48 protein-coding genes and 3 pseudogenes (1 of these 51 running past the window's edge) are annotated in these 46,508 nt (G+C 71.4%); 20 read left to right on the top strand and 31 right to left on the bottom strand.

Going from position 1 to position 46,508, the window contains the following annotated elements:
• Together ABZ848_RS38845 and ABZ848_RS38840 are read right to left on the bottom strand one after the other, a co-directional pair.
• A partial coding sequence (locus ABZ848_RS38845) for an FAD-binding oxidoreductase (RefSeq protein WP_360839657.1) occupies positions 1 to 1,105 on the bottom strand: 1,105 nt, incomplete at its 3' end.
• Positions 1,102 to 2,370 carry an aminotransferase class III-fold pyridoxal phosphate-dependent enzyme gene (locus tag ABZ848_RS38840; RefSeq protein WP_360839655.1) on the bottom strand — a complete coding sequence of 423 codons (1,269 nt, stop codon included), beginning with the start codon at positions 2,368 to 2,370 and terminating at the stop codon, positions 1,102 to 1,104. The genes ABZ848_RS38840 and ABZ848_RS38845, both read right to left, overlap by 4 nt.
• A gap of 263 nt (positions 2,371 to 2,633) precedes the next feature.
• Here ABZ848_RS38840 and ABZ848_RS38835 point away from each other — a divergent pair, with 263 nt between their 5' ends.
• Entirely contained in the window at positions 2,634 to 4,361 is a 1,728-nt protein-coding gene (locus tag ABZ848_RS38835; protein WP_360839654.1) for a PucR family transcriptional regulator ligand-binding domain-containing protein, read from the top strand.
• A 378-nt stretch (positions 4,362 to 4,739) separates the two neighbouring features.
• Here the strand turns inward: ABZ848_RS38835 and ABZ848_RS38830 are convergent, their stop codons facing one another.
• A complete protein-coding gene (locus ABZ848_RS38830; RefSeq protein WP_360839652.1) occupies positions 4,740 to 6,926 on the bottom strand; it encodes a 2Fe-2S iron-sulfur cluster-binding protein in 2,187 nt (728 codons plus the stop codon).
• 122 nt (positions 6,927 to 7,048) lie between these two features.
• Positions 7,049 to 7,225, bottom strand: coding sequence for a hypothetical protein (locus tag ABZ848_RS38825; protein ID WP_360839651.1), 177 nt, complete (start codon positions 7,223 to 7,225; stop codon positions 7,049 to 7,051).
• Positions 7,226 to 7,372: 147 nt separating this feature from the next.
• Between ABZ848_RS38825 and ABZ848_RS38820 the strand changes: the two genes are divergently transcribed.
• Positions 7,373 to 7,993, top strand: coding sequence for a TetR/AcrR family transcriptional regulator (locus ABZ848_RS38820; RefSeq protein ID WP_360839649.1), 621 nt, complete (start codon positions 7,373 to 7,375; stop codon positions 7,991 to 7,993).
• Between the two features lie 297 nt (positions 7,994 to 8,290).
• Positions 8,291 to 8,692: pseudogene (locus ABZ848_RS38815) on the top strand (IS21 family transposase); the annotation flags it as partial.
• Between the two features lie 155 nt (positions 8,693 to 8,847).
• Here the strand turns inward: ABZ848_RS38815 and ABZ848_RS38810 are convergent.
• The 6 genes from ABZ848_RS38810 to ABZ848_RS38785 form a co-directional block, all read right to left on the bottom strand.
• On the bottom strand, positions 8,848 to 9,597 hold the full coding sequence (locus tag ABZ848_RS38810) for an SDR family NAD(P)-dependent oxidoreductase (protein ID WP_360839648.1): 750 nt from the start codon (positions 9,595 to 9,597) through the stop codon (positions 8,848 to 8,850).
• Positions 9,598 to 10,029: 432 nt separating this feature from the next.
• Entirely contained in the window at positions 10,030 to 11,352 is a 1,323-nt protein-coding gene (locus tag ABZ848_RS38805) for a cation:dicarboxylase symporter family transporter (RefSeq protein ID WP_360839646.1), read from the bottom strand.
• Positions 11,353 to 11,411: 59 nt separating this feature from the next.
• Complete coding sequence (locus tag ABZ848_RS38800; RefSeq protein WP_360839644.1) at positions 11,412 to 12,308, bottom strand: hypothetical protein; 897 nt, start codon at positions 12,306 to 12,308, stop codon at positions 11,412 to 11,414.
• Positions 12,301 to 13,167, bottom strand: coding sequence for an amidohydrolase family protein (locus tag ABZ848_RS38795; protein WP_360839642.1), 867 nt, complete (start codon positions 13,165 to 13,167; stop codon positions 12,301 to 12,303). Before ABZ848_RS38795 ends, ABZ848_RS38800 begins: the two co-directional genes overlap by 8 nt.
• Before the next feature lie 17 nt (positions 13,168 to 13,184).
• Positions 13,185 to 13,868 carry a 4-carboxy-4-hydroxy-2-oxoadipate aldolase/oxaloacetate decarboxylase gene (locus ABZ848_RS38790; RefSeq protein WP_360839640.1) on the bottom strand — a complete coding sequence of 228 codons (684 nt, stop codon included), beginning with the start codon at positions 13,866 to 13,868 and terminating at the stop codon, positions 13,185 to 13,187.
• 35 nt (positions 13,869 to 13,903) lie between these two features.
• Positions 13,904 to 14,929 carry an amidohydrolase family protein gene (locus tag ABZ848_RS38785; protein ID WP_360839639.1) on the bottom strand — a complete coding sequence of 342 codons (1,026 nt, stop codon included), beginning with the start codon at positions 14,927 to 14,929 and terminating at the stop codon, positions 13,904 to 13,906.
• A 372-nt stretch (positions 14,930 to 15,301) separates the two neighbouring features.
• On the opposite strand from ABZ848_RS38785, the gene ABZ848_RS38780 reads away from it, so the two are divergent.
• On the top strand, positions 15,302 to 15,967 hold the full coding sequence (locus tag ABZ848_RS38780; RefSeq protein WP_360839637.1) for a GntR family transcriptional regulator: 666 nt from the start codon (positions 15,302 to 15,304) through the stop codon (positions 15,965 to 15,967).
• Between the two features lie 558 nt (positions 15,968 to 16,525).
• Here ABZ848_RS38780 and ABZ848_RS38775 read toward each other — a convergent pair.
• Positions 16,526 to 16,975 carry a hypothetical protein gene (locus tag ABZ848_RS38775; protein WP_360839635.1) on the bottom strand — a complete coding sequence of 150 codons (450 nt, stop codon included), beginning with the start codon at positions 16,973 to 16,975 and terminating at the stop codon, positions 16,526 to 16,528.
• A gap of 59 nt (positions 16,976 to 17,034) precedes the next feature.
• Positions 17,035 to 17,820 carry a DUF427 domain-containing protein gene (locus ABZ848_RS38770; RefSeq protein WP_360839633.1) on the bottom strand — a complete coding sequence of 262 codons (786 nt, stop codon included), beginning with the start codon at positions 17,818 to 17,820 and terminating at the stop codon, positions 17,035 to 17,037.
• Positions 17,821 to 18,045: 225 nt separating this feature from the next.
• On the opposite strand from ABZ848_RS38770, the pseudogene ABZ848_RS38765 reads away from it, so the two are divergent.
• Positions 18,046 to 18,437 (top strand): annotated as a pseudogene (locus ABZ848_RS38765) (DUF2267 domain-containing protein).
• 291 nt (positions 18,438 to 18,728) lie between these two features.
• Here ABZ848_RS38765 and ABZ848_RS38760 read toward each other — a convergent pair.
• The gene (locus ABZ848_RS38760; RefSeq protein ID WP_360839631.1) at positions 18,729 to 19,232 is read right to left on the bottom strand and encodes a hypothetical protein; all 504 of its coding nucleotides are present in this window, start codon (positions 19,230 to 19,232) and stop codon (positions 18,729 to 18,731) included.
• A gap of 320 nt (positions 19,233 to 19,552) precedes the next feature.
• On the opposite strand from ABZ848_RS38760, the gene ABZ848_RS38755 reads away from it, so the two are divergent.
• On the top strand, positions 19,553 to 19,846 hold the full coding sequence (locus tag ABZ848_RS38755; protein ID WP_360839629.1) for a hypothetical protein: 294 nt from the start codon (positions 19,553 to 19,555) through the stop codon (positions 19,844 to 19,846).
• A 291-nt stretch (positions 19,847 to 20,137) separates the two neighbouring features.
• Here ABZ848_RS38755 and ABZ848_RS38750 read toward each other — a convergent pair.
• Positions 20,138 to 20,320 (bottom strand): annotated as a pseudogene (locus ABZ848_RS38750) (peptidoglycan bridge formation protein FemAB); the annotation flags it as partial.
• Positions 20,321 to 20,477: 157 nt separating this feature from the next.
• Between ABZ848_RS38750 and ABZ848_RS38745 the strand changes: the two are divergent.
• The 6 genes from ABZ848_RS38745 to ABZ848_RS38720 all read left to right on the top strand — a co-directional run bounded on the left by ABZ848_RS38745 (position 20,478) and on the right by ABZ848_RS38720 (position 22,579).
• A complete protein-coding gene (locus ABZ848_RS38745) occupies positions 20,478 to 20,651 on the top strand; it encodes a hypothetical protein (protein ID WP_360839627.1) in 174 nt (57 codons plus the stop codon).
• A 5-nt stretch (positions 20,652 to 20,656) separates the two neighbouring features.
• On the top strand, positions 20,657 to 20,995 hold the full coding sequence (locus tag ABZ848_RS38740; protein ID WP_360839625.1) for a metalloregulator ArsR/SmtB family transcription factor: 339 nt from the start codon (positions 20,657 to 20,659) through the stop codon (positions 20,993 to 20,995).
• Entirely contained in the window at positions 20,992 to 21,477 is a 486-nt protein-coding gene (locus tag ABZ848_RS38735; RefSeq protein ID WP_360839623.1) for an ATP-binding protein, read from the top strand. The genes ABZ848_RS38740 and ABZ848_RS38735 overlap by 4 nt, the downstream gene beginning before the upstream one ends.
• Positions 21,478 to 21,579: 102 nt before the next feature.
• On the top strand, positions 21,580 to 21,717 hold the full coding sequence (locus tag ABZ848_RS38730; RefSeq protein WP_360839672.1) for a DUF6126 family protein: 138 nt from the start codon (positions 21,580 to 21,582) through the stop codon (positions 21,715 to 21,717).
• An 84-nt stretch (positions 21,718 to 21,801) separates the two neighbouring features.
• Complete coding sequence (locus ABZ848_RS38725; protein WP_360839622.1) at positions 21,802 to 22,299, top strand: hypothetical protein; 498 nt, start codon at positions 21,802 to 21,804, stop codon at positions 22,297 to 22,299.
• Positions 22,300 to 22,384: 85 nt separating this feature from the next.
• Positions 22,385 to 22,579, top strand: coding sequence for a hypothetical protein (locus ABZ848_RS38720; RefSeq protein WP_360839621.1), 195 nt, complete (start codon positions 22,385 to 22,387; stop codon positions 22,577 to 22,579).
• 328 nt (positions 22,580 to 22,907) lie between these two features.
• On the opposite strand, the gene ABZ848_RS38715 is transcribed toward ABZ848_RS38720, so the two are convergent.
• The 8 genes from ABZ848_RS38715 to ABZ848_RS38680 form a co-directional block, all read right to left on the bottom strand.
• Positions 22,908 to 23,597 carry a DUF4142 domain-containing protein gene (locus tag ABZ848_RS38715; protein WP_360839670.1) on the bottom strand — a complete coding sequence of 230 codons (690 nt, stop codon included), beginning with the start codon at positions 23,595 to 23,597 and terminating at the stop codon, positions 22,908 to 22,910.
• Between the two features lie 221 nt (positions 23,598 to 23,818).
• Positions 23,819 to 25,300 (bottom strand): NADH-quinone oxidoreductase subunit C, encoded by a 1,482-nt coding sequence (locus ABZ848_RS38710; protein WP_360839619.1) that lies wholly within the window; start codon positions 25,298 to 25,300, stop codon positions 23,819 to 23,821.
• 4 nt (positions 25,301 to 25,304) lie between these two features.
• The gene (locus tag ABZ848_RS38705; protein ID WP_360839617.1) at positions 25,305 to 26,870 is read right to left on the bottom strand and encodes a proton-conducting transporter membrane subunit; all 1,566 of its coding nucleotides are present in this window, start codon (positions 26,868 to 26,870) and stop codon (positions 25,305 to 25,307) included.
• Entirely contained in the window at positions 26,870 to 27,550 is a 681-nt protein-coding gene (locus tag ABZ848_RS38700; protein ID WP_360839614.1) for a hypothetical protein, read from the bottom strand. Before ABZ848_RS38700 ends, ABZ848_RS38705 begins: the two co-directional genes overlap by 1 nt.
• Positions 27,547 to 28,503 carry an NADH-quinone oxidoreductase subunit H gene (locus ABZ848_RS38695; RefSeq protein ID WP_360839612.1) on the bottom strand — a complete coding sequence of 319 codons (957 nt, stop codon included), beginning with the start codon at positions 28,501 to 28,503 and terminating at the stop codon, positions 27,547 to 27,549. The genes ABZ848_RS38700 and ABZ848_RS38695 overlap by 4 nt, the downstream gene beginning before the upstream one ends.
• The gene (locus ABZ848_RS38690) at positions 28,503 to 30,536 is read right to left on the bottom strand and encodes a proton-conducting transporter membrane subunit (RefSeq protein WP_360839610.1); all 2,034 of its coding nucleotides are present in this window, start codon (positions 30,534 to 30,536) and stop codon (positions 28,503 to 28,505) included. Before ABZ848_RS38690 ends, ABZ848_RS38695 begins: the two co-directional genes overlap by 1 nt.
• The gene (locus ABZ848_RS38685; RefSeq protein WP_360839608.1) at positions 30,533 to 31,015 is read right to left on the bottom strand and encodes an oxidoreductase; all 483 of its coding nucleotides are present in this window, start codon (positions 31,013 to 31,015) and stop codon (positions 30,533 to 30,535) included. Before ABZ848_RS38685 ends, ABZ848_RS38690 begins: the two co-directional genes overlap by 4 nt.
• 122 nt (positions 31,016 to 31,137) lie before the next feature.
• Positions 31,138 to 31,488: a metalloregulator ArsR/SmtB family transcription factor gene (locus ABZ848_RS38680; RefSeq protein ID WP_360839606.1), complete on the bottom strand. Its 351-nt coding sequence runs from the start codon at positions 31,486 to 31,488 to the stop codon at positions 31,138 to 31,140.
• 213 nt (positions 31,489 to 31,701) lie between these two features.
• On the opposite strand from ABZ848_RS38680, the gene ABZ848_RS38675 reads away from it, so the two are divergent.
• Positions 31,702 to 31,896, top strand: coding sequence for a hypothetical protein (locus ABZ848_RS38675; RefSeq protein ID WP_360839604.1), 195 nt, complete (start codon positions 31,702 to 31,704; stop codon positions 31,894 to 31,896).
• Between the two features lie 28 nt (positions 31,897 to 31,924).
• Complete coding sequence (locus ABZ848_RS38670; protein ID WP_360839603.1) at positions 31,925 to 32,719, top strand: 2-phosphosulfolactate phosphatase; 795 nt, start codon at positions 31,925 to 31,927, stop codon at positions 32,717 to 32,719.
• A gap of 81 nt (positions 32,720 to 32,800) precedes the next feature.
• Here ABZ848_RS38670 and ABZ848_RS38665 read toward each other — a convergent pair whose 3' ends face one another.
• The 6 genes from ABZ848_RS38665 to ABZ848_RS38640 all read right to left on the bottom strand — a co-directional run bounded on the left by ABZ848_RS38665 (position 32,801) and on the right by ABZ848_RS38640 (position 36,686).
• Positions 32,801 to 33,214 (bottom strand): STAS domain-containing protein, encoded by a 414-nt coding sequence (locus tag ABZ848_RS38665; protein WP_360839601.1) that lies wholly within the window; start codon positions 33,212 to 33,214, stop codon positions 32,801 to 32,803.
• A gap of 47 nt (positions 33,215 to 33,261) precedes the next feature.
• Positions 33,262 to 33,693 carry an ATP-binding protein gene (locus ABZ848_RS38660; protein ID WP_360839599.1) on the bottom strand — a complete coding sequence of 144 codons (432 nt, stop codon included), beginning with the start codon at positions 33,691 to 33,693 and terminating at the stop codon, positions 33,262 to 33,264.
• Positions 33,693 to 34,103, bottom strand: a complete 411-nt coding sequence (locus ABZ848_RS38655; RefSeq protein WP_360839597.1) for a pyridoxamine 5'-phosphate oxidase family protein — start codon at positions 34,101 to 34,103, stop codon at positions 33,693 to 33,695. The genes ABZ848_RS38660 and ABZ848_RS38655 overlap by 1 nt, the downstream gene beginning before the upstream one ends.
• Positions 34,100 to 35,824: a SulP family inorganic anion transporter gene (locus ABZ848_RS38650; RefSeq protein WP_360839596.1), complete on the bottom strand. Its 1,725-nt coding sequence runs from the start codon at positions 35,822 to 35,824 to the stop codon at positions 34,100 to 34,102. The genes ABZ848_RS38655 and ABZ848_RS38650 overlap by 4 nt, the downstream gene beginning before the upstream one ends.
• A complete protein-coding gene (locus ABZ848_RS38645; protein ID WP_360839595.1) occupies positions 35,821 to 36,162 on the bottom strand; it encodes a metalloregulator ArsR/SmtB family transcription factor in 342 nt (113 codons plus the stop codon). The genes ABZ848_RS38650 and ABZ848_RS38645 overlap by 4 nt, the downstream gene beginning before the upstream one ends.
• A 164-nt stretch (positions 36,163 to 36,326) precedes the next feature.
• Entirely contained in the window at positions 36,327 to 36,686 is a 360-nt protein-coding gene (locus ABZ848_RS38640; protein ID WP_360839593.1) for a zinc ribbon domain-containing protein YjdM, read from the bottom strand.
• Between the two features lie 326 nt (positions 36,687 to 37,012).
• On the opposite strand from ABZ848_RS38640, the gene ABZ848_RS38635 reads away from it, so the two are divergent.
• The 4 genes from ABZ848_RS38635 (at position 37,013) to ABZ848_RS38620 (ending at position 42,229) form a co-directional block, all read left to right on the top strand.
• Complete coding sequence (locus ABZ848_RS38635; protein ID WP_360839591.1) at positions 37,013 to 37,849, top strand: DUF2182 domain-containing protein; 837 nt, start codon at positions 37,013 to 37,015, stop codon at positions 37,847 to 37,849.
• A 143-nt stretch (positions 37,850 to 37,992) separates the two neighbouring features.
• The gene (locus ABZ848_RS38630) at positions 37,993 to 38,649 is read left to right on the top strand and encodes a DUF1326 domain-containing protein (RefSeq protein WP_360839589.1); all 657 of its coding nucleotides are present in this window, start codon (positions 37,993 to 37,995) and stop codon (positions 38,647 to 38,649) included.
• A gap of 154 nt (positions 38,650 to 38,803) precedes the next feature.
• Positions 38,804 to 40,723: a hypothetical protein gene (locus ABZ848_RS38625; protein WP_360839588.1), complete on the top strand. Its 1,920-nt coding sequence runs from the start codon at positions 38,804 to 38,806 to the stop codon at positions 40,721 to 40,723.
• Positions 40,724 to 40,969: 246 nt separating this feature from the next.
• A complete protein-coding gene (locus ABZ848_RS38620; RefSeq protein WP_360839587.1) occupies positions 40,970 to 42,229 on the top strand; it encodes an MFS transporter in 1,260 nt (419 codons plus the stop codon).
• A gap of 11 nt (positions 42,230 to 42,240) precedes the next feature.
• On the opposite strand, the gene ABZ848_RS38615 is transcribed toward ABZ848_RS38620, so the two are convergent.
• From ABZ848_RS38615 to ABZ848_RS38605, 3 genes are all read right to left on the bottom strand, one after another.
• Positions 42,241 to 43,110 carry a LysR family transcriptional regulator gene (locus ABZ848_RS38615; RefSeq protein ID WP_360839585.1) on the bottom strand — a complete coding sequence of 290 codons (870 nt, stop codon included), beginning with the start codon at positions 43,108 to 43,110 and terminating at the stop codon, positions 42,241 to 42,243.
• Between the two features lie 115 nt (positions 43,111 to 43,225).
• Positions 43,226 to 44,077 (bottom strand): amino acid deaminase/aldolase, encoded by an 852-nt coding sequence (locus ABZ848_RS38610; protein WP_360839583.1) that lies wholly within the window; start codon positions 44,075 to 44,077, stop codon positions 43,226 to 43,228.
• Positions 44,078 to 44,233: 156 nt separating this feature from the next.
• Entirely contained in the window at positions 44,234 to 45,088 is an 855-nt protein-coding gene (locus tag ABZ848_RS38605) for a LysR family transcriptional regulator (protein ID WP_360839581.1), read from the bottom strand.
• A gap of 330 nt (positions 45,089 to 45,418) precedes the next feature.
• On the opposite strand from ABZ848_RS38605, the gene ABZ848_RS38600 reads away from it, so the two are divergent.
• On the top strand, positions 45,419 to 46,117 hold the full coding sequence (locus tag ABZ848_RS38600) for a lysophospholipase (protein WP_360839579.1): 699 nt from the start codon (positions 45,419 to 45,421) through the stop codon (positions 46,115 to 46,117).
• Positions 46,114 to 46,508 carry the 5' end (the start) of a sulfurtransferase gene (locus tag ABZ848_RS38595; protein ID WP_360839577.1) on the top strand. 448 nt of this gene lie beyond the right edge of the window, so only the first 395 of its 843 coding nucleotides appear in the window; it begins with the start codon at positions 46,114 to 46,116; its stop codon lies beyond the right edge, outside the window. The genes ABZ848_RS38600 and ABZ848_RS38595 overlap by 4 nt, the downstream gene beginning before the upstream one ends.

The following is a 46,508-nucleotide window of genomic DNA, read 5'->3' as shown; positions in this document are numbered from 1 at the left end:
GCGCGCCCATGTCCATGTAGGGCCCGATGATGCTGGCGTACAGGAGCAGCAGGGCCTCCAGCAGTTCGGCGGCGCGGGCGTCGACCTCGGCCTGGTCGTCGCCGTCGAGTTCGACATAGAGCCAGGCGCGCCCCTCGGGCAGGCCGGTGACCGCGTCCGCGCCGCGGCGGGCCCGCATGGTCGCGACGATCGCCTCGTCCATGCCCTCCACGGCGGTGGGACGCCACCGCAGGATCTCCGGGACGTCCTCGGCGGCGTCGACCACGTCGTCGTAGCCGAGCGCCACCAGGGTCGCGGCCGACGCGGTCTCCACCAGACGGACCGTGGCGGCGGTGACGACCGCGCAGGTGCCCTCGGTCCCCACCAGGGCGCGCGCCATGTCGAAACCGTGCTCGGGCAGCAGGTGGTGCAGTTGGTAGCCGGAGACCTGGCGGGGGATGCGGCCCAGTTCGGTGCGGATCGGTGCCAGTTCGGCGTCGATCAGACGGCGTACGTCCGCTTCGAGGCGGGCCAACCGCCGCACGGCGTCCGGGTCGTCGGGGTCGGCCGCGTGCAGGCCGGTCCGGTCGGCGACGGCCCGCACCCCGTCGGCCGTCACGAGCTCCAGAGCCTCGACATGGCCGCTGGTACGCCCGTGCCGTACCGAGCGGTTGCCGCAGGCGTCGTTGCCGATCATCCCGCCCAGGGTGCAACGGCTGTGCGAGGAGGGGTCGGGTCCGAAGGTGAGCCCGTGCGGGGCGGCGGCGTCACGCAACGCGTCCAGGACCACTCCCGCCTCGACCCGTGCGGTGCGGGCCACCGGGTCGAGGTCCAGGATCCGGTTCAGGTGGCGGGAGAAATCCAGGACGACGCCCGGCCCGACCGCGTTGCCCGCCATGCTGGTGCCGCCGCCGCGCGCGGTGACCGGGACACCTGTGTCCTGGCAGGCGCACAGCACCGCGACGACGTCGTCGGCGCCGCGTGGGAAGACCACCGCGCGGGGCGGGACCCGGTAGTTGGAGGCGTCGTAGGCGTAGGGTCCGGTGGCGCCCGGGCCGGTCTCCACGCGCAGACCGGGAGCGGTCTCGGCGAGGCGTGCGACCAGCGCCGCGGTGGGATCCGTCATCGCCGGGACGCGTCCGACGTACCGGCCTCGACCGCGGCTGCCCAGGCGGCGAGGCCCGCGTCCACGCCCGCCTCGTCGATCACCAGCGCCGGGATCATCCGCACGACCTGGTTCCAGGCCCCGCACAGCAGCAGAAGCAGCCCCTCGTCGACGGCGGCGCGCTGCACACGGGCCGCCGTCGCCGGGTCCGGATCGCCGTCCTCGGTGACGAACTCGCTGGCCAGCATGAGCCCGAGGCCGCGGACGTCCCCGATGGCGGGTGTCCGCTCCGCCACCGCTTCCAGGCCTTCCCGCAGCCGGGCGCCCATCGCCTCGGCGTTCTCGACGAGCTTCTCGTCCCGTACGACGTCCAGGGTGGCGCAGGCCGCCGCGCAGGCCACGGCGTTGGCGCCGTACGTACCGCCCTGCGAGCCCGGCCACGCCTTGCTCATCAACTCCTCGGATGCCGCGATGCCGGACAGCGGGAAGCCGCTGGCCAGGCCCTTGGCGGTGACGAGGATGTCCGGGGTGACGCCGAAGTGGTCGTGGCCCCAGAAGCGGCCGGTGCGGCCGACGCCGGTCTGCACCTCGTCGAGGACGAGCAGGAAGCCGTGCCGGTCGGCCCGTTCGCGCAGGCCTTCCAGGAAGGCGCGGGTGGCGGGGACGTAACCGCCCTCGCCGAGGACCGGTTCGACGACGATCGCGGCGGTGTCGGCGGGCGCAGAGATGGTCTGGAGGGTGTAGTCGAGTTCCTGGAGGGCGAAGCGGGTGGCGGCGTCCTCGTCCCAGCCGTAGCGGAAGGCCGTCGGGAAGGGGGTGACGACGACGCCGCTCATCAGCGGCGAGAAGCCGGACCGGAAGCGGATCCCGGAGGTCGTCATGGAGGCGGCGGCGACGGTACGGCCGTGGAAACCGCCGTGGCAGACAACGACGTTGGGCCGGCCGGTGGCCTGGCGGGCCAGCCGCAGGGCAGCCTCGACGGCCTCACTGCCGGAGTTGGTGAAGAACAGACTGTCCAGGCCGGGCGGCAGCACCTCGCCGAGCTTGTCGACAAGCCGCTTCAGCGGCTGGTGCATGACCGTCGTGTACTGACCGTGGACGAGCGTGCCGACCTGCTCCCGGGCGGCCTCCACCACCCTGGGATGGCAGTGCCCGGTGCTGGTGACGCCGATGCCGGCGGTGAAGTCGAGGTAGCGGCGGCCGTCCTCGCCGTAGAGGTGGACGCCCTCGCCCCGGACCGCCACCACGGGGGTGGCCTGGCGGAGGTGCGGCGACAGTGCGGTCATGGTCGTCTCCCGGCGGTTGCTCGGTCTGCTCCGGTCTCCGTGAGCATCTCCGCGGGCACGCGGGGCACCAACGCGCGATCTGTCCGGGCGGACCGGGGAATCCGGACGTTGTGTCAACCGCACCCGGGCCCGATCCCCGCCGGTCCGCCCCGGGGCCGCCGTCCGCGGGCTCTTGCACAGGTCAGCGGCGCTTGTCAGAGTGTCCGGGCACTCCCCCGTGTCCCGGCGGCGCCGCGGTCCGGGGCACCCCCTTGGAGGGCACCATGAGCGAGCCGACGACACCGAGCGGCGCCAAGACACGTCCCGGCACGGCTCCCGTCGGCCGTCCGCTCACCGTGGCCGACGTCCTGGCGCTTCCCGTGCTGGCCGCCGGACAGCCCGAGGTCGTCACCGGTGCGGCCGGGCTGGAGCGCCCCGTCCGGTGGGTCCACATCACCGAACTGACCGACCCCGCCTCCTTCCTCAAGGGCGGCGAACTCGTCCTGACCACCGGCATGCCGCTGCCCGAGGAGCCGGCCGCCGTGCGCCGTTACGTCGACGAGCTCGCCGAGGTCGGCGCGGCAGCCCTCGTCATCGAGCTGGTGCGCCGCTACCACCGCCCGCCGGACACTCTCGTCCACGCCTGCGACAACCGTGGCCTGCCCCTTGTGACCCTGGCCAGGGACGTCAATTTCCTGGAAGTCACCCAGGTCGTCCACGCGCTCCTCCTCGGCAACCAGGCCGAGGCGATGCGGCGGACCCAGCGCGTCCACGAGGCGTTCACGGCGCTCACCCTGCGCGGCGCCGGACCGGAGGACGTCCTGCGCGCCGCCGCCGAGATGAGCGGCCGCACCGTCGTACTGGAGAACCTGGTCCACCAGGCCCTCGTCTGCGAGCCGTCCGGCAGCACGGTCGGGGTGGCGCTGGCCGACTGGGAACAGCGCTCTCGGGCAACCGGTGCCGTCGACCGCACTGCGGTGTCCGGACCGGAGGGTTGGCTGGTGGCACCCGTGGCATACCAGGGCGAACGCTGGGGCAGGGTGGCCATGCTCCCGACAGCCCCCGGTCCGGCCACTCCCCGCGCACCGGGCCCGCCCGGTCGTACGGCCTCCGCCCCGTTCGCACCCGAGGATGTCACCGTCCTGGAGAGAGCCGCGATGGCCCTCACCATCGCCCGCCTCACCCATTCGACGCCCTGGGAACGCACGGCGCACCGGGACGTCCTGTGTGATCTCCTCGAACAGCGGCACCGCTCCCCCGCCGAAGCCGACGCCCGGGTCTCCGCGCTCGGCCTCCCCACCAGGGACGTCCACTACGTCGCCCTGCTGGCGGACGTCCCCGACGAGGGCGAGACGGCCGAGACGGAGACCCTTCTCTCCGCGGGCCTCCGCACGAAGGGAACACAAGCCCTCGTCGGCCGGCTCGGCCCCACCCGCCTCGGCATCCTGCTGTCCCTGCGGACCGCCCAGCCGTGGCGCGGCGCGGTCGAGCGGCTCAGCCGCACCGTGCTCGGCCTGGCACCGGGAACGACGGTGAGCGTCGGAGGCGAAGTCCCGGATCTCGCGGGTGTGGCCCGCTCTTTCCGCGAGGCGGCCCGGGTGGCCGAGGCCACCGAGCCGGGCCGGGCCCTGCCACCCGGACGCTCCTATCACCAGCGCTCGGACATCGGTCTGCGCAGCCTGCTCTACGCGCTCCGCGAGGACACCCGGATCCAGGACTACGCCGAACGGAAGCTGGGCCGGCTCGTCGACCACGACGCCCGCCACGGCACCGACCTGCTGACCACCTTGCGCCACTACCTGGACGCGGCGGGAAACAAGACGGTCGCCGCCCGCTCCGGCGGACTGTCCCGCGAGACCGTCTACCAGCGCCTTCGCACCATCGAGCGCATCCTCGACCGCGACCTCGAATCCGGCGAGCAACGCACCGAACTGCACGTGGCGCTCACCGCGCTCGACGTCCTGCGCCTCGGCCCGACCGGGCCCGCCAGCCACCGCTCGCGCACCGACTGAGGTGATCCACGGAGGAATCGGATGACGACCGATCCACTGACGCCCGTTCGGATCGACGGTGGCATCGGCAAGACGCGGCCCGCGCTGGAAGCGGTGGCCGCGGCCCGCAAGAAGTTCCCGACGGGATGTGCTGGTGGATCCGGCCGCGGTCAGGGATCCCGTCGGCGTTGCGGACGCCGTCGCGACGGCCGTGGGAATCGTGGGCCTGGCGCCCGCCCCGTCCTCTGGCGCTGCTGCGGGAGCGCGCCGCCGCAATCCGCCCGGATTTCGAGGTCACCGACGCCGACCGGGGCGCGGTCACCGCCCTGTGTGGCCAGCCGGACGGCCTCCCCTGGCGATGGAACTGGCCACCGCCCAGTCCCCTGCACAGCGCCCACGTCACGGGTCCGCGATGTCGAGGGTGACCTTCGACAGGGGGCAGCCCACGCATGTCAGGACATAGCCGTCGGCCTTCTGTTGTGGCGTGAGGCAGTTCGGCTCGTTCTGCGTGACTTCTCCGCTGCGCAGCCGCACCATGCAGTCGCCGCAATTCCCGACCGTGCAGGAGTACGGCATCGGCAGTCCTGCGGCAAGTCCGGCGTCGAGCAGTGTCCGGCCGGGCTCGACCACCACCATGCCGACGGGCTGCCCGTTGTCCTCGACGGTCATCTCCTGCGGCACGGTCGCCGTGGTCCCGGTGTCCGCTGCGCTGGTGAAGCGCTCGTGGTGCACCAGCTCGTCCGGGACTCCGAGCCCGGCCAGGACGCCCTGGACGGTGTTCATCAGCGGTTCGGGACCGCAGGTGTAGTAGTGGGCGTCCGGGGCCGGGGACAGGCCGGTGACCCAACGACGTACGCCGTCCGCGTCGAGCCTCCCGTCCCGGCGGGTCAGGACGTGGGTGACCGAGAGCCGGCCCGGATGGTCCTTCGCCAGCCTGGTCAGCTCGTCGGCGAAGATGACCTCCTCGGCGCTGCGGCTGCTGTAGAGCAGGGCGATCCGGCCGCGGTCCGGCCGGACGGCGAGCCGTGTGCGGATCATGCTCATCATCGGGGTCACGCCGCTGCCCGCCGCGACGAGCACGATCTCGTCCGCGGGCTGCGGCCCGGTGTGGAAGGACCCCGACGGGCCGCGCACCGCGAGACGGTCCCCGGCTCGCAGGCTCCGGTGCACATGGGTGGAGAATCGGCCGCCCTCGACGTGCTTGACGGTCACCTCCAGCCTGGACGACCCGGGCGTCGACGACGCGGAGTAGGCCCGCCGCACCTGGCGTCCGTCGATGTCGGCGACGACCGTGAAGAACTGGCCGGGCCGGAAGTCGAAGGATCCCGGTTTCTCGTCGGCGTCCTCCAGTACGAGGGTGACCGTGCTCGGTGTCTCTCTGCGCACCTCGGCGACACGCACCGCCCGAAGAAGCTCCTTGGTCTCTGCGCCGTCGGCAGGACGTCGTCGGCGCAGGAAGGCACGGCGCCGCCCGCCTGCGCCGGGCTCGACGTCCTCGTAGCCCTCTTTCCTCAGCCCGGAGCGGTAGGCGCGGTCCCCCACGAGCCGCAACAAGCGGTTCACCCCGGGGATTGCCCCGGCGGCCTTCAGCAGGAACGCGGGGGGACCGCCGTCGGTGTTGGCCGAACCGGCGGCGAGGTGTTGTCCCGCCAGCGCTATCAGGTCCGGGACCGTGCCGCGGTCGAGGTGCGCGCCGGGGGTCCACCGCCGTGCGCGGGCCACGGCGTCGTTACCGGTCACCTCGGCGTGCTCGACGTCGATGAGCAGCGCCAGGTGCGGGGGCATCCCGCGTAGCGCCATCGTCTCCAGCAGCGCGGGATCGTCGGTGATCGTGCCGCGGCCGCGGACATGCAGCACATCGCTGCGCCCCGGAACGAGCGCGGCGAAGGAGAGCCGGTCGTCCTGCAGCAGGTTGTGGAGCGTGTCGGCGCGTTTGTTGCCTTTGCGATCCGGGATGACGAGCGTGCGGCTGTCCAGGATCCGCGCCACCGACTGCCGGTCCCCGCGCGGACTTGTGTCGCTCCCACCGGACGAGTCCCACGTGGACAGGGCGAGGAACGGCGCCGCGGCCAGAAACTCGGCGACGCCAGTTCCGCGCAAGGGCCCGTCACCCGCGATCTCGGCGGCCGGCCCGGCCGGGGCGGGTGGCTGCCACAGGCGGGACCGGAGGACGGCCTGTGCGCAGTGCACGTACGCCTCCTCGATGTCGATGGCTGTCTGCGCGCCCTTGCGCGCGGCCACCGAACCGTTGACGCGCAGGATCTCCCCGACGCCCGGCAGCAGGAAGAAGAACGAGACCGGACCGTGCGGGTCGGCGGACCCGGGCATGGAGAACGAGATCCGTGTGGGCGAGTGGACGCGTGCGAACCCCCGCGTGCCGCCGATGAAGGTCGTCCTGCTGGTGTGGTCGGCGTCCCGGTAGCCGAAGGCCGCGATCGGACACTGGGCGAGGACGGTCCGGCAGCCCTCGTCGAGGGCGCTGATCTGCTTGAGCATGACCATCGGCGCCGGGCGGCCGACGGTCGTCTCGACCTCGTCCACCGTTGTCAGCCGGCGTGGGGTGCTCGGCTGGTTTGCATGCTGCACAAGGATTCCTCTCAGGCGGGGCCGACCGGCCCAGGAGCCAGTAGCCGAAGACCAAGATGTCCCGCTTGGGTACGCCACGGTCGTTGACCAGATGCCGCCGCACCGTCGTGGCCGGCCATGACTCACCCGTGACCCACGCGGAGAAGCCACCTGTCGGCAGTGCCGCGGCACACGGCGTCCAGCGCCACGGCGCCGGGCCGCACGTCTTCGTCGTCGCGGCTGAACCAGTCGACGCGGACGCCGGCGGACGCCTCGCCGGACCGGGCGCCGGTCGCGGCCGTCACCTCCAGCGTGATCATCGTGCGCGCCTCAGGCTGGTCCACCTTTGGGTACGCCAAGCTCCACCACATCGGGAGTGGCCTTGTTTTCGCAGGTCATGGCACTATTGTGAGTAATAGCTCAGCTCTTTGGCTACTCGCTTTTCACGCCCTGAGGAGGCTCCCCGGATGCCGTCGGCCGATCGCCGTCTTCAGCCACGTCGCAAGCCTCGCCAGGTGCGCGCCGAGCTCACCCGTGAGCGCATCCTCACCGCCGCTGCTCAGGTTTTCACCGAGCACGGCTACGCGGCCGGCACCACCAACCGCATCGCCGAACGCGCCCGCATCTCCATCGGCTCGCTGTATCAGTACTTCCCGAACAAGGACGCCATCCTCGCCGAGCTGATGGTGCGGCACATCGACCGTGGAACGTGGACGGGGGCCGAACAGCTCGATCTGTCCGCCGGGAGCCTGGAGGCGACAGCGCGGGTCTTGGTCCGCGATGCGATCGCCAACCACCGCGACGATCCGCAGCTGCTGCGGATCATGATCGAGGAGGCGCCGCTCTCGCAGGAACTGCTCGACACGATCGACCGGCACGGACGCAAACGCGTCGCTCAGGTCCGAGACCTCCTCGCCCGGCACCCGGATGTACGCGTGCGAGATCTCGACACCGCGGCCGAGCTGATCGTGTTCACAGTGGAGACGAACACGCACAAGCTCATGGCTGACCCGAGGACGATCCCGGTCGAGACATTCGAGGGCGAACTCGTGGCCATGGTCACCCGCTACCTGCGCGGCGATCCGTAGCCGCTCACGCGTTGTCGAGACCCCGCGCCGACTTCAGAACACCCGCCGAACACACCCGCAGCTCTTGCGCCCTTGAGAGCGAATGCACATACGAGTCCGACCGGACCACGCCAGGGGGGCTGAGGCTACCGGGCTGCAAGGCTTTCCACCTCTCCTGCAGCGCCATGCGCAGCCAGGGCTCCTTGCTGACGACGGAGCTCCAATACTGACCCGGTAGCGGCAAATGGATCGCAGGAGGGGATGCCGATCCGGGCGATCGACCGCACGGTGCGGCCGGCGCTGGCCTTGGCTGGGCCGCCGAAGTACGTCCGCACTCCGAAGGGGTCGATCGTGGATGCGGTGGAGCACCAGATCCGCGAACTACCGCGGCGGTGGCCGCAGATGCCGGCGTCGGTGATCGCCGAGCGGATCGGCTGGAGACGGTCGATCCGGGTGCTGCGGGACCGGGTGGCTGTGCTGCGGCCGCTGTTCGTGCTGCCGGATCCGGTCTCCCGACCGAGTACCGGCCGGGTGAGTTGGTGCTGTGCGACCTGTGGTTCCCGCCGGCTGTGCGCATGGATGCTGCCGACCCGTCAGGCCGCGGACCTGCTGGCCGGACAGTGGCAGCTGCTGTAGCGGCTGGTGGCGGTGCCCCGTACGCTGGTCTGGGACAACGAGGCCGTCATCGGCCAATGGCGAGGTGGCAGGCCGCAGTTGACCGCCTGGTCGGCGCCTCCTCCCGTCGGCCCGAGGTCATGCGGGCGGGCCGTCTCGGGGGCCGACGGTGGCTCGAAGGCGAACTGGGGAACTGGGCGAGCAGGGCCGCCTGGCGGGTGTCGCGCGGGAGGAGTTGGTGGTGGTCGCCCACCCACTCCTCACGTCCCGATCGCCTGTGCCATCGCGGTGAGTGCCTCACGGCGCGGCATCGAGAGCAGGGTGTCGAAGAGTTCCCGGTAGTGCGCGCTGGGGACGTGCGTTGGGCCGCTCCGCAGCGCTTCCAGTGCGGAGCGGACGACATCGTCGGGTGACATCAGATCCTGCAGAGTCGTGGGGTCGATGCCCTGCAGACGCGGCGCCTCGGTGTCGGTCGCTCCCGGGCAGAGAGTCAGCACGTCGACACCGTGCGGCCCGAGTTCCGTCCACAAGGCCTCCCCTAGCGCGTTCATGTAGGCCTTGGTGGCCGAGTAGCCCGCCGAATAGGGGCATCCCAGGAAACCTTCGACCGAGCTGGTGAAGATCACACCACCACGTCCCCGCTGCTTGAGCCGCGGGACGAGGCCGTGTGCAAGTTGCGTCGGCGCATGGCAGTTGACCGCGAGCATCGACGCCAGCGTCCCGGCGTTCACCTCGTCGAAGGGCCCCTTCACTCCGAACCCCGCGTTGCTGACGAGCAGGCCCACATCCAGCGGAGCCACCGCTTCGAGGATGTCCGCGGGCGCCGCCGGATGCGCCAGGTCGGTCGACAGTACGGTGATGGTGACGCCGTGAGCGTCCCGCAGCGTGGCGGCGAGTTCGCGCAGTCGATCGCCGCGCCGGGCGACGATCACCACGTCGAGGCCACGCTCGGCCAGTTGGACGGCGAACGAACGGCCTATCCCCGAGGAGGCCCCGGTGACCACGGCCACCGGACCGTACCGTCGTACGAAGTCGTCCATGTCATGTCCTGCCTTTCCTCGAAAGCGGCGGCGTCCGAGGCGAGGTACACCGGCGCGCCGCGACCTCGCCGGGACGGGCGGTCCGGCGGTCCGGAGGGTGCGGCGGCTGACCGAGTGCGCCTCCTCTGCACGCGTTGCCATGAGCCGAGGCGGACAAGCCGTTGGGATGCCAACGGCTACCCGCGCCGACGTCACACTCGGGGTCCTCGGGCGTGGTGCCGTACGGAGCGACGGTATTGACCGTGATGCGGTGTTGGCCAAGGCACCCTCTCTTGACCTCCAGCGTAAGTCAAGCGACTGACTTAGAAAGTGGCTCAACTGGCTTGATCAGTAGGCTTGTTGCCGTGATGGCGACGGTGGGCGCGGGGTGCCGGGTGGGCTGCGAGCGTTCTGCCGGGACCGCTACGCGGCCTGGTAGCCGGCGTCGAGTTGCGTGCGCAGTCGGTCGCGGTCGATCGCCTTCTCCCATTTGCCGACGACGAGCGTGGCGACGCAGTTTCCGGCGATGTTGGTGAACACGAAGGCGGCCGAGAGGATGCTGTGCACCCCGAGGACCAGGGCAATGCTGCTGACGGGGATCGTGTGGGTCGCGCTGAGCGTCAGGGCCAGTACGGCGATGGCGGAACCGGACACTCCGGCGCCTCCCTTGGAGGTCAGCAGCAGCACGAGCAGCAGGCCGAGCTGAGCCGACCAGCTCAGGTCCGTTCCGGTGGCCTGACCAAGGAAGACGCTCACCGCGGCGAAGTACAGGCAGGTACCGTCGTGGTTGAAGCTGTAGGCCGTGGGCAGCACCAGGCCCACCACCGGTTCGTCCACGCCCAGGTTCTTCAACTTGGCTGTCAGCTGGGGGAACACACTCTCCGAGGAACTGGTGCCGAGCACCAGCACCAGCTCCGCGCGGAAGTAGCGCAGCAGCTTCAGCAGGCTCACCCCCGCGTAGCGCGAGACCGGCCACAGGACCAGCGCGAAGAACAGCACGACGATCAGATAGAACACCGCCACGAGCCGGCCCAGTGAGAGCAGGGCGCTCAGGCCGTACTCGGACACGGTGTAGCCGATGGCGCCGAACGCCGCCAGCGGAGCGACACGCATCACCTTGCGGATGATCCAGAAGAGCGCCTGTTGCACCGTCGCGACCACGTCGAGGACCGGCTGCGCCTTCTCGCCCACGGAAGCCAGCCCGCAGGCGAACAGCACGGAGAAGACCAGAATCTGGAGGATGCTGCTCTCGGCGAAGGCCTGCACCGCGGAGGTCGGCACCAGACCGACCAGGAAGTCGTCGAAGCCCTCCGACTTCGCCGGCGCGGTGGCGGACGGATCGGCGTGCAGGTGCGACGGGTCGATGTGCATACCGGAGCCCGGCTTGAGCACGTTGACCACGACGAGCCCGATCACGAGCGCGATCGTGGTGATGACCTCGAAGTACACCAGCGACCGGATCGCGATCCGGCCGACCTTGCCCAGATCGCGCACGCTGGCGATGCCGTGCGTCACCGTGCAGAAGATGATCAGGCCGACGACCATCTGGATCAGGTGGATGAAGATGTCGCCGAGGAACTGCACATGCTGTCCCACCGAAGGCGCCAGCGCGCCCACGAGGACGCCCAGCGCGACTCCGGCGAGGACCTGGACGGCCAGGTCGCGGTAGAACGGCGGGCGCTGTTGTGTGTCCTGCTCGGAGGTGCCCGTTCTGGTGGGGGCATCCGTGGGATGTGTATCGCTCATCGTTTCCGGTTTCTCCGTTGAATGTCCGGTACCGACAGGGAGGTTGAGGGATCTGGGCGTCAGTCCGCGTCGCTTCCGAGCACCTCCTTTGCCGGGCCGAAGACCTCGTTCGGGGTGAGCCGACGAGGCAGCAACTGCTGGGCGAGGCAGGCGTCGATGACCGATTCGACCGGGCCCCACAGACGTTCGAAGCCGAAGAGTGTGGGATGGGGCGTGCCGTCGGGGCTCTGCACGGAGGCATCCGCGCGCCGCAGCAACGCGTAGCTCTCACGGACGGCGGAGGGGTTCTCGCGGCATGTCGAAGCGGCCACGGCCACCATGTGGTTGATCGGCATGAAGTGGTGCCGGCGCCACCACTGTTCGTCGCGGGCGGCGGCGTCGGGGACGACGGGGACGAACTCGTCGCTGTCGGGCAGGTCGTTGCCAAGGACGGCCGCGTCGATGCGCCCCTCGCGCAGCATGTCAAGTAGATGCGCGGCGCGCGGATCGTGGGTGACGAACGCCGGATCGGTGAATTCGGCCACGTGCGCGGCGTCGTGGGTGGTCCACTGGATGTCCTCCGCCGCGAGGCCGTAGTCCTCCGCGAGATGGGCGCGCACCCACATCCCGGTGGTCTGCGTGAACGACCGCACACCGATGCGCTTGCCCTTGAGATCCTCCGGTCGTACGGGCCGCGACGCGTGCGCGATGAGACAGCGGCGCTGGAACCGGGCGGCGACCACGGCGGGCAGCAGCACCACGGGACGGCCGTACGCGATGGCCTGCAGCGCGGTCACTATGGCCAGCTCGCAGAGGTCGTAGGCCTCGTCCCGCACCATCGGCGCGAACGCCTGGTGGATGGGCGAGACGGGAACGAAGTCCAGGCGCACCCGGGTGCCGACGAGGAAGCCGTTCTTCAGCGGTGCCGTGTGCGGATGGTCGCCCAAGACGGTGCGTAGTACGGGGAGTTCAGCCACGGGGTCCTCCCGCTCGCTCGGCGGGGGTGTAGAACGCGGCGCTCGTTCCGCCGAAGATCAGTTCCTGGTCGGCCCGCGCCAGTCCCGAGGCCGCCTTGCGTGCCTGGGCCAGGAGGTCGGCCGGTGTGCCCTCGGCCGCGGGGAAGTTGGAGCCCCACGCGACGCGATTCGCCCCGTACGCCGCGACCAGGTCGGCCACGAACTCGGCGGGGACGGATGAGCCCTTGTCCGCTGCCTCCAGCGCCCGGTGGGTCAGTTTGAGGTGGACGCCGGGGAAGGCGGCCATGGCGAACAGGTCCTCGGCGTTGCGGTAGGGCCGGCCGTCGGACAGGTCGGGGCGGGCGCAGTGGTCGAGCAGCACCCGTACCCCGGGAAATCGTTTCAGCAGTTCACGGAGCGCGGGCAGTCCTTGCATCGTCATCTGCAGGCACACCGGTATGTCGTGTTCCTCGGCATGGGCCCAGGCGGGATACGAATCCTCGTGGCCCAGCCAGTCCGCCTGACCCGGCATCGTGGTACCCGTGGTGAACAGCCGGAATCCGGACAGGCCCTCGGCCTGCCAGTACCGGATGCGCTCGACGGCGTCCGGCGCCAGGGCATCGATCGAGTAGACGCCGATGAACCGGTCGGGGTGGGCCCGCACCGCCTCGACGACGTAGCGGTTGTCGTGGCCGTACACCGTCGAGGCCTGCACCACCACGGCTTTGGCGATCCCGGCGTCGTCCAGCGCGCGCAGCAGACCGTCGATGTCCACCGGGCGGGCCTGCGACCACTCCGACTGGCGCCCGCCGATCGGGGCGAGCGGATAGCGCTCGGTGTCGGCCGAGATGACGTGGGTGTGGTTGTCGATCACGAGCATCGAGGTGTCATGTCCTTTCAGTCGACGTAACGCAGGCCACGGGACTGCAGTTCGTCGCGCATGCGGTAGATGTCCAGGCCGAGTTCACCGGCGGCCAGCCGCCGGCGCCTGTCCTCCTCCTTGGCCTCACGGAGTTCACCGGCCCGGGCGGTGTCGGCAGCCTTTTCGGCCGGTACGACGACCACGCCGTCGGCGTCCGCGAGCACCACGTCACCGGGATCGACGAGGACGTTCGCGCACACCACCGGGACGTTGACCGAGCCGGGCGTCGCCTTGACCGTGCCCTTGGCGTGGACGGCCCTGCTGAACACGGGGAAGCCGAGCCGCTCCAGCTCGGCGACGTCACGGCAACCGCCGTCGATCACCAGGCCGAGCGCGCCACGGGCCCGCAGCGAGGTGGCCAGCAGTTCGCCGAAGAAGCCGTCCTCGCACTCGGTGGTGCAGGCGGCGACCACGACGTCGCCGGGCCGGACCTGTTCGACGGCTACGTGGAGCATCCAGTTGTCGCCGGGCTGCAGGAGCACCGTCACCGCCGTACCGCACAGACGGGCGCCGGGATAGACGGGGCGGATGTACGGACGCATCAGGCCGAGCCGGCCCATCGCCTCGTGCACGGTCGCCACGCCCAGCCGGGACAGACGGGCCACCGCACCGGGTTCGGCACGTTCGATCTTGGTATGGACGACGCCCAGTTCCTGCATGGTGCTTCCTCTCTGGCGTACTGCCGACCCGGCGGTCACAGGCCTGCCTTGCGCAGGCGGGCGTCCAGCCGGGGATAGACGGTGCGGGCGTTGCCCTCCTCGATCGCCGCGAGATGCGCGGGAGGGAGGCCTGCCGCCTCGACGTAACGGCGGGTGTCGTCGAAGTGGTGACCGGTGGCCGGGTCGACGCCCCGCACCGCGCCGATCATCTCGGAGGCGAACAGGACGTTGGTGTGGGGCATCACCTTGAGCAGCAGGTCGATGCCGGGCTGGTGGTAGACACAGGTGTCGAAGAAGACGTTGTTCAGCAGATGCTCGGTCGGTTCCGGCTTGCCGAGCGCCTGGGCCAGGCCGCGGAAGCGTCCCCAGTGGTAGGGCACCGCACCGCCGCCGTGCGGGACGACCAGGCGCAGGGTGGGGAAGTCGGCGAACAGGTCTCCCTGGATCAGCTGCATGACAGCGGTGGTGTCCGCGTTGAGGTAGTGCGCACCGGTGGTGTGGAACGCGCTGTTCTCACTGGTGCTCACGTGCACCATCACCGGCACCTCGAGTTCGACGATCTTCTCGTAGAGCGGATACCAGCTGCGATCGGTCAGCGGCGGCGCGGTCCAGTGGCCGCCGGAGGGATCGGGGTTGAGGTTGACCGCGACGGCGCCGAGCTCCTCGACCGCGCGGATCAGCTCGGGGACGCAGGTCGCCGGGTCGACGCCGGTTGACTGCGGCAGCATGGCCGCGGGGGCGAACCGGGTGGGGAACAACTCGGCGACACGGGCGCACAGGTCGTTGCAGACCCGGGCCCAGTCCGCCGAGACGGCGAAGTCGCCGATGTGGTGTGCCATGAACGAAGCGCGCGGGGAGAAGACCGTCACGTCGATGCCGCGCTGGTCCATCTGGCTCAGCTGGTTGGCCTCGATGCTTTCCCGGATCTCCTCGTCGCCGATCCGCAGGTCCGCCGGCCGCGGCGCCTCACCACCGCCAGAGAGAGCCCGGACCTGGCGCTCGCGCCACTCCCCCAGCGCCGGGGGCGCGGTCGTGTAGTGGCCGTGGCAATCGATGATCAAGGCGGGGTCTCCTTCGCTGAGCTGTGCTGTCGCGTCCGCAACGCTTCGGGCTACGCACGAAACGGGACGCTAACCGCGCATCGAAGACACGGTCAATCACTTTGCCGACAATATTTTCAGCAATCTTTTCGAAGATCTACGAGGCAGGTCGACGCCGAGGGTCGGGGTGGCCAACTGTGCAGGTCGGACGGCTGCGGCTGCCGTCCGGGCCTCGGACGGGCGCTCGGACCTCCCCTCACCGTCACCGTGACCGTCCGAGCAGAATTGCCAAATGTTCGCTGAAAATATCGCCGGTGATAGGCTCCTCGACCGTGTCGGCGATCTGCGCGCGGATCCCGGCGTGCGGATCCAGGAGAGAGGGACCAGCAGCAGGTGACCAGCACGCACATCAAAGGCGCGGCCGCGCGGCTTCACGTCAGCACGTACATCCGGCAGGCCCTGCGGACCGGCGACCTCCTGCCGGGACAGCGCCTCATCGTGCAGGACCTGGCCGACCGGCTGGGAGTGACCCGTAGCTCCGTACGCGAAGCCCTCTTCGACCTCGCCTCCGAGGACCTGGTGGAGCTGGTGCCCAACCGCGGCGCCAGCGTCAGGGTCGTCTCGATCGAGGAGGCCATCCAGATCACCGAGTGCCGCTCCGCGCTGGAGCGTGTGTGCGCGCGCAAAGCGGCCGAGCATGCGAATGAAGCGCAACGCGCCGAATTGACCGAACTCGGCACGCAACTACGAGCTGCGGTCGCCGAGGAGGACTTCCATGCGTACTCGGCGCTCAACCGCAAACTGCACGACCTCGTCATCGAATTCAGCGGCCAGGCGATCGCCAAACGCCAACTGGAGCGACTCAACGTACAGATGGTGCGCTTCCAGTTCCGGCTGGCGATGCGCTCCGGTCGCCCGCAGGAGTCACTGCCTCAGCTGCTGTCCATCATCGACGCCGTCACCGTCGGCGATCCCGACGCCGCCGACGCGGCCATCGAGGCACAACTGGCGAGCGTGATCGACCAACTCCGCATGACCGAAAAGCTGCCGCTGACCTGAGAGGCCGCCGGCCTGCGGAGCGGATGACCGGAACGGTCGTTCCGCCGGGAGGGTGTCGGCGGCTGCAGACCGGTCACGTGACGCGTGGCGATCCGACCGATGCAGAGTAGGAGTTGATCGAGCCGCACCTGCCGCTGGGGCATCGGGGCCGATTCCTGACCTCCGCCGCTATTTCACCGCGGTGATGTGGAGGTTCCGGACCGGCTGCCGCTCCCGGAATGTGCTCGAAATCCGGTTTGCGCCGTGAGGCGCTGCGATTCGAATGGGGGTGAAAGACTCCCGAGCTCCCCACGTCCGTCCGGTGTTGCCGACGCCGGTGAGGAAACGGCCGATCTCGCGCCTCCAGCTCCTGCATCACCAGTGTGCCGGTCGCGTCCTGGGTGAGCGTCTGGTCGATCCGCAGCCCGATCTCGTGGCCGGGTTCCATCCGGCCGTCCACGAGGTGGTCGGCGATGAGGCCGCTGGGCCAGAGTGCCGTGGGCGCGCGTCATGGTTCCTCCCTGCGTCCTTCGCCCCGCGTGGCGCGATGCCTTCGCAGCCCCGCTGAACCACCGTCGTTCATCCGTCAGCCCTCTTGAGGGCAGGCGTCCCGGCCGATTCCCCGGGCACGGGCAGCGGCTGTCGCCAGGGCGTGGAGGTGTCGGTGTTCGGCGCGCTCCGGCCGACCTTCTCCGCCATCGACCTGCCCTCCTCGTCGTTCCGCACGGAGACGGCGAGAAGCCGGAAGGGGGCGGGCGCCGCCAGTTCGACGCACACCGTCGGCCTGCCCGGCCGTACCGCGACGAAGTCGTTCCCAGCCTGGTGGGCGCGCCTGCCGAGACACAGCGCGCCGGGGACGCAGACGCCCTGCTCGTGGTGGCCGCGCAGGGCCCGCCACCAGTCCGGTTCGGCGGTCACCCGGCGAACCGCCGCCAGCGGCACGCGCACGTCACGGCGGCGTGCCGCCGCCTTCTGCCACCAGGACAGCCGTACGACCAGGTCGTCGCCGTCGACGAGCATGCGCGTCATCGTCGTGTGCCTCCCCGAGCAGGGCCGGGGCTCCATCGGGCCTCGGCGGCAGCTGTCGGTCAGTGGACCCGTTCGCCGTCGACCTCGACGTGGACCTTGTCGCCGTAGAAGCAGATGTGCTCGGTGGCGGGCAGGGCCTCCGGCATCGGGTGCGGCAGGCTCCAGGCCGCGTCCGATACGCGGGTACCGCCGGCGACCAGGTGCCAGTGCTGCCCGTCGCCCTTGTACGGGCACTCGCTGACGGTCCCACTCGGCTCCAGCAGGCCGAGGTCCACGTCGGCGAAGGGCACGTAGCAGCGCACCGGCAGGCCGGTCTCGAACAGCAGCTTCGGACGGTGGGTCTCGGCCACCGTGATGTCCTTGTGCGTCACGAGGACATGGCGTGAGGACGCGCGCACGTCCACGCGGTGATACGGGTCGCGCGGACCGGCGTAGAGCGGCTCGTCCTCCTCGAACCAGCGGTCCATCGCGCCGAAGTCGATCGTCACGTGGTCGTCGAGCGGCGGTGCGTCGGAGTGTTTGCCGGGCGGGCCGGTGACCGCCTCCGGCGCGGTGCGGCCGTCCACGACCACGCTCCAGTTCGCGGGGCCCTCGTCGGTGCGGTCACCGTCGGCCGGGATGAGCAGGTCGGTGTGCACGTCGGCCAGCGGGAACCAGTGGCGCGGCGGCTCACCGCGCCGGTACAGCACCTTGCCGCGCCGGCTGTCGAGCACGGTCCGGCCGGCCAGCACCGCCCGCATGCGCCGGGGCCGCTCCTCCACGTACCACCAGTCCTCGGACGGCGGCCCGGAACCGGACTCGCCACCGCCCGGCCCCAGCGGACCGCTGCCGAGCGTCGAAGTCATCGTCGCCTCCCGATGCGGAGACACGGATACGGACAGGTCGCGGGTCGGAAGCGGACGCGTGGCGCCCACGGGTCCCGCGTCCCGCGTCCTGTCCGCGGTACCCACGAGCCCCGAGCCCACACAACCCATGACGCCGGGGGTCATGGAGGGACTCTGCTCCGCCGGGATCTTGTCGGATCGGCCCGGCGGACCGCGTGTGCTCGAACGACCGTGATCTGGGTACCGATGCAGTACCACGAGTTCCTCGCCCGCGTCCGTGGCTCGGTGAATACGCCGACCAGGACGAGGCCGCGCACGTCACGGAAGCCGTGCTGGGGGTGCTGGCGCAGCGGATCAGCCCCGGTGAGGTCGACGACCTCGCCTCCCAGCTGCCCGGACCTCTCGGCCCGACGCTGGCCGGCGCCAAGCGGGAACAGGCCGATAGCTTCGGGATCGAGGAGTTCTACCGCAGGGTCGCCGCGCGTGTCGGCGCCCGGCCGCGCACCGCCGAGTGGGACGCCAGCGCGGTGCTGACCACGGTCGCCGAAGCGGTCAGCGGCGGCGAACTGAACCAGGTCCTCAGCCAGTTGCCCTCCGGCTACGCCGTCCTGTTCGGCAAGGCCGACCTCGCGAACTGACCCGCAGCGGCGGCAAGGCGGTGATCGTACGCTTCCGGGTCCGGTGACGTCGTACGGCATACGCCAGGAAGCCTCATGTCCGGACGGGGCACAGCGAGGAGTCCTCGGCGATGGGCAGGCCGCCCCGCGGCAGCGTGCCGCGTCGGCCGCACGTCCATCCACCGCGTAGCCCACCGATGACGAGGCAAACCCCCTGGTGCGGTGGCGCAGACGAGTAGGGAATCCGCGCACGCAGGAGCTGGGCGCACGATCCGTGTGCCCAGCTCGTTCTGCGCTCGTTCTGAAGGTCGCTCAGCGAGTGCGTACGAGTTCCCAGTCGCTCGTCTCCGACGACGTGGCCGCGTCGATCTCTCCGTGTGGCAGCAGTCCGGTGGAGAAGCGGAGTTCGTTGTGGAAGCAGAAGGGGGACCACTTTGTCGCCAGGCAGGTCTTCAGATCTGCGTTCTGATGGATCTCGTACCAGCCGGGGGAGGCTGTGCTGGCTACGGACGATCCCGGGGGCACGCTCGCCCCGAAGAGGAAGTCGCCGGCCGTTGTGGTCGTGCCGTTCAGGCTCGTCGTCGTCCCGCTCGCCAGGCCGCCCGCGTCCTCGCATTTGGTGACGGTGAACTCCATGGTGGCCGCTGTGACGCCGCTGACGCGATTGTTGACGTCGTAGTAGAAGGTGACGGACGTGCACGTGGTGTCCCCGGGAGCTGCGTGTGCCGGAGCGCCGGTGATGGCCACGCCGGCGAAGGCGGCGATGGCAGCGGCCCCTAACCGTGCGACGGCCGTCCGGCGGGTAGTTCGCCTCATGGGTGTTCCCCCTTGTCTGGTGTTTCCTGACGGTTCGAGCCTGGGCAGCACGTCGTCCGCGCGCAATCGGGCCTGCCGAGCCGTCACAGCATCCACGCGCCTGTCGGGGACGGTGTGGGATCCGTGACCGTAGGTCGGACGCGGCCATGTTCGCGCGGAGCCTCGCGGAGATGCCCGCGAGGTGGAGTGGGGTCCGCGAGTGACAGCGGTGTCGAGGGGAAAGCCCCGACGGACCTGCCGAGAGGGATCCGGCAGACGCTACGGCGGGCTCGATCCGCGAGCGATCCTGGAGGCAACCAGGGCTGCCGAGGTCCGGGGGGGTGGTGCTGCACTCCTCGCAGGGCGTGGTGACCAGGTCCGAGTCGCCCTCGCACGGGAGCGTCATGCGGGCGATCGAGGACGCGGTACGCGAGTCGGACCTGGGCCGGACGATTCTGCGGCCCGGCGGCTTCGCGTCCAACGCCTTCGCCTGGGCACAGTCGGTACGCGCAGAGCGGACGGTGGCCGCGCCGTTCGGTGACGTAAGGATCCCGGCGATCGATCCGGCGGACATCGCGGGGTCGCGGCCACGGCTCTGCGCAAGGACGAACATATGGGCCGTGTCTACGAGCTGAACGGGCCGACGGCCGTCACACGCCGGCAGCAGACAGAGGCGATCGGCGCGGCCCTCGGCGAACCCGGTCCACTTCATGGAGCTGACCCCGGCGAGGCACATGCCCGGATGGCCGCGTTCCTGCCGGAACCGGTCGTGAGACCACGTTGGCGGTCCTCGGCGCGCCCAGCCCCACCGCTTGTCCCCCGCCCGAGAGGTGGCTGAGGCCCACACGGCGACTGGTATCCGGATGCCGAACGTCGCGGGCCGGGATCAGCGTGCGGGGAATGAACCGGTCGCGCTCGGCGGTCTCCGCCTTCTTGACATTGAGGCGCCGCTGCTGGTTCAGGCACCGCTGGATCTCCTCCAACGACCGCCCTGTGAAGGGCACTTGGAAGCCCGTCCGGGGCGGCCGGTCGGCGACATCGAAGGCCGGCGCGTCGGCGATCGCCGCCTTGACCGCTTCGGCACTCCAGCGGTGGGCCATCACGAGCGGCCTCACCATCGGTTTCAGGCGCCGCGGGTCGCACGGCGCCGCGTGGTGTGGCCCAGCGCCGGCCGGGGAGGTTGGGCGGAGGCCTGTCCACTAGACTTGAAGAGTTCTTCAATTCGCTAGTTGCTGTGTCGGTCAGGTCGTAGGGAGGTGGTCCTCGGTGGGCGGTTTCACCGAGGCCGTACTGGAGCGGGTACGTGCCGCGCGTACCGCACTGTCGGCGGCCCTGGAGGCCGAGGACGCCTACGAGGTGGCCGTGGCAGAGGACGAGCTGGACGACGCGCTGCGAGTGGCACGACGGCACGGCATCGATGTCGGCGCGGACGAGGGGTGATGGGGATGCCGGTTCCGCTGTACGAGGCGAAGGCCGAGTTCTTTCGGATGCTGGGCCACCCGGTGCGCATCCGGGTGCTGGAGCTGCTGCAGGACGGCCCGAAGCCGGTGCGCGACCTGCTGGCGGCGATCGAGGTCGAGCCGTCGAACCTGTCGCAGCAACTGGCGGTGCTGCGCCGCTCCGGGATCGTCACCGCCACCCGCACCGGGTCGACGGTCGTCTACGAACTGGCCGGCGGCGACGTGGCAGAGCTGCTCGCCGCCGCGCGACGGATCCTTACGACCCTGCTGACCGGCCGGCAGGACCTGCTGGACGAGCTGCGCGCGGCGGAGCCGGTGCGATGAGCGGTATCGGGGGGTTCCGGCCGCCGTGGCGACGCCACCGGCCGGCCGCGGCCATCGAGCATGTACCGCCACCCGTGCGGCGGCACATCGCGTCGTTCCGGCCGGGGCCCGAGGCGGTGCGCCGGGCCCGGGAGGCGGTGGCCGAGCAGCTGCTCGCCGCCGGTGTCGCACCGGGCTCCGCGTTCGCGGACGCGGTACTGCTCGTGGTCAGCGAGCTCGTGGTGAACGTGCTGCGGCATGCGCCTGGGTCGCCGGTGATGGACGTGGGGATAACGGTCGCGGCCGGGCAGCTGGTCGTCAGCGTCGCGGACGCCGAGCCGCGGCTGCCGGATCTCAGCGAGGCGGGCGTGGGGGCAGGGGCGGGGGCGGGGCTGCGGATGGTGGCCGAGCTGGCCGCCGACTACGACGGTGACGTCAGCGCGGAACCCGCTGTCGATCATGACGGCAAGGTCGTCCTCGTACGGTTCACCCTTCCGTCGTAGAGGCGCGGACATCGGACATGGACATCACGCGGAAAGCAAGGAGGCAGTGCTGTGAGTGACGAGGGGCCCGAGGAGCCCGCCGGCAAGCGGCCCGATGGGAAGATCAAGGAAACCAGGGACAGGGAGTGGCGGATCGAGCGCGGGGTCGCCATCAGGGCCGGCTTCTACATCTTCGGCACGCACCTGTTCGCCGGGTTCGTGTGGCTGCTGTTCTACCTGGGCGAGCACGCGCACAAGTGACCCCGCGCTCGGGGCCGGGGAAGACGATCGACCAGAACCTGCAGAACCTGCCGGACGTCGGCGCGGGGAGAGGAACCGTCTGAAGTGATCGCTGTTGTGGGACACCCTGATCTCACCGCGCCCACGCTGGCGATGCTGGAGGAGGAGTTCTACTGGCGGCTGGCCGAGTTCGCGCGGGCTGGCAGAGCGGGGCTGGTGCGGGCCGGGCAGGGACTGCCGGTCGCCTTCGGCAGGGCCGCTCGCGCCGCGGGACTCGCGCTGGTGACCACCCTGCCTTCGCGCAACGGCGTGCCCGAAGTTCTGGAGCCCTACGATCGCAGGGCCGCCGGGGAACTGCTGCTGCTCTCCGAGCAGGTACGGCTGCTGGAGTACGACCCGTCCGACCCCGCCGCCTGCCTGGGCGCGGACCAGAGCCTGCTGCGCTCATGCGCCCGCCTGCTGGCGGTGTGGGACGGCTCCCCCGCCGACGGCCGGGACAGCACGGCCCATCTCGTCACGTTCGCCCGCGACCACGGCGTGGACGTCGACGTGCTGTGGCCCGAGGGAGCCGGCCGTATGGCACGGGGCGGCCGACCGGCATGACCCCGAAGCCATCGGATCCCGATCGCCCGGGCGGAAGGCCGGGCCCGGCCGAGAGGAGGCCCTGAACCTGCTGGGCACCACGCAGATGCGGCTTGCGGCCTCCACCGAGCAGGCGCTGCCCCCCGTCCGGCTCGCCAACCAGCTCGTCGACGGCGGCCGCATCGTCATCCGCAACCACACCGGATCCGCGCTGCTGGGCAACACCATCGCCACCGAGGTGGTGGTCTACGAGGCCGACCAGCTCGACCGGTCACCCGCACCGGCTGGAGCGTCATGGTGACGGGCCGTACCCACCAGGTCACCGATCCACTGGACATCGTCCGCTACCAGCAGTTACTCCTCCCCTGGGTGAACAGGGGCTTCGGGACGGCAGGGCGGCGGGCGGTGGCCCTCGGCGGGAACGCAGGCCTCTGGCACGCCCTGCCGGGGAAGTCACGGTGGGAGCTTCGTCAGATCGGACCGTCGACGACGCGTGGCGGACCTCTCTGGTCCGGCGGTGCGTAACCACCCGCGCACGTGGTCACGCGACGCGTGACTCTGGCGGGAGGTGGGAGGCCTGGGTCGGCTCCGACGGTCTGGTCGGCATACCCGCGGCTCGGCCCGCATCCTCACCCGACGGTCGGACTCGGTGAGGGCGTGCTGCTGGTCGGCGGGGTGAGGACGACCTGCGACTGGCCCGCGACCGGCGGCGGCGGGGTCACGTCCCGGGCCGGAAGCGTGGGCTGGGCGGTTTCCTGGAAGAGGGCCTGGTCGAAGTCGACCAGGCCGGTCTTCTCCACGACCGTGATGTGATCCAGGATGGTGTCGTTCGCCTGGTCGGCGAGGGCGCGGACCAGCAAGTTGCGGGTGGTGCTGCGGACGCTCGCGATCGTGGCGAGCAACTGGCCGTCTGCCGCGCGCACGGTGGTGGCCATGTCGGCGCCGAACTGCTTGCCGCTGTCCGCAGTCAACCGGGATACGAAGCCCTGTTGTTGCGGCGACGGCTGGTTGGGCAGGGTGATGCCCAACTGGCCGGCCGTTTTGCGACAGGAGGCGTCCAACGCGGCGTCTCCGGTGGTCAGATGTTCCCCAGCGATCTTGACCGCCTTTGTTGCGCCCTTCTTCGATGCCAACCGGCCCACGGGGTACTCCCACAGTCCGGCCGCGCGCACCTTGACCACGAAATCCCGGTCCGCTTCCGTCAACTGGCCGGTATCCGGAGCGGCGATGACCCGCTCGGGTGCGCTGTCGACCTTCTGGAATCCGAGCATGGTGGGGTACAGGATCGACCCGAGGGTGACGGCGAGCGCGCCACCCACGAAGAGCGTTCCCGCCGCCTTCCGTGAAACGAGCACCGTCTCTCCTGTCCGATTTCGGAACTCGCGCGAACAGGAGTACGGAAACGGGACCCCGCGGAACCTCTCGAGATCGCAATGAAGTCGTAAAGCCGGTCGGCGTTCGGACCAATGAGCACTGAGAGTCCCGGTCAGTCGGTTTTGAGAAGGGCGACCCTGAGAAGGCCCTGGTGCTTTCGGGCGGTCTACAGGTCGTTGCCGGCGTACGACAGGTTGAAGCTCTTGTTGGTCAGCGGGAAGTCCGGGACGATCGTGTCCGCCAACGCGACCGGCAGGGCGGGCCAGTTGAAGAAGGACGGGTCGACCGGCTTGACCCGGGCCAGGGTGCCGTCGGGGGCGAGTTCGATGCGGGTGGCGATGGTGCCGCGCCAGCCTTCCACCAGGCCCACACCCGTTCGGGGGCCGGTGCCGGGTGGGGGTGTGGGTGCCAGTACGGCCGCGGGTGCGCTGAGTTGTTCGGCGAAGTGCGCGGCCAGCGCGAGGGAGGTGTCGATCTCCTCGGCGCGGACCAGGAAGCGGGCCAGGACGTCGCCGCTGTCGTGCACGGGCACGGTGAGGCGCTCACCGTATGTGGTGAAGGGGTGCGCCACTCGCGCGTCGTCGGCGATGCCGCTGGCACGGGCGACGTAGCCGAGGCAGCCGATCTCGCGGGCGGCGGGCGTGTGCAGGATGGCGGTGCCGGTGAAGCGGTCGCGGACGGTGGAGTGGCCGAGGGCGAGGTCGGTGATCTCGTGGATGTCGGCGCCGATCGCCTTCAGTCCGGCCGGGTCGGGCAGGGTGTGCAGGGCGGCTCCGCCGGGGACGACGCCGCCGCGCAGGAGGCGGTGGCCGGTGATCTGCTGGTTGAGGCGCAGGAGTTGTTCGCGCACCCGCTGGGCGTGGGCGTTGAGGACGGAGTGGCCGACGTCGTTGCAGAGCATGCCGAGGTCGGCCACGTGGTTGTGGATGCGCTCCAGTTCGAGGAGCAACGCCCTGGCTTGTTGGGCCTGTTGCGGGACTTCGGTACCGGTGGCTTCCTCGACGGCCAGACAGTAGGCCAGGGCGTGGCCGACGGCGGTGTCTCCGCTGATGCGTTCGGCGAGCGGGAGTCCGGCGGCGATGGAGCGGCCCTCGAAGAGTTTCTCGATGCCTTTGTGGACGAACCACAGGCGGGCCTTGAGTTTGAGGATGGTCTCGCCGACGACGGAGAAACGGAAATGGCCCGGTTCGATCAGGCCGGCGTGCACCGGGCCGACCGGGATCTCGTACACGCCGTCGCCCTCCACCTCCAGGAAGGGGTACGGGCCCTCCTGTTCGCCGAAGGCCGGCGGGGGTCCGGCGTCGGGCCGCATCGGGTACCAGCCGCGTGGCCAGTGGAAGTGCCGTACGAGACGGCGGGGCAACGGGTGGTCGAGCGGGACGATGCCATACAGGTCGTGCATCTCCCGCTCGAACCGGCCCGCCGCGAAGGAGAGATGGGCCAGCGTGGGCACATCCGGACGGTCGGGGTCGAGGCGGATGTTCAGCTCCACCCGCATGTCGGGAGGGCCGGAGGTGAACAGGTAGACCACGCGGGGCCCGGCCTCGTCGAGGTGTGCGGCGACCAAGGCGAGCCGGTGGCCCTGTGAGAGGAGTTGCTCGGCGTGCTGGGGCAGGGTGACAGCGCTGCTCTGGTAGCTCTTGCGCATCAGGTCACCGGCTTCCGATCGTCTGGGTGGCGGTGTGCAGCAGGTCGGTCAGCGGGCCGAGGCCGACGCCCAGGGCGGCGCAGGCGGCCAGGCCCAGGACCAGGGGCCACCCGGTGGACGGGCTTTCCCCTGCCGGTGTGCTCGGTCCCAGCAGCATCCGGGCGGTGCGGGCCGTGAGCGCGGCGAAGGCCACCAGGACCAGCAGCAGGGCCGCCGCCGTGGCCCAGCCCAAGCCGCCTCCGGCGGCGAAGCCGGCGCGGGCGATGCCGAGTTCGGAGGCGAAGAGGCTGAACGGCGGGAAGCCGAGCAGCGCCACCACCGCCAGCCCGAACGCCCCGCCCAGCCGGGGCACGTGGGCGATCAGTCCGCGCACCCGTCCGATCCGGCTAGTGCCCGTCAGCTGCAGGATGCCGCCGGAGGCGCAGAAGGCCACGGACTTGGCGAGCCCGTGTCCGGCGATGTGCAGCAGGGCGGCGGACAGGGCGAGCGGGCTGCCGATCGCCGCGGCCAGCGCGATCAGGCTCATGTGCTCCATGGACGAGTAGGCGAGCATCCGCTTGTAGTCGCGCTGGGCGAGCAGCAGACCCGCCGCGAGGGCGAGGGTGAGCAGGGCGACGGCGACAAGCAGGGCGCGGGTGAAGCCGGGACCGAGGGCGGCGTCGGCGATGACCCGGTAGCGCAGGACGGCGCTGAAGGCGACGGACAGCAACACCCCGGACATCAGCGCCGAGACCGGCGCCGGAGCCTGGCTGTGCGCGTCCGGCAGCCAGGCGTGCAGGGGTACGAGGCCGGCCTTGGCGCCGAAGCCGAGGATCACCAGGCCGATGCCGAGCCGGGTGACCGCCGGGTCGAGACGGTCGGCGCGGGCGACGAGGGTGGGCCAGTCCAGCGCCCACGCCTCGGCGATGCCGGCCTGCCGGGCCGCGTAGTAGATCAGCACCGTGCCGAGGAAGGCGAGCGCGATCCCGGCCGAGCAGATCACCACGTACTTCCATGCGGCCTCCACCGAGTTGCGGGTGCGGCGGTGGCCGACCAGGAAGGCGGTGACGATGGTGGTGGCCTCGATCGCGACCCACAGCACCCCGAGGTTGGCCGTCACCACCGCCAGGCACATGCAGGCGAGGAAGGCGTGCACGAGGCACTGGTAGCGCCGCACGGCCGGTCCGGCGGCCCGCTCGCCCGCCAGGTAGGCGGGGCTCGACGCGCAGGCGATCAGCGCGACCGCGCCGATGACCAGCAGCATCCACACGGTCAGGGCGTCGGCTCGCAGCAGCCCGGAGTACGCCGTACGCGGGCCGTCGTCGAGGACACCGGGTGCCAGCAGGCCGCCACACAGCAGGATCAGGGCGGGCGAGACGAGCCCGGCCCAGGCCGCCGTATACCGCCCGGAGGGTGCCTCTGGCGCGGGAGCCTCCGCCACCAGGACCGAGCCCGACGGCCGCGCCGCAACGGGTGCTTCGGCCAGAACGGGCCTGCGCGTGCGCAGCTCGGCCGTCGCGTACGCGACCGCGACCGCGAGCGGCATGACGGCGGGCGCGGTCAGGATCGCGGCGGTCGACATCGCGTTCATCAGTCGTGCAGCTCCCGCAGGTCGTCGATGTCGGTGGTGCCGAACGCCTCCCGCATCCGGGTGGTGAGGATCTGCAGCACCAGCACCGCGAGCAGCACGTCGAAGGAGACGCCGAGTTCGACGATCAGCGGCACGCCGGAGGTGGCGAGGAAGGCGGTGGCGGTGATGCCGTTGTCCAGCAGCAGGAAACCGACCACCTGGGCCGGCGCGCGCCTGCGGGTGACCAGTACGAAGAAGCCGATGAGGACGACGGCCAGGCCGACGGGCAGCGCCCGTGTCGCCGGCGTCGGGTTCAGCTCGACCAGCGGGCGGGCCACCGCATAGGCGAGCAGGGTGAGTGCGGCGGCGGTCAGCAGCGAGGCGGCGACGTTCACCAGCGGCTGGGCCTCACGCACCTCCGCGCTGTAGGCGCGCCCGGGCGCGAGCGCGGCCAGGGCCCGGCGGATCAGGTACGGCAACACGCCGGCGCGCAGGATGCCGATGCCCAGGCCCACGCCGACCAGGTCCCAGCGCTGCTCGTGCGCGCCGAGGAGCACGGCGATCGCGGCGAGCGCGAGGCCCTGGAGAGCGAAGACCCGGACGATCGCGGCCAGTTCGCGCCGCCACAGCACGATCACCGCGGCGAGCAGGAAGCCGCCGCAGGCCAGGTCCAGGAGCTGGGTGAACAGACCGTCGCTCATGACGCTCCACTCAGGAAGTACGAGGACGTCACCGCGAGCAGGGCCAGCAGGAAGGACCCGGCGAGCAGTTCGGGCACCTTGAACAGGCGCACCTTGGCCCAGAACACCTCGGCCGCCGCCAGGACCGCGCCCAGCAGCACGAGCTTCGCCGCGAACGCCACCAGGGCCACGGCCAGCGCGGCCCCGGAGACGCCGGTGGCGATGCCCCACGGCACGAACAGCGAGGACAACAGGCCGAGGAGCAGGGTGAGCCGCATCTGGGCGCCGAGTTCGATCAGCGCCAGGTCGGGGCCGGCGTACTCCAGCACCATCGCCTCGTGGATCATGGTGAGTTCGAGGTGGGTGGAGGGGTTGTCCACCGGGATCCGTCCGGTCTCCGCCAGCACCGCCACCGCCAGTGCGGCCGTGGCCAGCAGGCCCGCCGGGGAGGCGAGGCGGCCGGGTTCGTGGACCGCGCCGGAGACGATGGCCGGGAGGTTGGTCGTCCCGGCCGGTATCGACAGGGCGAACACCGACAGCAGGATGGTCGGCTCCACCAGGGCGGCCACCGTCATCTCCCGGGAGGCACCCATCCCGCCGAACGCCGTGCCGGTGTCCAGGCCGGCGAGCGCGAGGGCCATCGTGCCCAGCGCGATCAGCGCCACCACCACGATCAGGTCCGCGTGCGAGCTGACCGGGGTGTCGGTCGACAGCAGCGGCACCAGCGCGGTCGCGACCGCCGTGGTGGCCACGAGCAGCGCGGGGGCGGTCCTGAAGGCGGGCCCGGTTCCGACGGGGCTGATCGGTTCCTTGCGCAGCAGCTTGCGGGCATCGCGCCACGGCTGCAGCACCCCGGCGCCGGCCCGCCCTTCGAGCCGGGCCCGCACCTGCCGCATCCACCCGGTCAGCAGCGGGGCCCCCACGACGACCACCAGCACTTGGCCCGCGACGGCCGCATACCCGATCCCGTTCATCACCAGCCCACCGCCAACGCCAGCAGCAGCACGACGAGGCCGACGAAGCCGTAGCCGAGATAGAGGTGCACGCTGCCGCCCGCCAGGCGCCGGGCCGCCTGTCCGGTCCCGGCCAGCGCCCGCAGCACCGGCTCGTACAGGCGGTGTTCGATCCGGTCGGGCACCGCCCGGGAGAAGCGCACCCGCTCCACCAGGTACGCCGACTCGCGTACCGGGGTGACGTTCAGGTCCTGTTCGGGGGCGAGGACGTCGTCGAAGACGCGTTGCAGCGGCTCGGCGAACGAGGTCGCCGTATAGGCCATGCGTGGGGTCGGTGCCCCGCCGCCGCAGTCCCACAGCCGGGCGTTCCTGCGGCGCCGCCTGCGGCCGTACAGCCGGGGCAGACCGGCGGCGAGCGCCAGCGCGCCCGTCAGGGCGGCCACCACCCACAGCGGCGACAGCGACGCGGAAATGTCGGCGAGCCGCACCCGCAGCCCGCCCCCGGACACCGCACCGCTGCCCGGCAGCGCGACCGCCTCCACCGCCCGGTCCAGGCCTTCGCCCAGCAGCCCGGGCACCAGCGCCAGTGCCGCGCACAGGGCCGCGAGCAGACCCATCCCGGCGAGCATGAGCGGCGACGCCTCCTTGGCCGCTGCGGCCCTTTCGCTGCGGGGTCGGGCGAAGAAGCCCACGCCGAGTGCCTTGACGAAGACGGCCGCCGCGAGCCCCGCCGACAGCGCGATCAGCGCCACGGCGACGGGCAGGACGATCGCCGGTGCCACCCCCGGTACCTGAAGGCCGTGGATGAGGGACTGCAACAGCAGCCACTCGCTGACGAAGCCGTTGCCCGGCGGCAGCGCCACCGCGCCAAGCGCCGCCAACGCGAACAGCCCGGCCGTGAACGGCATCCGGGCGCGCAGCCCGCCCAGCAGATCCAGGTTCCGCTCACCCGTGGCCCGCAACACCGAGCCCGCCGCACAGAACAACAGCGCCTTGAACGCGGAGTGGTTGACCACATGCAGCAGAGCCGCCGCGAGGGCCAGCGCGGCCAGCGGCCGGTCACCGTAGGCGGTGAACAGCCCGCAGGCTCCCACGCCGATGAGGACCAGCCCCATGTTCTCGCTGGTCGAGTAGGCCAGCAGTCGCTTCAGGTCCGAGGCCATCGCCGCCTGCAGGATGCCGTACACCGCGGACAGCCCGCCCAGCGCGAGGACCGTCAGCCACCACCAGGCCGGTCCGCCGCCCAACAGGTCGAAGCCGACGCGGACCAGACCGTAGACGCCGAGGTTGACCATGGCGGCGCTCATCAACGCCGAGACGGGACTGGGTGCTTCGGGATGTGCCCGCGGCAGCCAGGCGTGCAACGGGACCGCGCCCGCCTTCGACGTGAACCCGGCCGCGATCAGGACGAACACCAGCCCGCGCACGGCGGGAGAGATGCCGTCCGCCCCCGTCCGGAGGGCCGCGAAGGACTCGCCGCCTGCCTGCCCGGCGAATACCGCGAGCCCTGCCAGCAGCAGTACGAGTCCGAGATGGGTCATCACGGCGTACCAGACACCCGCCTGCCGCACCGAGGCCCGCTCCCGGTGCTCGGTCAGCACCAGCAGCAGCGAAGCGAGCGCCATCAGCTCCCACAGCACCAGGAAGGTGGACACCGACGCCGCCACCGGCACGAGGACCAGGGTGAGCGCGAACAGCGGCAGCACCGCCTGCGCGGTATGCGAGCCGAGTCCGTGCGGGCCATGGCCGGACGCGTAGCCGATGCCGTACACCGCGACCGCGGCGACGACGGCTCCGGCCACCGCCATGAACAGGCCCGCCAGCGCGTCCACCGCCACACGCGTCCCGGCCAGCGGCAGCAGCCCGGCGAACTCCGCCGTCCAGCGGCTGCCGCCCAGTGCAGCCACACCCGCCGCACCGCCACTCACCCCCACACCAGCCGTCAGCACGCCGACGACCGGTACCCGCAGCCGGTACGGCAGTCCGAACCCGGCGAGCGTGCCCGCGCCGGCCAGTGCGGTGGCCGTCGCGAGGGCGGCCGGGATCCAGCTCACCGTCCGGTCACCCTCCGCAGGGCCGCCACGATCTGCTCCGGTTCCGGCGGGCACCCGGGCACGGCCAGATCCACCGGTACGACATCGGCGACGGCGCCCTCGACGCCGTACCCGCCCGCGAACTCACCACAGTTGATCGCACAGTCGCCGACCGCGACCACCAGCTTCGGCTCGCCCATCGCGGCCACCGTACGGCGCAGCGGCTCGGCCATGTTCCGTGTCACCGGCCCCGTCACCAGCGCCACGTCCGCGTGCCGGGGCGAGGCCACGAGCCGGGCGCCGTACCGTTCGGCGTCGTACACCGGGTTGAAGGCCGCCGCGATCTCGATCTCGCAGCCGTTGCAGGAGCCGGCGTCCACGCACCGCACCTGCACCGACCCGCCCAACTCCCGCGCCCGGGCCGGGGTGTCGTCCGCGGGCCGCGGCGGTGCCGGCTCGGCCACCCGCCCGGTGGCGCGGATCTTGCGCAGCAGTCCCATGAACCCTCCCTGAGACGGTGAGGTCTGTCCGCAGGTGGCCAACAGGCCCTCCCGCAGGCGGAGTTACGGCACCTTTTTCGATGCTTTGCCCTGGCGGTGAATCGCGGTGAAGGCGACCGCCGCTACGACGGCGGCTTCGCCTCCTGCTGTGCGGCCTGGAGGTCGGCGAGGAGTTCGGCCTGGCCGGACAGCACGCCGGAGAGGATGGTGCGGGCGACCCTGAGCAACTCGGCGACGTAGGGGCTCGTGAGCGAGTAGTACACGGTCGAGCCCTCCTTGCGGGTCACCACCAGGTTCGCCCGCCGCAGTACGGCGAGTTGCTGGGAGAGGTGGGCGGGTTCGATCCCGACCTCGGGCAGCATCTCGGAGACCGCGTGCTCGCGCTCGCTCAGCAGCTCCAGGACGCGGATACGGGCCGGGTGACCGAGGGTCTTGAAGAACTCGGCCTTCAATTGGTACAGCGGCGTGCTCACCTGGCCGTCCCCTCCCCCGCACAACAGCACGGCCCCACCGGCCGGCCCTCGACGCATCGCATCCACCCACTCGTCAACAACATGCGGCCATCCTCGCCTGCGGCACCGGCCAGACCGAATCCGCGCAGAGAAGGGAAGCCGTCGAATCCAGCGGTGATGACCTCAGTAATTGCTAAGGTTAGCAATTACTGAGGTTGTGTGAGGGAGGTTTGCGTGAGGATCACCCCGCTGCGTGGCGTCGGCGTCACCTGGTTGAAGTGCCCGGCCTGCCGTCTCAAGTGCCGTCCCACCGCCGTCGGCCCGCAGGGCGGATGCCCGCGCTGCGGCAACGACCGACTCCTCAAGCTGTCCTTCGGCGGTGCGTCCCCCCGACCCGCCGAGCCCGCCCGGGACGCCGACCACAGCTGAGCTTCACTGCGCGGGAGATGACACCTCGATGAGTGACTGGACGGCTCAATCCGGCGCAGGTGTCCGCTTCGAATGGGGGCCGGCCGGAGCCGACCGTCTCGCGACGGAGGCGGACTGTCTGGTCGTCGTCGACGTGCTGTCGTTCTCCACGTCCGTGAGCGTGGCCGTGGAGAAGGGCACCCGTGTCCTTCCCTTCTGGTGGCCGCAGCACCCCGCCGACGCGGACGAGCGGGGCGCGATCGAGCGGGCCGCCGCGGCCTATGCCCGCCAGTCCGGCGCCCGGCTGGCCGTCCACCGCTCCGCCGTCAGCCCCGAGAACCCCTGGTCCCTGTCGCCGTGCCACCTTCGCGCGGCGCCGTTCGTCGCCCGCCTGGTCCTCCCCTCCCCCAACGGCGCCGCCATCTCCACCGCCGTGCCGCCGGGCGTCCGCCTGGTCAGCGCCAGCCTGCGCAACATCACCGCGGTCGGCGGCTGGCTGATCTCCCACGGCTACGGCACCCCCGGCCGCCCCGTCGCCGTGATCGCGGCCGGCGAGCACTGGCCGGACGGCAGTCTGCGCCCGGCGCTGGAGGACCTGCTCGGTGCCGGAGCCCTCATCTCGGACCTGCACGCCCAGGGCGCGGGCCCGCTGTCGACGGAGGCCGCCGCCGCGAAGGCGGTCTACGAGGCCACCGCCGACCTCGCGCACGCGGTCGCCACGGCAGCCTCCGGTCGGCAGCTCCTCGCCATGGGCTTCGCCGAGGACGTGGCCATCGCCACGGACGAAGACGCATCGGCCCTCGTACCCGTCCGAGACGGCGACGGGGCCTTCGCCTGCGGGTGAAGCGATCCAGGGGCCGAGCTGGGTGCGGTACGGGTGAGCGCACGGGCACTGCCACGGTGATCGTGCGCGCCGGTGACTGTGCTACTGACCGGCTTGTTCTCCGCCGGCCCACCCGGTCGTGCGCCACTCGTGTCGTCCCTGCACCGGTTCGCCGTGTTCCGCGTGGTGCGCGGCGAGCGCGGAGGGCAGGTCGGCGTGCACCGGGATGACCGGGCCGTCTCCCGCCGGGACGAGCGAGCCGTCGGCGGGGATCGCCGCGAGTTCAAGGCCGCGGCCCGCTGCGGAAAGCCGGCGCGCCGCCTCGATGATGGCCAACTGTCCCTCGGCGGACCAACTGCGCAGTTCGGCGAGGTCGACGATGACCGGTCCGGTGCCGCGGGCGACAGCCCAGCCGATGGCGCCGGTGAAGCGGCGAACGGCGTCGGGGCCGAGGTAGCCGGCGACGGAGAGGACGCCGAGGTTCTCCTCGACGGTGTAACGCCAGTCGATGGTCATGAAGCTGACCTTCCTTGTGCGGGTGGCCTGTCGGGGGTGCTGTCCGATCACAGGGGCAGGGTGATCCAGATGCTCTTGCCCTCGCCGTCGGCGTCGGTTCGTACGGTGGCGGTGCCGCCCAGGCCGAGGACGAGCTCCATGACGGTGCCCAGCCCGCCCGTCCCGGTGCCGGTGCCGGTGACCGCCTCGTACAGCGCAGGCCGGTAGGGGTGTCGGTCGTGGACGGCGAAGGCCAGACAGTCCGCGCCCGCCGCGTAGATCACGGTCACCGTCGGCGAGCGGACGGCGGCGTGCCGGACGCTGTTGGTGACCAGCTCGGCGAGGATCAGCAGCGCCGAGTCGACGGCAGGGTGACGCAGCCCGATCCCCCACTCCACCAGCACCTGTTCGGCCGTCTCGCGGGCCACGCGGACGGCGGACGGCTGCGTGGGCACGGTGAGCACGTGCCGGTACGGCAGGACCTCCAGCGGTGTCGGCATCAGCCCTCCGAGCCCCGGGCGAGGCGGAAACCGCTGACCGTCTGAGGGTGGATGCGCAAGATCGCGTCGTGCGGACCGTGCGTCCAGCCGGACAGCGTACGGCGGTGGTGGGCCGACTCGGCCGTGTCGCTGAGGACGTCGGCGGGGCCGTGGACGGTGACCGTCCAGCCGGTGCCGGGCACCGCGCGGACCTCGTCCACGTGGTACGTCACCGTCGCCGGGACCGCTGCCGCCTGGACGGGGGTGCGCACGATCAGCCGGCCGTACTCCCACACGTGTCGGGCGGGCCGTACGACGATCAGCTCCCGCTGCTGGAACACCAGCCGTCCGACGCTGCTGCCTTCCAGCAGCCACAGGGCCTCCGCGCCGGAGACCTCGACCATGCGCAAGCTCGCCGGAGTAGTGCTCATCGGAGGGTTTCCTCGCTGGTGACGTGGCCCTTGGGTGCGGGGAGGGCGGGCAGGACACCCGCCATTTCCAGATGGTCCCGAGCGGCCTTGATCGCCTCCGGTGTGGTGGCGTACTCCCGGCCCTCCGCACGGAGCAGGTCCAGTGCCCCGACCGAGTCGAGGACCTGGCGCTGGCCGGGCCGTATGCCGGAGGCCATGACCACGATGCGGCGCCGGTTGAGCTTGGCCACCGCGTCCTTGAGGACCAGGGCGCCGGTCGCGTCCATGGTCGACACCCGGGACATGCGCAGGATCACGACCCGGACGTCGGCCACCTCGGTCAGCTCCAGCAGGAACCGGTGCGCGGCGGCGAAGAACAGCGGCCCGTCGATGCGGTACGCCACGATGTGCTCGGCCAGCAGCGCGTGCTCCTCGGCACTGTGGTCGCCCCGGTCCAGCGGCACCTGGTCGAAGCGGGCCTGCTTGGCCACGGCACGCAGCGCGAGGGCGCCTGCCACGACCAGACCGATGATCACGGCGTAGACCAGGTCCAGCGCCAGGGTGGCGCCGGCGGTGAGCAGAAGGATCAGCGCGTCGGAGCGGGTCGCCTTGGCCATCGCCTTCAGCGAGCCGACCTCGACCATGCGGATCGCGGTGGCCAGCAGCACGCCTGCCAGCGCTGCGAGCGGGATCTTCGAGACGAGCGGGGCCGCCGCGAAGACGATCACGGCGAGGATCACGGCGTGCGTGAGGGCGGCCAGCCGCGAGTTCGCGCCCGTGCGGACATTGACCGCGGTACGGGCGATCGCGCCGGTCGCCGGTACGCCGCCGAACAGCGGGGCGGCGATATTGGCCAACCCCTGCCCGAACAGCTCGCGGTCCGGATCATGTTTCTGGCCGACCGTCATGCCGTCGGCGACGGACGCGGACAGCAGGGACTCCAGCGCGGCGAGCGCGGCGACCGCGACCGCCGGTGCGAGGAGGGTGCCGAGCGAACCGAGGTCGAGGAAGGCGAGGGAGGGCACGGGCAGCCCGGCCGGCAGGTCACCGATCGGGGTCGCCGCGTCCAGGTGCGCTGCCTGTGCCACGGCGGTGGCCGCGATCACCGCGAGGAGGGAGAAGGGGACGGCGGGCCGCCACCGGGCACCGGCCAGCATGACCGCGGCCACCGAGACCGAGAAGCCGATGGCGGTCCAGTTCGGGGCCTTCACGAACTCCTCGACCGCCCTCCAGGTGACGACGAGCACCCTGTCGCCCTCGGGCTTGGGCACCCCGAGGGCGTTGGGGACCTGCTGCAGGCCGATCACGCAGGCGATGCCGAGGGTGAAGCCCTCGACGACCGGCGCGGGCACGTACTGCATGTACTTCCCGGCCCGCAACGCGGCCAGGGCGACCAGCATGATCCCCGCCATCAGCCCGACGGTCAGCACACCGTTCGGCCCGTACCGGCCCACGATCGGGACGAGGACCACGGTCATCGCGCCGGTGGGGCCGGACACCTGAAGGTTGGACCCGCCGAACAGGGCGGCGAGGGCACCCGCGACCACGGCGGTCGCCAGGCCCGCCTCGGCGCCCAGCCCGGAAGAGACCCCGAAGCCGAGCGCGAGCGGCAGCGCCACGACGGCCACGGTCAGACCGGCCAGCAGATCCCGTCGCGGGTCGCGCCGTACGTCGACGAGGTCATCACGGCCGGGCAGCAGCGACACCAGCCGCCCCCAAGCTCCGCTGAACACCGAGGTCATCGTCCGGCCACCTCGGCTTCCCGCAGCTCGGCCAGCAGCTCGTTCCGCCCGGCCAGCAACTCGGTGAGGATCCGCCGGGCGGCCTTCATCAGGTCGGCCACATCCCCGCCCGCCAACGCGTAGACGACGCTCGAGCCTTCACGCGTCGAGGTGACCAGCCCGGAGCGACGTAGCACCGCCAACTGCTGCGACAGGCCGGAGGGCTCCACCTCGATGGCAGCGAGCAGGCCCCGGACCGGCATCGGTCCCCCCTGCAACAGCTCCAGCACCCGTATCCGCACGGGATGCCCCAGCATCCGGAAGAACTCGGCCTTGGCCTGGTACAGCGGAACGGACACGACCCCTCGGCTTCCCTGCGAGCCCCACCCCAGGGGCGGACGCGAAAGGCTGTGCCCGCGGCTACCTGCGAGCACAGCCAACACAGCATCTAACCAATTGCTAAATTTTGCAATTCCGCATCAGACGGCGACCCCTGCATTCCCCGCGCACGGCCCCGGCCGGATCAGGCCTTCTTGACCACGCCGGACTTCAACTGCATCGCCCCGAAGCCGTCGACCTTGCAGTCGATGTCGTGCCCGTCGACGCCGTCGACCAGCCGGATGTTGCGCACCTTGGTACCGGCCTTGATGCCCGAGGGGCTGCCCTTGACTTTGAGCGCCTTGACGACGACCACACTGTCGCCGTCCTGGAGCACATTGCCGACGGCATCCCTGACGACCCGCTCCCCCGCCGTGTCCCCACTCACGGCGCCCGCCTCGGCGGGAGCCCACTCGTGCCCGCACTCCGGGCACACCACCAGGGCATTCATTTCGTAGGTGTACTCACACGAGCACTTCGGACACGGCGGAAGATTTTCGATCATGCTGCCAGGTTAACGGCCTTCGGTCCCGAGTTGGCCATAGCTCGATCTCGACAAGGCCCTGCGGGCCGCCTGGGCCGCCGGCACCTGTTCACGACGGCCGCACGGCCCTGATCGTCAACGACATGTAGCGACAGGACACGGTCGCCGTGGCTGTCGTGGTCCGCGCCCGTGGGGCCACCCGACAGGCAATGCGTGGAGCTCGTCGGGCCGCCGCTGCCCGGGCAGGCGTGGGGACGCGGTGAGACCTTCGTGAAGCCGGTGCCGCATCGGGTCGCGTCGGCGGCCGGGAAATGCTCTCCTGGAAGGAGCCGCAGGAGAACACGCCGATGCGTCACAGCCGGAGTTCCGCTCTCGTAGCCGGCCGGTCGGTCGCTCCGACCGGAACGGGTGGGGGTCTGCTGCCCACGCGGGATCTCGCGGCCGCCTGGTTCCTCGTGGTCCTGATCGCTGCCCCCGCCTGGGTGCTGACGATCGGCCAGGCCCGGGACATGGGGGTCGAGCCCGGCACGATGGGGATGGCGCTGCCGCTGTTCCTGGTGCTGTGGGTGACGATGATGGCGGCCATGATGCTGCCGTCCATGGCGCCGGTGGCGATCACCTGGGTACGCGGCATCGGCCGGCAGTCCTCCGGCTGGGCCCGGACCGCCCGTACCGTCGAGTTCGTCGCCGGATATCTGCTGGTGTGGATGGCGTTCGGGCTGCTCGCCTACGCCGCCCTGGCCCTCACCGGTCGTCTCGTGGACGATCACCCCACGGCCGGCCGCTGGATCGGCTCGGTCGCCTTCCTGCTCGCGGGCCTCTACCAGCTGGGCCCCCTGAAGTCCGTGTGCCTGCGGCACTGCCGCGACCCCCTGGGCCACCTGGTGCGCTACTCCGGCTTCCGTGGCCCGGCCCGCGATCTGCGGGTGGGCCTCCACCATGGCGCCTACTGCGTCGGCTGCTGCGCCGGGCTGATGGTCGTCCTCGTGCCGCTGGGCGTGATGAACGTGGCTGCGATGGCCGGGCTCGCCGTGGTGATCTTCGTGGAGAAGCTGTGGTCCCGGGGCCCACTGCTCGCCCGTGCCGTGGGCGTCGTATTCCTGGTCCTGGCGGTGCTCGCGCCCTTCCAGGACTGGCTGCTTCCCGGACTGCAGGACTCGATGCCCTCGATGGACGGCATGTGATCTCTTGCGCGTGACCGGGTTCCCCACCGGGGACGGGAGGTGCAAGCTGGAAGAGAGGCCGTTTCCCGATCCCGGGACCGGGCTCGGCACACGCGGTCTCGCCACTCCGATGAGCTCCTGGGGCTCGGCAGGAGGAAAGCGAGATGACAGAACAGGCCACCACCGCCACGCGCTGGCATCTGGCCGGCGACTGGTTCGATGTGTGCAAGTGCGCCATCCCCTGCCCGTGCACGTTCGCGCAGCCCCCGACCTATGGTGACTGCGAAGGCGTGCTGATCTGGCACATCCGGGAGGGCAGCTACGGGGACGTCCGGCTCGACGGCCTCAACGTCCTGATGCTCGGCTCCTTCACCGGCAACCCGTGGGCCGGCGAGCACAGCGACCCGTTCGCCGCGGTCTTCCTGGACGAACGTGCCGACGAGCAGCAGCGGGGTGCGCTCGGTGCCGTCTTCGGCGGCGAGGCGGGTGGCTGGCCGGCGCAGTTCGGGGAGATGTTCCACCCCGAGATGCGCGGTATGGACGTCGCGCCCATCCACGTCGAGATAGACAAGGACCTCGCCACCTGGCGGGCCGAGATCCCCGGCCGGGTCACAGCGTCCGCCGAGGCGCTCACCGGCCCGACCACCCCGGACGGCGCGCGTGTCCAGGTCCACAACGCCCCGGGCGCCGAGGTCGGGCCGGGCCAGGTCGCCACGTGGGGCCGGGCCACCGTCGACCGCGCGGACGCGTTCGGCTTCTCCTGGGACCGCTCCGGCAAGTCGAGCAAGCACTTCCCCTTCGACTGGAGCGGCCCCGACTGACTCACCCGATCTCCCGGGACCGGCTCAGGCGAGGCGCTCCAGGGCGCCGGCCTGCTCGTCACTGGCCGCGCTGTCCACGGCCCTGCCGCTTCCCGGACGCAGGGTCTGGGCTGAGGGCCTTGTCCCCCGCCGGGTCGGCGGAGATCATGATCGCGTGCAGCGCCAGGAGAAACTCCACGAACTACTCGCCCGCGCCGGCCTCACGGTCGTCGAGGACGTGCCCCCGGGCAGCCTGTTCCCGCCCGAGGCCGGCTGGCGGATCGCACGGGGGATCGCGGCGCCGCACGGCGTGGTCCGGGAAGCGCTCGATGCCGCGTGGTGGCGGCGTCTTCGCGATGTCGACGGCGAGTTCCTCATGGCCGTCCATCGGCATCGGATCGGCGGCAACGACGCCTGGTGGACCCGGGTCCGGCACACCGGGAGCGGCGTGCCGGAATTGACCGGTGTCCCCGGCTTCGTGGCGCTCTCCCTCGACGGGCAGGTGCTGCTGGCGGAGGTGCCCGACGCAGGCGGGCCTCGGGTGACGGCCTTCGACCGACTCCCAATGCGGTTGGAGGAGACCGCCGAGGCCGCCGGACGTGAGACGGACGTCGAGCGGGCCAACGTGTGGGCGGCGGTACCCGGCCCCCGCGCGTGGCCTTTGCACTGGGCGGAGGGGATCGGGTTCAACCCGGCCGCGACGGACGAACTGCTGATCCGGCTGCTGGATGTGGTGGACGGCTTCCTGCACGGATGCGACCGGCCCGCCGTTCTCGATGCCGCCGTGGCGCACCCCGATCCGAAGGTGCGGGCAAGGGCCGCCGACACGTTTCGGCCCAAGCTTTCGTCCGATCAGTGGGTACGACTGATCCGTGCCGAGCCGTCGCCGGATCGACGCGTGCTGTGGGCGGAGCACGCCCGCATCTGGGGCGCCGAACTGCCCGAGGACCTGTACGGCGACCTCCTCGCCGGCCCGTCCCGCGCGCGAGCCGCCGAACTCCCGGGGCTGCCCGCACGGCACCTGCCTGGCCTCGCGGCCGATGCCGATCCCCGGGTGCGGGCAGCGGCCTGTGCCCGGTGGGAGGAGCTCGCCGCGCCGCTGCGCCGGCGGCTGCTGGCCGACTCCGATGACGAGGTGCGAACGGCTGCGCTGCTCGCCCACCACACCGACGTACCCATGCCTCGTGACGTTTTCGCCGCCCTGCCCGACCCCCGGCAGGCGCTCGAACGGTGCCGCCTCACGCCCGAGTTGGAGGCGGAACTGGTCAGGAACGGTGACGCGGATGTGCGTCGGACGCTTGCCGCCAACCCGGGCCTGGGCGCGCACGGCGTCGCCGTACTGGCGCAGGACGCGCAGGACGACATCCGCTCCGCGGTGGCCCTGCGACCCGATCTCACCGAGGAGCAACGTGGGGCGGTGCGCCACGCTTTCGACCCGACGTCGATGTCGCGCACCTTGTCCTGGGTCGAGGAGCTGCACGGCGACGCCGAGGCGATGCGGCGTCTCGCCGCGTCGTCCCACCCGCTGGTCCGCCGCAGTGTGGCCCGAGCCCGGTACCTGCCGCCGGATGTCGTGGCGCGCCTGGCGCGGGACGAGGACCGGGTGGTCCGCCTGTTCCTCGCCGAATCGTGCGAGGACGCCCCGGCCGACATGCTGCTGGAGGTCTGGCGGTGGTGGGACGGCAGCTTCAGCCACCCCGGCCGGCCCCGCAACCACCCCAACTTCCCGCGTGCGGGCCTGCTGCGCCACGCCGCCGACCCCAGCGGGCGGATGCGCCGCCTGGCCCTGGAGGATCCGGAGTCGACACCGGCCGACGTCGCACGCCTGGCCCGGGATCCCGAAGCCGAAGTGCGCCGCCGCGCGGCTCAGGACCCCAGGCTCTCACCGGCCGACGCCGTACGGCTGCTGAACGACCCGCAGGACTACGTCCGCGACACCGCGGTGCGCAATCCGCGGCTGCCCGCCCGTGTCCTGGCCGAGCTGTTGCACGACCGCCAAACGGCAAACGACGCGGTCACCAACCCGGCGATCCCGGTCCCTGTCCTGCACCGCATCCTGGCCGCGGCCTCGGCCGCCGTGGCAGCCCGGCGCTGAACACCGCTCCCGGCAGGGCGCTCGGACGGAGGCGGACCTCGGGAAAGGGCGCAACGCGTTGGTCGCGGCCGGTCCGACGGTCATCTGCAGTCGAGACAACAGATATCCAGATCCATCGCAGAGAAGCGGGAAGCCGGGGAGGGCGACGCGTGCTTGATTCCGGTGAGAGCAACAAGGAAGTCGCTCCAGCGCCGTCACGTCTCTTCGGCGAACCCGTTCCGGCTCGTCCTTTGCGAAGAAGGTCCCATGTCCCAGTCACCCGAGCTTCGTTCCTCCGGTCCGCGTGGGTCGCAGCACGCCGCGACCGGGGCGCCCGCCCCTGATGGCGTCCCCGGCTGGCTGGTCGCTCTGCTGGCCGTGGCCTCCGGCATGACCGTCGCCAACCTCTACTACGCGCAGCCCCTGCTGTCCTCGCTGCGGGACGTCTTCCACATCACGACGGCCACCGCGGGCCTGCTCATCACGCTCACCCAGGTCGGCTATGTGATCGGCATGCTCTTTCTGGTCCCGCTCGGCGACCGGCTGGAGAAGCGAAGCCTGATCACGGCTCTCCTGACGGTCACCACGCTCGCGCTGGTGGCCGCCGGCCTGGCGACCGGGTTCCCGATGCTCCTGGTCGCCTCCCTGATCAGCGGTGGCACGTCGGTGGTCGCCCAGATCCTGGTCCCGTTCGCGGCGAGTCTGGCCCCGGACCACGCCCGTGGCCGGATCGTCGGCCGGGTGATGAGCGGCCTGCTGACCGGCATCCTGCTCTCCCGCACCCTCAGCAGCCTGGTCTCCGACGTCGCCGGCTGGCGCGTGGTCTACCTCGGTTCCGCCGTCATGATGGCCCTGCTGGCCGTGGCCCTGCGCTTCGCGCTGCCCAGGCAGGCCCCCACCACGACCATGCGGTACCACCATGTGCTGCGCTCCACGGTCACGCTGGTGCGCACCCACCCCGCGCTGCTGCGTCGCGGCCTCTACCAGGCGGCGATGTTCGGCGCGTTCAGTGCCTTCTGGACCACCGTCTCCTACGTACTGACCGGCCCGGGCTTCCACTACTCCCCCGTCGGCGTCGGCCTCTTCGCCCTCGTCGGTGCCGCCGGTGCGGCCGTTGCCCCGCTCGCCGGACACTGGGCCGACCGCGGGCTCACCCGTCCCATGACCGGCCTCGCCTTCGCCGTCGCCGCCGTGGCCTTCGCCGTCGCGGGCTTCGCGCAGCACAGCATCGTGGCTCTCGCCCTGGCCGCGATCCTCATCGACATGGCCGTGCAGACCACGCTGATCCTCGGGCAGCACACCATCTACCAGCTCGACGCCGGTGCCCGGGCCCGCCTCAACTCGGCCTTCATCGCCACCTTCTTCCTCGGCGGCGCCCTCGGCTCCCAGGTCGGCTCGATCGCCTACCGCGACGGGGGCTGGGGCGCGGTCAGCGTCCTCGGCGCCGCCCTGCCGCTGCTGGTGCTGCTGTACTGGCTCACCGAGCGCCGCGCCGACCAGCACAAGACCGTCTCCGTCGCCGGCTGAGCAGCGCCCGGTCAGTTGATGTGCCGCAGCAGCGCGGCGACCGCCGGTGGTGCCTCGCCGGGAGGTCGGACCACCATGACCTTCCAGTGCGGCGCGTGCCGGTCGAAGCGGTACTGGAGCAGGTCCGGGAAGCGGTCCCCGATCGAGGGGGGAACGATGCAGACACCCAGGTCATTGCGGACCAGTTCAGCGGCGGCCACGATGTCGTTCACCTCGAACGTCGTACTGCGCTCGGCTCCCGCCGCCCGGAAGGCCCGGTCGACCGCGTAGCGGATCGCCCAGCCGGGGGTGAAGTCCACCCACGGCAACTGGGCGACGTCGGCGAGCCGGACCTCGCCCTTCGGCATCCCGCCGGGGAGCACGCGCCGAGGAGAAGCCAGCAGCACCATCTCCTCGCGGGACAGCAGACGGGTCGTCAGCCCGCGTTGCTGCTGGCGGTCCAGAGCCACCACGGCCAGGTCCACCGTGCCCTCGCGCAGTGCCTGCCGGATGTCGGCGACGGCCGCCTGCCGCAGCCGCACCACCACGCCCGGATGCTCCGCACGCAGCGCGGCCAGGGCGTGGTGGAGTCCCGCCCACACCCCCTGCATCGTGCCGACCGTCACCCGTCCGTGCAGCTGCCCCTGTACGGCGTCGACCGCATCCCGAGCCAGTTCGGCGGCCCGGAGTGTCGCACGCGCGGCGGGGACGAACGCCTCGCCGGCCGGGGTGAGGGCGACGCGGTGCGTGGTGCGGTCGAACAAGGGCGTGCCCAGTTCGCGTTCGAGGGCGCGAACCGTGCCGGACACGGCGGACTGGACCACGTGCAGCCGCCGCGCGGCGGCCGTGAAGCCGCCCGTGTCCGCCACCGCGACGACGACCTCCATCTGCCGCAGATCCATGCTCGGCTCCCGGTCAACGGACAGGCTTCGATCTCCTCCGCATCGTAAGCGGACCTGCGCCGCGACCAGACCCAGGTGGCCTGTACGGGTCGGGACGAGTCTTCGGGCGGCGAACTCAGAGGAAGCAGCGGCCCTCTCCTCGGTAGGTCGGGACGACGTCCACGATGCTCCCGTCCTGGACCAGGTGCAGTTCGTTGAAGCGTTCGCACAGTTCACCGGCCTTGGCGTGGCGGAAGAAGACGGGGGTGCCGAGCGCGAGTCGCTCCGCGGCGGCACCGTGCAACGGCGTCTGTACCTCTCCTGGACCCTCGGCCCGGTCGTACCGCAGCCCGGCGGGGAAGGTCGGCGCGGGCGCTCGGTCCCAGCCGGGGACGCCGGAAGCGACGTAGCCGCCTCCGAGCACGGTCACCGTCCTGGGGCCGGGGCGGCGCACGACCGGCAGCGCGAAGAACGCGGCGGCCTGCGGAGTGAACCGGGAGTATCGGTCGAACAGGGTGGGCGCGAACAGGCCGGACCCAGCGGTGACTTCCGTGACGGCGGGCTCGCTCGTGACCAGCTCCAGGTCGCCCGTCCCGCCTGCGTTGACGAAGTCGAGCGGCGTGATTTCCGAGATCGCCTCGACCGCGAGTGCGCGTCGTTCCCGCAGCTCGCGGTGGGATCTGTCCTGCATCAGCCGGATCGCCCGGTTGAAAAGCGGGCGGTTGGGGACGGCGTCGCCTTGTCCGGCGATCTGTGCCTCGTACGACATCACCCCCACCAGGCGTGCGGAGGGGCTGCGTTGGACACGTCTGGCTGCCGCGGCCGCCTGCTCGGGTGTCCGGATCGGTGTGCGCTTCGCGCCGATCCGGATCCGGCCGCCGGCCAGCCAGAGGGAGGCGTCGAAGTCCAGGCACGTCTTCACCGCGACGTCGTGACCGCGAGTGGCGTGTTCGATCAGCTCGATGTGGTCCGGCGAGTCGATCATCACGACGGGAGCGCCGTCGGGGTCCTCGGCGGTGCGTTCCGCGAGGATGCCGAGCTGTTCGGTGTTCGCCGACGGGTGGGCGACGCAAAGGGGCGGCCCTTGGGCGGTCAGCCCTTGCCGACGTCAACTTCGGTCGAGCGGCACCGACGCCGCCCCGTCTCACTCCTCGCGCAACAGGTCCCGTACGGCCTCGAAGGCCGCCTCCGCCGTCGCCGGGTCCGCGCCCGGGCGGGCCAGGGCGCTCATGGGGATGGGGGTGACCGAGGGCAGGCCCTCGTAGGGCGTGAGGCCGTCGGGGGCGGGGCCGACCGCGGCGAGCAGGGCGACGCCCTGGCCGGTACGGGCGAGGTCGAGGACGCCCGCGAGGTAGCCGGCGTCACCGACGACCGCGGCGGGTACACCGTGGGCGGCGAGGGTGGCGATCGCACGGCGGCGGAGGGCGCAGGGGTCCTCGATGGCGACCAGCGGGACGGGCGCGGGCGCGGGCGGCGGCTCCCAACCGGGGACGGCGTGCCAGGTGAGCGGGAGCCCGCCGACCCGCGTGCCCTCGGTGGCGGCGGCCTCGGTGACGTAGACCGCGACGTCCACGCTGCCCCGCTCGACGGCCTCGACCAGGCGCGCGGAGCGGTCGATGCGGAAGCGGACCCGGCAGCCGGGACGGACCTCCTGGACCGCGGCGGTCAGCCGGGGCAGGAACTGGTCGGCGGCGTGCTCGGTGGTCCCGACGGTGACCGTGTCGCCGTCCGCGTCGAGCAGGGCGCGTACGGCCTCGTCGTGCACGGCGAGGATGCGGCGGGCCTGCTCCAGCAGCAGCCGGCCCTCGGGGGTGAACCGGGTGCGCCGGCCCTCGCGTTCGACGACCGGGCACCCTAGCGTCTTCTCCAGCTTGCGGACATGCTGGCTGACCGCCGACTGGCTGAGCGAGAGCACCTGCGCGGCACGGTGGAAGCCGCCGCAGTCGGCTATCGCGGTCAGGCTGCGCAGGGCCACGATGTCGAGGACGGGTCGGGACATGCCGCGACAGTAGCCGCTGACGTCGATCGATCGCGATCCCTGATCGGTTTCGATGCGGAATCATCGTTGGACGCGGCCGGTCAGGGCCGGTCATGATGGGCGCATGTTGCACGCGACCACTTCCGCTGCCCTTCTGACGCAGCGCCGAGTCATCGACTTCGGCGTGGCGTGCAGCGCGCGCTGTCGCTGACTGCCCTCCGGCCTTCCGCCGCTTGCTGAGCTGATCACGTCCGTCGTTTTTCCCGGCTGACACGTGACAGCCGTTCCCGTCTGCCCTTCTGGCTGCCTGTCCCCCGCATGTCCCCTGCCCCGAAAGGGAGTTGCCCTCTCATGTCCGCACCCTCCTCCTGGGACGAACCCGAAGGTTTCGCCGCACGCGGCACGTTGATCGTGCTGGCAGGGCGTGGTGAACACGGCGGTGTGTACGAGCGGTTCGGCCGCCGGCTCGCCTTCGACGCCTACCGGGTGCGCGCCCTCGGCGACGCCTCGGCCGACCCGTCCGTGCTGGACGAGGCCGCCAAGCTGCTGGCCGACGAGTCGCTGCCCGGCCCGAAGGTGCTGGTCGGCTCGGACACCGGTGCCCGGTATGCCGCCCACCTCGCCGCCGAGCACACCGCGGGCCTGGACGCGCTGATCCTGGCCGGCCTGCCCACCGCGCCCTGGGCGTCCGGGAGTTGGCAGTCCGAGGTCGAGGCACGCACCGCCTGCCCCACGCACCAGGGCCGCCTGACCAAGGACCCGGAGTTCCGCCGGGGAGCCCTCGACGTCACCCCGGACCTGCCCGAGCTGCGGCTGGACCTGGTTCGGGTGCCCGTGCTCGCCCTGCACGGCAAGGACGACGTGGTCAGCCCGGTCGACGAGGCCCTGCATGCGTACGGCGGGGTACGGACGGTGCTCTTCAACGGCGGCCGGCACGACGTCCTCAACGACGCCCTGCACCGTACGGCCGCCGCGACGATCGTGCTGTTCCTGGAGCGGCTGCGGCTGTCCGCCGAGCTCCCCGCGATCGCCGAGGGGGATCTGGCATGAGCGTCACCGTCACCGTCTCCGAGCTGCGTGAGCGGCTCGCTTCCGACGCCCCTCCGCTCGTGCTCGACGTCCGCTGGGCCCTGGGCGACCCGCACGGCCGCGATCACTACGCCGAGGGCCACATCCCGGGCGCGGTCTACGTCGACCTGGACCGCGAGCTGGCCGCGCCGCCGACCCCGCACGGCGGGCGGCATCCGCTGCCGGACATCGCCGAGCTGCAGGCTGCCGCCAGGAGGTGGGGCCTGCGCGAGGGCCAAACGGTCGTCGTCCACGACGACTTGGGCAACACGGCCGCGGCACGGGCCTGGTGGCTGCTGCGGTACGCCGGCGTCGCCCATGTCAGCCTGCTCGACGGGGCGTTGGGGGCCTGGCGATCGGCCGGACTGCCGCT

Source organism: Streptomyces sp. NPDC047081, from assembly GCF_040643775.1.
Classification (GTDB): domain Bacteria; phylum Actinomycetota; class Actinomycetes; order Streptomycetales; family Streptomycetaceae; genus Streptomyces.
Note: the sequence above shows the minus strand (reverse complement) of the source record. Positions and strands in the feature narration are given on the sequence as shown.

Bases quoted from the DNA above. Each gene is read 5' to 3' on its own strand.
- ABZ848_RS38790 (WP_360839640.1), bottom strand. From the start codon at position 13,868: ATGCAGGAACTGGGCGTCGTCCATACCAAGATCGAACGTGCCGAACCC.
- ABZ848_RS38735 (WP_360839623.1), top strand. From the start codon at position 20,992: ATGAGCGGTATCGGGGGGTTCCGGCCGCCGTGGCGACGCCACCGGCCG.
- ABZ848_RS38685 (WP_360839608.1), bottom strand. From the start codon at position 31,015: ATGGGACTGCTGCGCAAGATCCGCGCCACCGGGCGGGTGGCCGAGCCG.
- ABZ848_RS38640 (WP_360839593.1), bottom strand. From the start codon at position 36,686: ATGATCGAAAATCTTCCGCCGTGTCCGAAGTGCTCGTGTGAGTACACC.
- ABZ848_RS38600 (WP_360839579.1), top strand. From the start codon at position 45,419: ATGTCCGCACCCTCCTCCTGGGACGAACCCGAAGGTTTCGCCGCACGC.
- ABZ848_RS38705 (WP_360839617.1), bottom strand. From the start codon at position 26,870: ATGAACGCGATGTCGACCGCCGCGATCCTGACCGCGCCCGCCGTCATG.
- ABZ848_RS38770 (WP_360839633.1), bottom strand. From the start codon at position 17,820: ATGACTTCGACGCTCGGCAGCGGTCCGCTGGGGCCGGGCGGTGGCGAG.
- ABZ848_RS38700 (WP_360839614.1), bottom strand. From the start codon at position 27,550: ATGAGCGACGGTCTGTTCACCCAGCTCCTGGACCTGGCCTGCGGCGGC.
- ABZ848_RS38805 (WP_360839646.1), bottom strand. From the start codon at position 11,352: ATGAGCGATACACATCCCACGGATGCCCCCACCAGAACGGGCACCTCC.
- ABZ848_RS38620 (WP_360839587.1), top strand. From the start codon at position 40,970: ATGTCCCAGTCACCCGAGCTTCGTTCCTCCGGTCCGCGTGGGTCGCAG.
- ABZ848_RS38740 (WP_360839625.1), top strand. From the start codon at position 20,657: ATGCCGGTTCCGCTGTACGAGGCGAAGGCCGAGTTCTTTCGGATGCTG.
- ABZ848_RS38655 (WP_360839597.1), bottom strand. From the start codon at position 34,103: ATGAGCACTACTCCGGCGAGCTTGCGCATGGTCGAGGTCTCCGGCGCG.
- ABZ848_RS38835 (WP_360839654.1), top strand. From the start codon at position 2,634: ATGAGCGAGCCGACGACACCGAGCGGCGCCAAGACACGTCCCGGCACG.
- ABZ848_RS38650 (WP_360839596.1), bottom strand. From the start codon at position 35,824: ATGACCTCGGTGTTCAGCGGAGCTTGGGGGCGGCTGGTGTCGCTGCTG.
- ABZ848_RS38825 (WP_360839651.1), bottom strand. From the start codon at position 7,225: ATGATCACGCTGGAGGTGACGGCCGCGACCGGCGCCCGGTCCGGCGAG.
- ABZ848_RS38635 (WP_360839591.1), top strand. From the start codon at position 37,013: ATGCGTCACAGCCGGAGTTCCGCTCTCGTAGCCGGCCGGTCGGTCGCT.
- ABZ848_RS38660 (WP_360839599.1), bottom strand. From the start codon at position 33,693: ATGCCGACACCGCTGGAGGTCCTGCCGTACCGGCACGTGCTCACCGTG.
- ABZ848_RS38670 (WP_360839603.1), top strand. From the start codon at position 31,925: ATGAGTGACTGGACGGCTCAATCCGGCGCAGGTGTCCGCTTCGAATGG.
- ABZ848_RS38795 (WP_360839642.1), bottom strand. From the start codon at position 13,167: ATGCTCGTGATCGACAACCACACCCACGTCATCTCGGCCGACACCGAG.
- ABZ848_RS38615 (WP_360839585.1), bottom strand. From the start codon at position 43,110: ATGGATCTGCGGCAGATGGAGGTCGTCGTCGCGGTGGCGGACACGGGC.
- ABZ848_RS38720 (WP_360839621.1), top strand. From the start codon at position 22,385: ATGCGGCTTGCGGCCTCCACCGAGCAGGCGCTGCCCCCCGTCCGGCTC.
- ABZ848_RS38710 (WP_360839619.1), bottom strand. From the start codon at position 25,300: ATGCGCAAGAGCTACCAGAGCAGCGCTGTCACCCTGCCCCAGCACGCC.
- ABZ848_RS38840 (WP_360839655.1), bottom strand. From the start codon at position 2,370: ATGACCGCACTGTCGCCGCACCTCCGCCAGGCCACCCCCGTGGTGGCG.
- ABZ848_RS38695 (WP_360839612.1), bottom strand. From the start codon at position 28,503: ATGAACGGGATCGGGTATGCGGCCGTCGCGGGCCAAGTGCTGGTGGTC.
- ABZ848_RS38665 (WP_360839601.1), bottom strand. From the start codon at position 33,214: ATGACCATCGACTGGCGTTACACCGTCGAGGAGAACCTCGGCGTCCTC.
- ABZ848_RS38820 (WP_360839649.1), top strand. From the start codon at position 7,373: ATGCCGTCGGCCGATCGCCGTCTTCAGCCACGTCGCAAGCCTCGCCAG.
- ABZ848_RS38760 (WP_360839631.1), bottom strand. From the start codon at position 19,232: ATGAGGCGAACTACCCGCCGGACGGCCGTCGCACGGTTAGGGGCCGCT.
- ABZ848_RS38630 (WP_360839589.1), top strand. From the start codon at position 37,993: ATGACAGAACAGGCCACCACCGCCACGCGCTGGCATCTGGCCGGCGAC.
- ABZ848_RS38775 (WP_360839635.1), bottom strand. From the start codon at position 16,975: ATGACGCGCATGCTCGTCGACGGCGACGACCTGGTCGTACGGCTGTCC.
- ABZ848_RS38605 (WP_360839581.1), bottom strand. From the start codon at position 45,088: ATGTCCCGACCCGTCCTCGACATCGTGGCCCTGCGCAGCCTGACCGCG.